The following is a 56620-nucleotide window of genomic DNA, read 5'->3' as shown; positions in this document are numbered from 1 at the left end:
AAGTTGGCCAACGATCCGATCCATCAGTTCCAGGTATCCCGGTTGATCCCGATCGACATCGGTGGTGTGGACCTGTCGTTTACCAATGTTTCGGCCTTCATGGTCGCAACCGTTGTGCTCGCATCAGGGTTTCTTTATTTTACCTCGTCGAGCCGTGGTTTGATCCCGAGCCGTTTGCAGTCGGTTTCGGAAATGGCTTATGAGTTTGTGGCATCAAGCCTTCGGGATTCAGCCGGTTCAAAGGGGATGAAGTTCTTTCCCTTTGTGTTCACGCTGTTCATGTTCGTGCTTGTTGCAAATTTCATTGGCCTGTTCCCTTATTTTTATACGGTCACAAGCCAGATCATCGTAACCTTTGCACTTGCTTTGCTGGTTATCGGTACGGTCATTGTTTACGGTTTCTATAAGCATGGTCTGAGCTTCCTCAAGCTTTTCGTGCCAAGTGGCGTGCCGGGCATCATTGTGCCGCTGGTTGTCGCCATTGAAATCATTTCTTTCCTCTCGCGCCCGATCAGCCTGTCCGTTCGTCTTTTTGCGAATATGCTGGCCGGTCACATCACGCTCAAGGTTTTCGCAGGCTTTGTTGTCTCGCTGAGCTCGCTTGGTGCGCTTGGTATCGGTGGTGCGATCCTGCCGCTTATCATGACGGTCGCGATCACCGCGCTTGAGTTCCTGGTTGCATTCCTCCAGGCCTACGTCTTTACCGTTCTTACCTGCATGTATATCAACGACGCAGTACATCCGGGTCACTAAAGCATGTTGCGGAAAAGTGGTTTACCGGTTTTCCGACAACAACATGCATTATGAAAAAATTTAAAGCGCTTTGCATGAAAACTATAAGTAATGCGCTTTGAGGTTCTAGCCGGCGGGTTTCCGCCAGAACAGAAATCCGCACTAATTTGCAATCCAGAAGGAGCTTTAACATGGAAGCGGAAGCAGCAAAGTACATCGGCGCCGGTCTCGCCTGTTTCGGTATGGCCGGTACGGCTCTCGGCCTCGGCAACATCTTCGGCAGCTATCTCTCGGGCGCTCTGCGTAACCCATCCGCTGCTGACAGCCAGTTTGGCCGTCTCGTATTCGGTTTCGCTGTGACGGAAGCTCTGGGCATCTTCTCGCTGCTCATCGCGCTTCTGCTCCTCTTCGCTGTTTAATCAACAGTCGCAAGAAACTGGCCTGCCGCGATCTGTATCCTGAAATGCAGCGCGGCTGGCCTTTGCATATGACGTCTGAGTGAGCATGTTCCGAAAATTCCGGCTCTTCTGCTGGCAAAGGAATATGCTGGATTAAAGGGGAAATCTGGATGTTCGTGTCCACGGCGTTTGCCCAAACCGCCACCGAATCGCAACCGGCACCAGCTGCTGGCGAGCACGGCGCAGCCGATGCTGTGCACACCGAAACCGGGGTCGCGCACGATGCCGGACACGGCAGCGGCGTATTCCCGCCGTTTGATTCCACCCATTATGCATCGCAGCTTCTGTGGCTGGCGATCACTTTCGGTCTTTTCTATCTGTTTTTGTCGCGCGTGGTTCTGCCGCGTATCGGCGGCGTGATTGAAAACCGTCGTGACCGTATTGCACAGGATCTGGAACAGGCTGCCCGTCTCAAGCAGGATGCGGATAACGCCATTGCTGCTTATGAGCAGGAACTGGCATCTGCCCGCGCCAAGGCTGCTTCGATTGCCGAAGCTGCCCGCGAAAAAGGCAAGGGTGAAGCAAATGCCGAACGTGCTGCTGCTGAAGCCGCACTTGAAGGCAAGCTTGCTGAAGCTGAAGAACGTATCGCTGCAATCAAGGCCAAGGCCATGAGCGATGTCGGTACGATCGCCGAAGAAACCACGTCTGCGATTGTTGAACAGCTTCTGGGAACCAAGGCCGACAAGGCTGAAGTGACCGCAGCCGTCAAAACCGCAAACGCCTGAGGAGACGAAAATGGATTCAACATTTTGGGCATTTATTGCTCTTCTTCTCTTCATTGCCCTGATTGTTTATCTGAAAGTTCCGGGGATGATCGGTCGCTCGCTTGATGAGCGTGCCGAAAATATCAAGAAGGAACTTGAAGAAGCCCGTACCCTGCGCGAAGAAGCCCAGCAGCTTCTTGCTGAATATCATCGCAAGCGTAAGGAAGCGGAAAAAGAAGCGGGCGACATCGTCGCTGCTGCAGAACGCGAAGCAAAGGCTCTTCTTGAAGATGCCAAGCGTGCGACAGAAGAATATGTTGTTCGTCGCAACAAGCTTGCTGAGCAGAAAATTGCAACTGCTGAAGTCGATGCAATCAATGCAGTGCGTGCTTCGGCTGTTGATCTGGCTGTCGCTGCCGCAGGCAAAATCGTTGCCGAGAAGGTCGATGCTCAGGTTGCAGGCACCTTGTTCAAGGATGCACTCGGTCAGGTTAAAACCAATCTGAACTGAACGCCTTTGATAGATTTTTAAAAACGCCGCCTCAAAAGGGCGGCGTTTTTTGTTGGATTGACTGGCGTTTTTTTTGAGAGGCCTGTCAAGAAGCCGGGCGGTTCTTGATGGGTGCAAATGTATAGCGGTGAATGCCGGGCACAGGGCCGGATGCTTCAATGGCTTGGCGGTGCTTGAGCGTGCCATAACCGGCATGGATTTCAAAGCCATAGGCTGGATGGAGCGCTCCGGTGCGAACCATCATACGATCCCGCGTGACCTTCGCCACGATAGAAGCGGCAGCAATGGAAATGGATCGCTGATCGCCTTTGACTAATGCGGTGCCGGGGCAGGTTAGTCCGGGCGGAACATCACGACCATCAATCAATGCATGATCCGGCTTGAGTGTCAGCCCCATGAATGAGCGGCGCATGGCTTCAAGGGCGGCTTTACGAATGTCGCTCGCATCAATACTGGGAGCACTCAGACTTGCAACGGAAATGCTCACGGCTTTGGCTAGTATAATATCGTAAAGCACTTCGCGTTTTGCTGCTTTAAGGCGTTTTGAGTCATCCAGACCTTCTGGAAGATCATCGGGATCAAGTACGACAGTGGCAGCAACAACCGGACCGGCAAGCGGGCCACGGCCAGCCTCATCAATACCGGCAATATGGCGAAGTCCCCGCATCAGATATTTTTTCTCTTCCGAGAAATCTGGCGCAAGTGGAATTTCGAAGAGGGGCGGAGAATCAGAATTCAAGCGTTTCATTTGGCGGTGATGCTCGCATTGCTTCTGATTCTCCGCAAGGTCCCTGCCGAGGGTTTTGGCGTAAAAGCAGGGACCATCCGTCTGAAAAAAATCAGACGGGGATTGAACGCACAACTGATAAATCATGCAGGTCTGGATATGGTTCAAAGACTGAAACATAATTGCGAAGGGTTATGTTCGGAGCCTAGGATCCTGACCCTAAAAGAGTGAAAGCTGCTTTCCTTCCTTTTCAACAGGCTCAAACAGGTCGTTGCGCAGTGGCACGCGCTTTGAGTTAAACCCGAGTTTGCGCGCACTGATCTCGAAACGTCGGCCAATCTGCCAGGCATAGGGTCCGGTACCACGCATGCGTTTGCCCCACTCAGCATCATAATCCTTGCCGTCACGCATGGAGCGCACAAGCGACATCACATGGCGATAGCGGTCGGGATAATTGCGCAGCAGCCAATCCTTGAACAATGGCGCCACCTCAAGCGGCAGGCGCAGCAATACATAGCCTGCTTCACGCGCACCTTGTGCATAAGCTGCATCCAATATGCGTTCGATCTCATGATCATTGATGCCCGGTATGACCGGTCCCATCATGACACTGGTTGGAATCCCGGCCTCGGTGAGTTTGCGAATAGCTTGCAGGCGCAATGTCGGGGTTGATGCACGCGGTTCCATGCTTCGCGCAAGTTTGGCATCTAAAGTGGTGACGGACAGCGCGACCTTGGCCAGCCCTTTTGCCGCCATGCGGCTTAAAATATCCATATCACGCACCACAAGAGCCGATTTGGTGACAATGCCCACCGGATGATTGGCCGCTTCCAGCACTTCCAGAATTTCCCGCATGATGCGCCATTTTTTCTCGATGGGCTGATAGGGATCTGTGTTGGTGCCGATGGCAATTGTCTTTGGCTGATAATTGGGCTTGGAAAGCTCGCGTTCCAGCAGGCGTGGAGCATCCGGCTTGGCAAACAGCTTTGCCTCAAAATCAAGACCGGCTGACAAGCCCATATAGCTGTGTGTCGGGCGTGCGAAACAATAGATGCAGCCATGTTCACAACCGCGATAGGGGTTTATTGAGCGGTCAAAGCTTATATCAGGTGAATCGTTACGCGTGATAATCGTGCGTGGCTTTTCTATCTGAACATCGGTCTTGAAAGCGGGAAGATCTTCAAGCGTTTCCCATCCATCGTCAAAATCATGGCGGGTGGTTGGTTCAAAACGCCCGGTCGGATTGATCCCGGCACCACGTCCACGCCTGCGAGAGTGATCAATACGCAGGCCTGTCTCATTGACGAGCACATTGGCGTGTTCTGCGCGTCCTGCTCCGAATGCTGCCATGTCTGCCTGCTGGATGATTTCCATAACCGACTCTCTCGTTGATGAATCTATTCCTATCCTGTTTTTTGGAACAAATCAAGAACATAAATCTGCGGCTTTTCGATTGCATGCGCTTCGTATAGAAAGGGCCATGCTTTCAATATTCATCTTCACACATAATTCTGAGAAACAATTGGCCTATACATTGTCGGCTCTTGTGCCTGTAATGGTGGATGGGCTGTTGCGTCGCGTTGCAATTATCGATCAGGATTCGACAGATAATACGTGCCTTGCAGCGCAAGGAGCTGGTTGTGCTGTTTATCAGACGGGCGAGCTTTCGCAGGCGCTTGCAGGCCTACGCACGGAATGGTTGCTGATTGTGCCACCCGGCGCCACTTTGGCTGAGGGCTGGGAAGATTCTGTCCGCCGGCATATGCAAACTGGCAGCCGTCCGGCGCGTTTTACACTGCCGGTTGAGAAGCGTTTTGCAGGTTTTGCAAAGCTTTTTGTCAGAGCCGCGCCACTGGAGGCAGGTTTGCTGGTGAAAGTTGATGCCGTTAAATCGTCATACCAAACTGGTGCTGAATTTCAAAATTGGCTTCACACATTAAAGCCATTGCGTTTGCCACAGTTAATTACACCGCCAGAAATGCCAAAAGGCGGAGCCTGAGCGGCTTCGCCTTTTTGTATTCTAAGGGTTTGAACGATTTTAGTTCTGGTAGCTTGAAGGCGATGCGTCGCCAAAGCGATGGGCAGAGCCGTCCTGATAGGTGTTCTGGCCGATCGAAGCGGTTGCTCTGTTATCAACCTGTTGCGTTGCAACTGGTGTACGTTCATTTGCATAAAGATCGGCTGGTTCACCAACATGTGGGTTTTCAGCGAAAGCAGCACCGGCGCTAAGAGCAACGGCAACGGCAGCGAGAGCAAATTTTTTCATTTTTCTATTCCTTGTTAATCACCCTATGGATGGCATTTGCGCTTCCGGCGGGGGCACCGGGATGACACTCATGCCATCCATCGGGGAGATATTGGGGGTGCCTTCTGGATCAGTCCATCAGGCGGGATTGTTCATTAATTTGATTTAGTTCTGGTAGCTGGAAGGCGATGCATCGCCGAAACGATGAGCCGAGCCATCCACGACCGAAGCCTTGCTGATGGAAGCAGTTGCAGTGCGATCGATCTGCTGAACAGCAACCTGTGAACGTTCATTTGCATAAAGATCAGCTGGTTCACCAACATATGGGTTTTCAGCGAAAGCAGCACCGGCGCTAAGAGCAACGGCAACGGCAGCAAGAGCAAATTTTTTCATTTTCTATCTCCTTGGTTTGTGTGAAGCGGCGATGTGTTCGTCGTTTCGATGAGCAAGAGATAGGCCTTTCGATCTGTGCTGCATAGACACTGTTTGGTTCACGCATTGTATCGAAATTAGTATACAATAAGCCCTTGTAAAGAGAGTTTAGCCTTATAACAGGCTATTTATTCTATTATGTGTGAACAGTATGGGGCAGAAAAAAGCACTTTGATCAGAGCGCAGATGGCGCTGTATGGCTTGCAATCACAAACCAGTCCGGCTTTTTTTCAAGAATATGAGAGGCGGCGGCATTGGCGCTTTGCTGGTCTTTATATATTGCAAAGCAGGTCGCGCCGGAGCCGGACATTTGCGTAAAAATCGCACCACTTTCCCGAAGAAGATCAAGTTTGTCATTGATTTGCGGGGCGAGGGTCAGCGCTGCGGGCAGCAGGTCGTTGCGGGTCGATCCGAGATAGGTACAGATGGTTTCAAGGCAGCCGCCAATAGGTGCAGGCAAGAAACCATTATCGCGCTTTGTCAACGCACGGAAGACATCGGGAGTGGCAATGGCTGTCCCGTCATTGACCAGCAAGAGGGGCAGTGATGGCATATTCGCTATTGGTGTGAGTTGTTCGCCGATACCGCGTGCAACAAGCGGCCCACCAAGAGCCGCCCCATGCAGACATATGGGCAGATCAGCGCCGAGCTTGAGGCCGAGTTCGGCAAGTATGTCGGGTTCAAGTCCAAGCTGCCAGATTTCATTAAGGGCCAGAAGCGTTGCGGCTGCATCGCTTGAACCACCGCCGATACCTGATGCAACAGGCAGATTTTTTTCAAGATGGATGGAAACGGGCGAAAGCGTGCGATTTGCATATGATCGTAATGCATCCCGGGCTTTGATAACCAGATTGTCTCCGTCGGGTGCTATGCCGTTCGCAAAGCGTCCGCTCATGCTGAAATTGTCTTCAGCAGCCTGTTGAATGCTGATGCGATCGCCGTAATTGGCGAATACGACCAGCATATCGAGCAAATGATAACCATCATCCCGGCGCCCCGTCACATGGAGCGCAAGATTGATCTTGGCCGGAGCTGTGTAGTGAACCGTTTGCGCGGCCTGTGCTGGACTGTGCATATGAGGGATTAATCAGGATCAGTCTTTTTTGACGTAATATTCGCCGGTCTTCGGATCCTGAACCAAAGTGCCATGCGCACGGTTCTGCGCTTCTTTTTCTGCACGGCGCACGCGCTGGGTCACACGTGTCGCTTCGCGCTTGAACGAGCGATAGCCGTACCAGGCGGCAGCGAGTATCAGCAGCAGAAAGATAAGCTGGGGCATGGCCTCTGGTCCTCAGTCTCTAATGAGATCCCGAATGCCTTTCGGGATCACGCAGGGAGCTTCTTCGCAGACAGTATAACACTAATCTGCATGCTTATGCATCATATCATGGTGAAATGATGAATTTCAAAGTCCGTATCGCGCCCAGAGCGCTTTTTCTTCTGCGACCGACAGCAAGCCATCACCAAGATTGGCGGCAATTGTAGCCGGGTCAATGCCACTGAGCGCGATTTCAACGCCGGGGGCTTTACGTCCCAACAAACCACGCTTGGGCTCGATCAGCTTCAGTTTCACCTTGTCGCCATAGGTCTTGCGCAGGAAACTGCGCATATCGCCAAGTCCATCGACCAGGCCCAGTTCCTTGCCCTTGCTGCCAGTCCAGAACAGGCCGGTGAACAGGTCTTCATCATCGGCCAGTTTGCTGCCGCGGCGCTCTTTGACCATGTCGATAAAGGTTGCGTGGATTTCAAGCTGAAGCGATTTGAGTCGCTCAATATCGGCCTCTTTTTCAGGCTGAAACGGGTCCAGCGTCGCCTTGTTCTGCCCTGCTGTGTAAACACGGCGTTCAACACCTATTTTCTTGAGCAATTCCGGGAAGCCGAAGGAAGCGGACACAACGCCGATGGAACCGACAATCGAAGACGGATCGGCAATAATTTCATCCCCGGCAAGGGCGATCATATAGCCGCCTGATGCGGCGGCATCTTCCACAAACACGAAAACACGCTTTTGATGCTCATCCGCAAGGTCGCGAATGCGGCGATAGATCAGGCGCGACTGCACAGGTGAGCCACCGGGCGAATTGATCGAAATGGCAACGGCAGGCGTTTCCTTGTCGTTGAAGGCTTTTTCAAGCACTTCGGAAGCACTGCTGAGCGACAGAGATGGCCGCAGTGCCGTGCCGCCACTCATGATGGCGCCATGCAGCCGCACGACAGGAATTTCTATTTCTTTTTTGCGAAAACGACGTGGAATGAAACGGCACAGAATTCCGAACAAATCAAACTCCAGATGAAGAGCGCATTCCGAAAATTGTGAAGCCATTTTCGGGCAGGATGCGCGTTAAAAATTTCGTTGGAGCGAATGTAGGAAGCCAACAGGCAAACATAAAGAGAAATGCCCGGAATTTTGTTCCGGGCATTGAATATTCGTTATTTTTTTGGCTTTGCCAGCATTCGCAGCAGCACGTAGCCACATATTGCGGAGAGTGCGGAGCCAGTAAGCACACCGATTTTCGTTTCCGCCTGCAACAATTCTGACGGATAGGACAAAAGCCCGATAAAGATGCTCATGGTGAAGCCAATGCCGCACAGGATTGCCACACCATAAAGCTGTGCCCAGCTTGCGCCCATCGGTTTTTGTGCAAAGCCGGTTTTAATCGCCAGCCATGCAGCACCAAACACGCCGATCTGCTTGCCGATGAAAAGGCCGAGCATGATGCCAAGCGGCAAGGTGTCGAACATGATGGAAGGCGTCATGCCGGAAAATGAAATCCCGGCATTGGCGAAACCAAACACTGGAACGATGATGAAGGCGACAGGCTTTGCCAATGCGTGTTCCAGCGTATGCAGTGGCGAGCTCATATCATCCGGCTTGGCTTTGGCAGGTTTGAGCGGGACCATCAATGCGCTCACAACACCTGCGACAGTGGCATGAACACCGGAGTTGAACACCAGAAACCACAATATAGCCGCGCCGATGAGATAAGGCAGCAAGCGGGAAACGCCCATACGGTTCATGGCAAACAGGATGGCCGCTGTTGCAAAAGCCGCGCCAAGGTAAGGCATGGATATTTCAGCGGTATAGAAGATCGCAATGATAACAACTGCGGCCAGATCATCAAGGATAGCAAGCGTTGCCAGAAATACTTTGAGGCTTGAGGGCACGCGTGATCCGAGCAGCGACAGGACACCGAGCGCAAAAGCGATGTCAGTGGCTGAAGGCACAGCCCAGCCGCGCACCTTTTCCGGGTCGCCATAGTTAAAGGCCACGAAAATCAGCGCAGGCACGATGACGCCGCCTGCAGCAGCAATTCCGGGCAGGATTCGATTGGGCCAGCTTGCAAGCTGACCATCGAGAAACTCACGCTTGATCTCAAGTCCAACCAGAAAAAAGAATATCGCCATCAGCGCATCATTGATCCAGTGCGACAGGCTGAGTGGGCCTATATAGAAATGAAGCGCATCAAAATAAGCTTTCGAGAACGGAGAGTTGGCGACGATCAGTGCCAGGGCTGCGGCGCCCATAAGCACGATGCCGCCAGAAGATTCGCTATCCAGAAAACGGCGCATGATGGATACAGGGCGGACAGTGTTCGGATTTGATGTCATTTTTTATGGTTATTCCTAAAGCAGCGATATCTGGCCATTGTTAATGGCGCTGGCACGTGGTGTAAAATTATTCCCCTTATCGCTGTGCAGAACAAGGGGTGACATGAGTGAAAGACCGGCCCGGCTACCGCGAATGCCGGTAATCACAATGCGAATGGCAGCAGATTCAGGGCGCGGCAGGATCGGAATGATTTTCAAACCGCCAAAACGCCGATCAAGCGCATTTAATAGGGATGAAAGCGAAGCAGGGCGTGCAATGATTGAAACGCCGCCGCCGGGGCGCAGCAGAGCCGATGCCGTGCGCAGCCATTGGTCAAACATACCTTCAGGCATGACATGGGCTTCAGCTTTTACGGGATCGGGTGTTGCGCGGTCGCTTGCCTCATTGAAAGGCGGGTTCATGATGACGTAATCGAAGCTGTTATCGATCAGGCCCGCGCTTGCGCGTGCCTTGCCGCTCAATGCAACATCGGCTTCCAGAATATCGATGCGATCACGCAGGCCGGTATTGAGTGGGTGGTTCACGCTTTTGTGGGCAAAATTGAGCATGAAGCCGGAGCGTTCGATGAGTGTCACGCGTGCATTTTTGCAACGCGCTACAACGGCAAGACCAGCCGCACCCGCACCGCTGCCAAGATCGGCGAGGCGGCCTGAGAAGAGGTCTGGTACGCTGCTGGCGAGAATCATCGCGTCGACGCCCGAGCGATGGCCTTTGATTGCGGGTTGCACGAGATGAAATGCACCACGATGAAACACATCCAGCGTTTCTTCCACGATGTCTTTTTCATGTCTGGGAAAATTACTTGTCATGATTTTTGAGTTCATGTTCCAGACCTGCATCGATCAGGATAGATCTGGCCTCATTCAATCTGTCTTTATCAACGAGAAAACGCCTTGGTATAATGCCCAGTGAGCCTTCGAGAATACTCATATTTGTATCGGCAATAAAGTAAGAGATGCCTGCTTCTTTCATCAGGCTTTCTGCCACAGACAGTAATACGGAATCATTTGTGCGCATAAGTTCGATCATTTCAACAATGTGTATTCAATAGACCGCATTGACAACTGCTTCCTTCAATGATGAACAGGCTCTGAATAAAAAGCTTGGGCGTTGCGGGGGCTGTCAGACGCTTTGAGCAGTATGGTTCGCGCTGATGGTTGGTCAGCAGCTAGGAGTTATGACATTGGGTGTGGTTTTAAATCTTGACGGGCAAACGAAGCGGGAAGGATCGGTTCAGCCTCTGGTCGATCTGACAAAGGTTGATATGGATCGCGTAAACGAGCTGATCCTGTCACGTGCAGGCTCCGATGTCGAGATGATCCCGGAAGTGGCAAACCATCTTATTTCATCTGGTGGCAAGCGCCTGCGCCCCATGATGACATTGGCAAGTGCCCGCATGTTTGGCTATGAAGGTGACGGTCATGTCCGTCTGGCAACTTCGGTCGAATTCATGCATACGGCAACGCTTTTGCATGATGATGTGGTTGACGAAAGCGATTTGCGTCGCGGCAAAAGCACGGCACGTATGATCTGGGGCAATCAGGCAAGTGTTCTTGTCGGTGATTTCCTGCTTGGTCAGGCCTTCAAGATGATGGTTGATGTCGGCTCTCTTGATGCACTGGATGTGCTTGCCACATCGGCATCAGTTATTGCTGAAGGCGAAGTGATGCAATTGGCTGCCGCCAAGAATATGGGCACAACAGAAGACGAATATCTGGCTGTGATCAAAGCAAAGACTGCGGCGCTTTTTTCGGCTGCTGCCGAAGTGGGACCGATCATTGCTGGTGCGAGCCTTTCAGAGCGTGAGGCATTGCGCGATTATGGTCTTAATCTTGGCCTGGCTTTCCAGTTGATCGACGATGCGCTGGATTATGGTGGTTCGGCGGTTGATCTTGGCAAGAATACCGGCGACGATTTCCGCGAAGGAAAAATTACCTTGCCGGTGATCCTGAGCTACAGTCGCGGCAATGATGAAGAACGGGCTTTCTGGAAACATGCAATTGAAGAAGGTGCAAGCGATGATGTGTCGCTTGAAAAGGCTATCGGCATTATGACGAAGCATGATGCAATTGCCGAAACCGTTCAGCGTGCCCGTGATTTTGGTGAGATTGCCCGAAATGCTCTCGCTCCTTTGAAAGCATCTGCTGAAAAGGAAGCATTGATTGAAGTTATCGATTTCTGCATTAGTCGTGTAAACTGATTATCATGCTGTTTGATTGAATATGAATGAAAGAAAAGCATCCTTCACGGATGCTTTTCTTGCGTGTGTTCCGCAAAAAGGCCATGCTTGAAGCGTTCTCGCATGAGGATGCATAGATGAAATCGGAAAGAGGACCGGGCTTGATGCGTCAGGGATCTAAACGTCGCCCATTTTACGGATTGCTTCTTATGGCCCTGGCTGGCTGCCTGACTGGCGTTGCGATGCCAGCGAATGTGGCAATGGCCAAAACAAGCATAGATCAAGCGCCGCAAGTCCGTGCCGGTTCGTTTGCAGGAGCATATCTTGCAGCACTCACAGCTGAAGCAGATAATAATATTGGCGCTGCGGTCGATTTTTATCGTCAGGCGATGGCCTATGATCCGGCGAATAACAATATCAAGCAGAATTTGCTGCTGGCATTGCTGACGGAAGGCCGTTTTAAAGAGGCGCTTCCATTCGCTGAAGAGCTGAAAGACCAGCCGGAAATTGAGCGGTTTTCACGCATTGCTCTGGCAATTGATGCAATTTCAAACAAACAATATCGCAAGACCGGCCCGTTGCTGATGCTTTCAGTGCAGTCTGATATGGATGTTCTTGCAACGGGTCTGATGGGCGCATGGGTCAAGCTTGGGCAGGGCAAGGCACAAGAAGCACTTGCCGATGTGATCAGGCTGAAGGGGCCGGAATGGTATAAATTGTTCCGTATCTATAATGCTGCCCTGATTGCTGACATTGCCGGGCAAAAAGAAGATGCGCGTAATTATTATCAGCAGGCGATTGATGATCGTCCGGGTGGTGCGGCTGCGCCCGACACATATGAACGTATCGTGATGTCCTATGCTTCATTCAAACTCCGCCAGGGCGACAGGGCAGGCGCTGTCAAATTGCTCAAGGATGCCGAAGAGCTGCTCAATGGCCGCATTACAATTACTGCATTGCGTGAAAAGCTTGAATCCGGGCAGAAATATCCCCGATTGATCAATTCGCCACAGCAGGGTGTCAGCGAAGTGCTATACACACTTGGTACGGCGATCAATCGTGGTGGTGCGGAGGCCTTTGCCAAGATTTATTTGCAAATGTCGCTGCCATTACGCCCGGATCATGATGCGACGCTTTACCAGCTTGGTGATATTTCTGCCAAATTGCGCCAGCCGGAGCAGGCTGTTGAATATTATGGGCGTGTGCAGGAGGAATCTCCTTATCGCCGCGATGCAGAAATGCAACGTGCGCTAAATCTGGCCGAAAATGAAAAAGTGGGCGAAGCGATTGATCAGCTCAAGATTTTGCTTAAGCGCGACAAGAGCAATCTGCGTACCTATCTAGCCCTTGGCGGTGTTTATGCGCAGGACAAGAATTTTGCCGAAGCCGCAAAGATTTATGATGAAGCCGTAAAGCAGATTGATAAGCCCGAGCGCAAGGACTGGCCGGTTTTCTATCAGCGCGGTATTGCCCATGAGCGACTGAAAGAATGGGATCAGGCAGAGCCGAATTTCAGAAAAGCGCTTGAGCTTTATCCTGATCAGCCACAGGTTTTGAATTATCTTGGCTATTCATGGGTGGATCGAGGTGAAAACCTTGATGAGGCTTTGAGCATGATCAAGAAAGCCGTCGAGCTGCGCCCGCAGGATGGTTATATCGTCGATTCGCTTGGCTGGGCTTATTACAAGCTTGGCCGCTACCCGGAAGCGGTCATCGAGCTTGAAAAGGCGGTAAAACTTCGCCCGGAAGACCCGACGATCAATGATCATCTTGGTGATGCTTACTGGCGCACTGATCGCCAGCTTGAGGCAACCTTTCAGTGGAACCATGCCATTGCCGGCAAGCCAGAGCCGGAAGAGCTGGCCAAGATTGAAGAAAAGCTGAAAAAGGGATTGCCAGCCGATCCTGATCCGACAGAGGCCAAAGTCGTTCAACCTGACGATAAGAAGTCAAAATCAGCGGTTTCGCAGTCTGATTGACCAAAACCGAGCCTTGATTGCGGTCAAGCGTCACACTGTACGCTTGACCGTGGCAGGCGGACAAATTAGACCGGGCCAATCATTTCAATAACAAGGCCTGACCCCGTGTCCAGTACGTTGCCAGCACATATGCACCCCACCCGTTCCTTTCAGGGCTTGATCCTGACGCTCCATAATTACTGGGCGGAACATGGTTGCGCTATTTTGCAGCCTTACGACATGGAAGTGGGGGCGGGGACATTCCACCCGGCCACCACATTGCGTTCGCTCGGGCCAAAGCCGTGGAAAGCGGCCTATGTGCAGCCGTCGCGCCGTCCTAAAGATGGTCGCTATGGTGAAAATCCGAACCGTTTGCAGCATTATTATCAGTATCAGGTGATCATCAAGCCATCGCCGCCGAACCTTCAGGATCTTTATCTGGGTTCACTGCGTGCCATTGGTCTTGATCCGACATTGCATGATGTGCGCTTTGTGGAAGATGACTGGGAAAGCCCGACGCTTGGCGCATGGGGTCTTGGCTGGGAATGCTGGTGTGACGGCATGGAAGTGTCACAGTTTACTTATTTCCAGCAGGTCTGCGGCATTGAATGTTCGCCGGTTGCGGGTGAACTGACCTATGGTCTTGAACGTCTCGCCATGTATGTGCAGGGCGTGGACAATGTTTATGACCTCAATTTCAATGGTCTGGAAGGCGAGGAAAAAGTCACCTATGGTGATGTTTTCCTGCAGGCTGAGCAGGAATATTCCCGCTATAATTTTGAAATGGCGGATACCGAAATTCTGCATCAGCATTTCATTGATGCAGAGCGCGAGTGTGCCGCAATTTTGAAGGCAGGCAGTACGGGCGAAGGCTCACTGCATAAATGCGTGTTTCCTGCTTACGATCAATGCATCAAGGCATCCCACGTCTTCAATCTGATGGATGCGCGTGGCGTGATCTCGGTGACGGAACGCCAGAGCTATATTCTGCGTGTGCGCAATCTCGCGCGTCAATGCGGTGAGGCTTTCTTGCTCACCGACGCTGGCGGCTTTAATGATAAAAAGAATTCCGATGCGGAAGGCGTACGCTAATGCCTGATTTATTGCTCGAACTATTTTCCGAGGAAATCCCGGCGCGCATGCAGCGCAAGGCTGCGGGTGATTTCAAGAAGATGATCACCGATGGTCTGGTGGAAGCGGGTCTGACCTATGAGGCAACGACCGCCTATTGGACCCCGCGCCGCCTGATGCTTGATATCCGTGGTCTCACCGTGCGCTCAAAAGACGTTCATGAAGACGTGAAGGGTCCATCTGTCACTGCACCGGAACAGGCGATTGCAGGCTTTCTGCGCAAGGCTGGCCTCAGCGATGTGTCTCAGGCCCATGTGCATTCCGATCCAAAGAAGGGCGACTTTTACGTTGCCCATCTGACCAGACCGGGTCGTGCTGCTGAAGAAATTATCGCCGAACTGGTGCCGCAGGTGATCCGCAATTTTCCATGGCCAAAATCCATGCGCTGGGGTGCGGCGTCATCCAGGCCGGGTGCGTTGCGCTGGGTGCGTCCGCTGCAATCGATTCTGTGCACCTTTGGTCCTGAAACAGAAGAAACGCAGGTCGTTGAATTTGACGTTGATGGTATCAAATCGGGTAATGTCACCTATGGGCATCGTTTCTTAAGTGATGGTCAGCCAATCAAGGTGCGGCGTTTTGAGGATTACGTTGAAAAGCTTGAAAAGGCTTTCGTGGTTCTCGATGCAGAGCGCCGCAAGGAAATCATTACGCAGGACGCGCATAATCTTTGCTTTGCATCCGGGCTTGAGCTGGTTGAAGACGCCGGCCTTCTTGAAGAAGTTTCGGGTCTTGTCGAATGGCCGGTTGTGCTGATGGGCGAATTTGAGGAAGAATTCCTCGCAATCCCGCCGGAAGTTATTCAGTTGACCATCCGTGTCAATCAGAAGTGCTTCGTCACCCGCAAACAGGGCGAAACGGAAGCACTGTCGAACAGGTTCATTCTGGTGTCGAATATTGCTGCGCGTGATGACGGCAAGGAAATCGCATATGGTAACGGCAAGGTCGTGCGTGCCCGCCTGTCCGATGCGCTTTATTTCTGGCACACCGATCAGCATGATCTGCCGGACCTCGACAAGCTTGCAGCATCGGGTGAAAAGTTCGGCCTTGATCTGAAAAAGCCGCTTGATCAGCGCATGGCGCGTCTGGATGCGCTTAATGTGACCTTCCATGCCATACTTGGCACGCAAGGTGCGCGTGTCGAACGCATTCGTGAACTGGCAGCTGAGATTGCACCGCTGGTCGGTGCTGATCCGAAGCTTGCAGCGCGTGCGGCAGTGTTGGCAAAAGCCGATCTGACCACGGAAGTTGTTGGCGAATTCCCGGAACTTCAAGGGGCAATGGGCCGCAAATATGCGCTTCTTCAGGGCGAGGATGAAGCGGTAGCATCCGCTCTTGAAGAGCACTACAAGCCGCAAGGCCCGTCTGATTTCGTGCCGAAGAACCCTGTTTCTGTCGCTGTTGCTTTGGCTGACAAGCTCGACACACTGGTCGGTTTCTGGGCGATCGACGAAAAGCCAACCGGTTCGAAAGACCCGTTTGCGCTGCGTCGTGCAGCATTGGGCGTGATTCGTCTTATCCTGTCACAGGATTGGAAATTCCCGCTATTGCCGCTGTTGCGCTCGGCCTATGCTTCTCTCAAGGAAGGTCAGGTTCAGCGGAAGCTGCGCGAGTTTGAAGCAAAGCTCGCTTCTGAAAAATCCGGTGACGTGGACGGCGAACAGGATATTGATAACGCTCTGCGCAATCTTGAAACAAGGACACGTGCGGAAATCGAAGCCAATGCCGAGCCATTGCTGGCCGATCTTCTCTCATTCCTGCATGACCGCTTCAAGGTGCATCTGAAAGACGAAGGCGCTCGTTATGATGCGATTGATGCGGTCCTGACATCTGACGCTGATAATTTTCTGCTGGTTGCCCGTCGTCTGGAAGCTTTGATTGTCTTCATCAATGAAGAAGACGGCAAGAACCTGCTGGCTGGTACCAAACGGGCGGCCAATATTCTGGCTGCCGAAGAAAAGAAGGGCACAAAGGTTGCAAGCAGCGTCGATGTGGCTCTGTTGAAGCTTGATGAGGAAAAGGCGCTTTATGAAGCTGTAAACCTCGCATCTACCGAAGCCGCAGAAGCCATTGCCCGTGAAGACTTTGGCGGTGCAATGCTGGCTCTCGCCAAGCTGCGCGGTCCGGTTGATACGTTCTTTGAAAACGTCATGGTCAATGACGAGGATGAAAACATCCGCGCCAATCGTCTGGCTCTGCTTGAACAAATCCGCACCGCCACCAGCACGGTGGCCGATTTCGCCAAAATTGCGGGATAGGGCAAAAGATGGGGTCCTTGGCTGCGTGTGTTGCATTCGATGACGGGGCCGTATCACGTGCAGCCGATGTGCTCTCACGTGGCGGCCTTGTCGCGATTCCGACCGAGACAGTCTATGGTCTTGCTGCCGATGCATCGCATGGCGAAGCTGTTGCCGGTATTTTTGCCGCCAAAGGCCGGCCACAGTTTAACCCGCTCATCGCTCATGTCGACAGCATCGCGATGGCTGAGCGTTATGTGACGTTTGACGCTATTTCGCGCAAGCTTGCAGAACAATTCTGGCCGGGTCCATTGACGATTGTTTTGCCATTGAAGTCCAAGCAAGATACGCAGCGCCCGATCCATCCGCTGGTGACGGCGGGGCTTGATACGCTGGCTATCCGTATGCCTCATGGTCAGGTGCGTGATGTTATAAAGAAACTCGATAGCCCCGTTGCGGCACCAAGTGCGAATAGGTCAGGCCGCATCAGTCCGACATCAGCCAAGGCTGTGGCCGATGATCTTGGTGATCGGATCGACCTTATCCTTGATGCAGGCCCGTGCAGCGTGGGTGTGGAATCCACAATTGTTAAAGTCGAGGGCAGTAAACTCTATTTGCTGCGTCCCGGTGGGCTGGCAGCTGACGAGATTGAAGCGTTTCTCGGCCAGACATTGATCCGCGCAGCGCATAATGCGACCATTCAGGCGCCCGGCATGATGCAATCGCATTATGCGCCCGATGCGGCAATGCGCCTTGAAGTCCATCATGTGAGGCCGGGTGAAGCCTTGCTGGCTTTTGGAAAAAACCGTGTTGCAGGCAGCGATGAGGCGGTTAAAATTCTCAATCTGAGTGAAAAGGGCGATCTGCGTGAAGCAGCCAGCAATCTTTTCAGTTTCATGCGTCAGCTCGATGCCACTGGCGCTGTTACAATCGCTGTTGAACCCATTCCTTTTGATGGTCTCGGTGAGGCCATTAATGATCGTCTAAAACGCGCGGCAGCCCCGCGCTAGTTCCCCAAACTTCAAGAGAAGCACATGCTCGACACCGCCCTGATCGAACGTTTTGCAGCCATTGTTGGCGAAAAAAATGCCCTGACTGCGCCGGAAGATATTGCGCCCTTCATGATTGAACAGCGCGATCTTTATCAGGGGCGCTCGCCGCTGGTGCTACGCCCGGCTTCGACGCAAGAAGTTTCTGCGATCATGAAACTCGCTAACAAAACAAGGACGCCAGTCGTTCCGCAGGGCGGCAATACCGGCCTTGTTGGTGGGCAGACGCCGGATCAGAGCAATCAGGCAATTGTTCTCTCGCTTGGTCGTATGAACAAGGTGCGCTCGGTCGATCCGGTTGGCAATCTGGTGACGGTGGAAGCCGGTGTGATCCTGAAAAACTTGCAAGATGAGGCGCAGAAAGTGGGCCGTCTGTTTCCGCTCTCGCTTGGTGCCGAAGGTTCCTGTCAGGTTGGCGGCAATCTTGGTTCCAATGCAGGTGGCACGGCAGTTCTCGCCTATGGCAATATGCGCGAGCTTTGCCTTGGTCTTGAAGTGGTTTTGCCAAATGGCGAGATTCTCAATGATCTGCGCTATGTGAAGAAAGACAATACCGGCTATGATCTGAAAGACCTGTTTATTGGTTCTGAAGGCACGCTCGGTATCATAACGGCAGCTGTTTTGAAGATTTATCCGCAGCCAAAAGGCAAGGGCGTGGCCTATGCAGGTCTTCGCAGCCCCGAAGATGTGCTGCGTCTGTTTCAGCTTTCAACCGAACATGCAGGCCCGTCGCTCACTGGCTTTGAACTGATGCCGCGTGTGGGCGTTGAATTTACCATTGCCCATGTCGATGGTGTTCGTGATCCACTGGAAAGCCCGCATGAATGGTATGCGCTGGTTGATATTTCCTCATCCCGCTCGGAAGAAGATGCCCGCACAACGCTTGAAACCATTCTGACAGAAGCTTTTGAGAACGACATTATTCAGGATGCAGCCATTGCCGAGAGTGTGGCACAGGCGCAGATGTTCTGGAAAATGCGTGAAGAAATGTCATGGGCGCAGAAGCCGGAAGGTGGCTCCATCAAGCATGACATTTCGGTGCCGGTAGCATCGATCCCGGCTTTCATCCATGAGGCCAATGCAGCAACGCTTGCAATGATTCCGGGTTCGCGCATTGTCTGCTTCGGTCATATCGGCGACGGCAATCTGCATTATAATGTCTCGCAGCCTGTTGGTGCTGACAAGCAGGCGTTCCTTGATCGCTGGCACGAATTAAATCATCGCATTCATACAATTGTTGCATCCTATACCGGATCGATCTCGGCAGAGCATGGAATTGGCGTGTTGAAACGCGAGGAACTTGCTTTCTTCAAGCAGGATGTAGCGTTAGAACTGATGCGCCATATTAAGAAATCATTCGATCCGAATGGCATCATGAATCCGGGTAAGGTATTGTAGTTTCAACAAATATGACGAAATCGAGGCGGGCAGGAAACTGTCCGCCTTTTCATTTATGTAAACGTAAATTAGCAAGAATTACCAAGTTCTTACACCTGGTTGTAAAGCAGTAACCAAATGAAAAAGCAGGGAAAAGTTAACCTAACGCGTTAAGCGCTCCGGTAATATTCGTCGTCTATTCTCCAAATCAACAAGAGCGAACACGCTCACAAGAGAAACCGGAATAACTGGTTCTCAAAAAGTAATGCCAGCAAAACTGTGAAGCGGTTTTGCGTTCGGCATTACGAATAAAAAACAGGCAGAGATATTAAGAGGCGTCGAAAATGATGAGCAGCGGACTTAAGAAGCCAGAATGGGCCGGTCAGGAACTTAGGCTCGATCCATTTCATCTTCCGCAGGTTGTGACCTATCCGGCGGAGGATTGCGATGCAGAAGTGACTTTCACAATCAGTGAGCGGGGCGCGGTCGTTCGTCAGATTCTGCCGTCGAGCGGTCTGCCTATGTCCCTTGCGCTTCCCATTAATGCCTTTGTGGGGGTGACTGCGCGTGCTGTCGAAGATGAATTCGGTGAAATCACCGTAACGCTTGAACTGATGCATAAGGATCCGCAACTGTCTGTGCCGCTGCTGGTGGCGCATGATCTGAGCGATGTTGCGGCTGACTGGCGTGCATGGGCTGCAACCTTTAATCTGCCGATGATGCTGGTGGAAGAAGATGGCGTTGCCCGTCCGCTTTATGACAGTAAAGGTCCGGTTCGTACATCTGAGCCGCAGGCGCGACGTCAGGGGCAGGAGCCACGCCGCCGCCGTCCCCGTTTTCTCGCTCGTCGCAAGACCGGCTCACTGGGGGTAAGAATGGTGATTGAAGGCCGCGAGATTATCGCCAGAAACTAGAGCGCGTTTCGATCTGAGTGAATCAGATCGGCGCTCTAAATATTTATTTTAACGCGCATCTTAGTCCGAAAACCGTTTCACACTTTTCGGGATGCGCTCTAAAATGATCACTTTTATGTGAGATCACGTTCTTGTCAGATTTTTGCACTACCTATGGAACTATATCCGGCTCGCAGGCTTTCTGAAAAGACGAAGGACCTTTCCAGAGTTTAAAGCCTGTGACTATGGAACAATAATTGGCTGACCTCCAGCAAGCCACCCGGATGGTAATTCCATCCGGGATTTTTTTACTTGTAGTAATTTTATGGTTTGGTAAAAATAGCTGTGTGTTTGTAATTTGCTGTTTATTTTTAATTAAATATCAAGGGTTATATTATGAATATTAAAGATATCTTCTTTTTTGATCGGTTTTTGACGCCGGTATTGATGAATGTGGTCTACTGGATAGGGCTTGTAATATTATTTATTTTTCCAATTATTATGGTTTCTGGCAGCGGCAGCTATTATGAAGGCGCATTTTTATTCATTGGAATTTTATTATTCTGGATAGTCGGCAGTATTATCTGGAGATTGATTTGTGAAATTTTTGTTTTGTTTTTCAAAATTCTCGACCGGTTGACCGAAATTCGCGATCGTTTACCGCCAAAATCCAAAACCTGAATGAGAGGCAGGGTAATCCTGCCTCACTTTTTGCGGCTAAGAAAAGCCATCACAGCGGCCTGCGCCTCACTGGAAGTCAGGCGTTCGGCAAAATGCTTTGCTTCGCGCGTGATCCGTTCAGAAACAGGCTCAGCGGGACGTCGCAGCAGATTGCGGGCAATCTGCATGGCTTGCGGCGGCTTGGACGCGATTTCGTCTGCGGCTTTCAGCACTTCCGTTTCAAGTTCACTGCTTTCGACAAGCCTGTAAACAATGCCGGCTTCAAGAGCGGCCTGAGCATCAAAACCATGGCCGAGCGCCAGAAGTGCAAAGGCTTTCTGATGTCCCATCAGAGGCGGGGCAAGCAGGCTGGATGCTGCTTCTGGTACAAGGCCGAGATCAACAAATGGCGTGCGAAACAAGGCATGACTTGTGGCAAATGTCAGATCGCAATGCAGATGAATGGTCGTGCCAATACCGATTGCCAAGCCGTCGACACCGGAGACAATCGGCTTTTTTGCGCTTGAGAGCGCATTAAGGAAATCGAGAATTTCTTGACCAAGACTGCCGCCTGATGCGGCAGCCATGAAATCCTGCATATCATTGCCCGATGAGAATGCGCCGGGAACACCGAGAAACACATGTACCCGTATGGCATCATCCGCATCGCCATCAACAAGCGCTTTGGCCATGGCAGCATACATGGCGCGGGTAATGGCATTTTTCTTGTCGGCGCGATTAAGCCGGATGATCTGCACCGCCCCTTTGCGTTCGATCAGAATATGTTCACTCATCTCATGCCTCCAGTGCTGATTTTGCAGCTGCAAGGCTGGATGCGCCTGTGGTGACGGTGTTTTTCAAGGATGATACTTCTGCGAGCATGTTTTCTGCAAAGAAGCGGCAGAGAGTGGCGCGTCCCTGATCGTTGCAGCTCAATGCTGCACGCGCCAGATATGCGCCGCCAGCGGTGAGCGACAGCAGGCGCTGGTAAGGTGTGGCTCCGGCCAGTGCTTCCCCTGTGCGTCCCTCAGTCGTTGCTTTTTGCAGCCAATCGGTTGCCTCTCTTGCTTCGCTGATCGCAGTGGAGAGGCGTGCGCCGGTTTCGCCCAGTTCAGGCCTGTTTGATTCTGTTGCCTTGTCCGCTTCTTCCTGTAATTCATCAAGGAAAGCCTTGATATGCTCGCCATTGCCTGTTGGCAATTTGCGCAGCACAAGGTCGATAGCCTGAATGCCGTTGGTGCCTTCATAGATCGGGGTAATACGGGCATCGCGCAGCAATTGTGCGGCACCTGTTTCTTCAATAAAGCCCATGCCGCCATGAACCTGCACGCCAAGCGAGGCAACATCCACGCCGGCATCCGTTGCAAAACTCTTCGCCAATGGTGTGAGAAGTCCGGCTCGCTCTGACCAGAATTGCGCATCCACGCCTTGCATTGCATGGCTCATATCAATGGCATGGGCGCAGGAATAGGTGATGGCACGGGCAACCTGTGTCAGTGCCTTCATGGTGAGCAGCATACGCTGCACATCCGGGTGCTCGATAATCGGACTCATGCCCGCTTTGGGATCGGCACCAAGGGCGCGTCCCTGCTTGCGTTCCTTTGCATAGTTCAAAGCCTGCTGACAGGCAGCTTCTGCGACGCCAACACCCTGAATGCCCACCAGTAGACGGGCATTATTCATCATGGTGAACATGCAGGCGAGGCCGCGGTTTTCTTCGCCGATCAGATAGCCGACAGCGCCTGCTTCCTCACCTTTTACAAAACCGTCACCATAGATCATCGTGCAGGTGGGAGAGGCATGGATACCCATCTTGTGTTCCAGCCCGGAGCAGAAAACATCATTGCGCCGCCCAAGCGTACCATCTGCATTGACGAGAAATTTCGGTACGAGGAAGAGCGATATGCCCTTGGTTCCGGCAGGGGCATCGGGCAGGCGGGCCAGCACCAGATGCACGATATTATCGGTCAGGTCATGCTCGCCATAAGTGATGAAAATCTTTTGGCCAAAAATACGATATGAACCATCATTGCTGCGCTCTGCACGTGAGCGCAAGGCGCCAAGGTCAGAACCGGCCTGCGGTTCTGTCAGGTTCATGGTGCCCATCCATTCGCCTGAGATAAGCTTTTCGAGATAAATGTCTTTGAGCTCTTTTGAAGCGTGTTTTTCCAACGCTTCCACCGCGCCCATGGTGAGCGTGGGCGCAATGGCAAAGGCCAGCGTGCCGGAATTCCACATTTCGCTGACAGCCACCGACATCATGGTCGGCAGACCCTGACCGCCATATTCGGGCGTGCCGGTCAGTGCGTTCCAGCCGCCAGCTATCCAGTCGGCATAGAGTTCTTTCCAGCCGGGGGCGGTTGTCACAACACCGTCTTTGACGCTCGCACCATGTTTGTCGCCGGATATGCGCAGTGGCTCTATGCGCTCGGCAGCAAATTTTCCTGCCTCTTCCAATATTGCATCGGCAATATCCGTGGAAAGCTCAGGGAAACAATTGTCTTCGATTGCTTTTTCAAGGCCTGCGACCTTCATCAGCATATGCGAAATTTCAGAAACCGGCGCACGATACATTTTTCCTCCTGAACCTTTTCCTCAAAAGGCTTTGAATTGCCGCTGATTTGCAGCAATCCGCGCAGCCTGTTGGCTGGATATGTTCAAGTGCTATCGACTTATTACGTAAACGTCAATATTTACATAGCGAAGGATCGCTATTTTGCAATCGCTCTAGCTCTGATCGCGTTCGAGACGGGCAGCGCGTAAACGGGCAGTTTTAGCGTCCACTGCATCACGCTCGGTTTTCATGATGGCTTTTGCAGCCTTGTCCGTAGTGGCGTTTTTTGCTTCCATTCTGGAAGGGTTTGGCTTGAAAAGCGTATCTTTGGTCAGGTGCTTGTTGTCTTCATCAGACATGGACGGTTCTCCCATCATTGCTGTCTTGCAGCCTCGCATATAGTGAAAAGGTGATGTGATATGCGATAAATAAAAAGGCCGGGCATGGACCCGACCTTCATAAGTCTCAACAATCAGTGCCAGTACATCCGTGGTCAAAGACTGGAGACGAATTTGTCACGCTCTTATTCAAGCAAAGTTCTAAAACCTTGCTCGGATAATTATTAAAGCGCCTGCAGGTTTTCTGCTGCATTCTTGCCCGAACGACGATCAGCAACAACGTCAAAGCTGACCTTCTGGCCTTCATTGAGTGTGCTGAGGCCCGAACGCTCAACAGCAGAAATGTGAACGAACACATCTACGCCGCCGTCATCAGGCTGAATGAAGCCGAAGCCCTTGGTTGAATTAAAAAACTTTACTGTTCCGTTTGCCATGTTGAATTCCTTTCAAATCGCACGGTTAATATATAATGGACATAAATCCATCGCCGAATTTCACGAGTTTGAAAGAAGTACCGGGTGGCGAAAAGCACGCCGCAACATTCGAAAACAAAATCGATGAGACATATATATGGGGTATTTCTGGCTTTTACAAGCTGCCTTTGCAAAAGAGATGAAAATACTGGTTTTAAGCTCAGGATTGATTGATATTACCTGATTATAGACCAGAACGTTCCCGTTCCACGGCCCGCCAGCCGATATCGGAGCGATAAAAACCTTGCTGCCAATCGATTTTTTTCACGCTATCATAGGCTTTGCTCTGGGCTTCCGCTACGGTTTGCGCAATAGCGGTGACATTGAGAACCCGGCCACCATTGGCGATCAGATGACCATCTTTTTGCGCTGTACCGGCGTGGAAAACCTTCAGCCCGTCAATATTATTGAGCTTTTCAAGGCCGTGAATAATGCTGCCCTTTTTCACATTGGCCGGATAGCCTTCGGCTGCCATGACGACGGTCAGTGCCGGTTGATCTTTCCATTGGAGTTTGACTTCATCAAGTTTGCCGTCAACGGCCGCATTGATGAGGTCAAGCAGATCGCTTTCAAGGCGCATCATCAGCACCTGACATTCAGGATCGCCAAAGCGGGTATTGTATTCAATCAGCTTCGGTCCGTCCTTGCCGATCATCAGGCCAAGGAACAATATGCCTGAAAAAGGCGCTCCGATCTCGGCCATGCCACGCATGGTCGGTTCAATCAATTCGCGCATGGTGCGCTCGACGATTTCAGGCGTCATCACCGGAGCAGGGGCGTAAGCACCCATGCCGCCGGTGTTCGGTCCGGTATCACCATCGCCAACGCGCTTGTGATCCTGTGCGGAACCGAGCGCTAACGCTGTCTTGCCATCGCAGATGCAGAAGAAGCTGGCTTCTTCGCCCTCAAGAAACTCTTCAACGACGACTTCTGCTCCGGCAGAACCGAATGCGCCTTCAAAACAGGCGTCAACCGCGTCCAGTGCTTCTTCAAGCGTCATGGCGACCACAACACCTTTGCCTGCTGCAAGTCCATCGGCTTTGACCACGATGGGTGCGCCCATTTCACGGATATAGGCCTTGGCTTTCGGCGCATTGTTGAAACGGCCATAGGCGCCGGTCGGAATGTTGAAGCGTGCGCAGAGGTCTTTGGTAAAGCCTTTTGAGCCTTCAAGCTGGGCAGCGGCTTTGGAAGGACCGAAGACGCGGATATTTGCAGCCTGAAGATCATCGGCAAGGCCTGCAACAAGTGGCGCTTCCGGGCCAATAACAACCAGATCAATCGCATTTTGTTTGGCAAAAGCAATAAGGGCTGCGTGATCACTCACATCAAGCGACACCAGTTCTGCATATTCTGCAATGCCTGGATTGCCGGGTACGCAATAGAGCTTTGTCAGCTTTTCGGATGCGGCAAGTTTCCATGCCAATGCGTGCTCGCGGCCACCCGAACCGATCAACAGAACTTTCATGCCTTGCTCCCTGCGCGTGAGATCAGTAAACGTTAATTGATAGGGGTCTGTATTGCCCAACGCACGCGCGGGCAAGGGCAGCACTGCGATTTTTGGATAAAAAGCGGACAGATCCGTCATAAGTTTTATAAGGCAGACGATCATGCAGCAGCCAAAACCCAATGTTGGCTCCAGTCTTGGGGCCAGTTCAGACGTCCAGTCGCGCGACAATCGTGGACGCGTGAAGGATGCACCATCCGGCCATTGGGTCTATCGGGTTCTTCCGCCATCCCTGTGGCCTTATGCACAGCTTGCACGATGGGATCGACCGATTGGCTGGCAGCTTTTACTGTGGCCATGCTGGTGGTCGGCTGCACTGGTGGCGGGTGCCGGTGCGCAGCCGGGCAATGATGCCTGGTCAGTGGTGCCTTCCATCTGGCATCTTGTTTTGTTTTTCATAGGTTCTGTCGCAATGCGCGGTGCGGGTTGCACCTATAATGATCTGGCCGATCAGGATATTGATGACAAGGTGGACCGGACGCGCTCGCGACCGCTGCCTTCCGGTCAGGTCACACGCAAACAGGCAAAGATATTCATTGTTCTGCAGGCTCTGGTGGGGTTGGCCGTTGTGCTGCAATTTAACTGGTTCACCATTGGCCTTGGCGTTGGATCGCTTGTGATCGTTGCAGCCTATCCCTTCATGAAGCGTATTACCAATCTGCCGCAGCTGGTGCTTGGACTTGCCTTTTCATGGGGCGCACTGATGGGCTGGGCGGCGGTTGAAGCTTCGCTAGCGCTCCCACCTGTTCTGCTTTATATCGGCGCGATCCTCTGGACGATTGGCTATGATACGATCTATGCACATCAGGACAAGGAAGACGATGCGCTGGTTGGTGTAGGTTCCACGGCCCGTCTGTTTGGAAAACACACCAAGACGGCGCTGCTGGTGCTTTATGGTGGCGCAATTGGTTTTTTTGCGGCCGCTTTTGCGGTTGCGCAGGTGCCGATGCCAGCGCTTGCCGGTCTGCTCGCAGCCGGCGTTCATCTTTATCGGCAGATTATCGTGCTCGACATTGATAACCCGGACCAGTGCCTGCGTCTGTTCAAGTCAAATAATACTGTTGGCTGGCTGATTTTTATGGGCCTCGTATTGGGAAGCCTGTGGGTGGCGTTAAAACCGATGGTTTAAAGCTGATAGTTTAAAAAAAGAAGGCCGCCGGTTTTAGCGGCCTTTCTCATTTCACGGATAGAGCCGGTCCTTGTGCCAGTCACCTTCCGGCGTGTCGCGGGTAAATAATACGCGATCATGCAGCCGGAATGGGCGGTCATGCCAGAACTCAATCGAAACAGGCCGGATGCGAAAGCCTGACCAGTGTGCAGGGCGTGGAATTTCGCCAATCGCATAACGGGTCGTATATTCGGCAACGGCTTTTTCAAGCGCAAAGCGGCTTTCGAGCGGTCGTGACTGTTTTGATGCCCATGCCCCGATACGACTGCCACGCGGGCGCGATGCATAATAGGCGTCGGCTTCGGCATCGCTGACTTTTTCGACCGGGCCGCGTATACGCACCTGACGACGCAGTGATTTCCAGTGAAAACACATAGCGGCTTTTTGCGCAGACAGAATTTCCTGCCCCTTCCTGCTTTCATAATTGGTGTAGAAAACAAAGCCTTGCTCGTCAAAATCCTTGAGCAGGACCATGCGCACATTAGGCAGTCCGTCCGGGTCAACGCTGGCCAGTGCCAGCGCGTTGGGGTCGTTCACTTCGCTTTTTGTGGCGTCATCGAGCCATTCTGCAAACAGCTTGAACGGTTCAGAACTCTGGGTGAAATCATCGCTGGAATTTGTCATTTTCTGCTATTTCAAAAATCAATCGGAATTGCTGCCGTGAACTTCGTCCATATTAACTATTTTGTCCATGCCTTTGCTGGGGCTTTTGCTGGGCTTTAGCTGGGGCTTTGCCCTGACTTTACTTTGGGACGAGGATTTTCGGCGTTGTCCTTTGGTAGCGAATTGTTTACCTTGCCTGCGAACCGCTTATTAACTCCATAGCCTCATATTCACTGCATCTTTAAGGTGTATTTGAAGGAAGACCGTTGGCCGCTGGACTTGCTCGCCATGTGAGACGTGATTTTGATGTCAAACAAGGCATGGCTCTGATGCGCCGTGCTGGTTTTGCTGCCGTTATGTTTGCTCTTGCCGCCATGCCTGCTCTTGCCGGATGTGCCATGGGTGGGGTGAGTATTGACAAGGCGGTGCCTGATTCCTCGACCATCACCGGCTCTATCAAGTCGGTGGAAAAGGACGAGGCTGATAATGGCAAGCGTTCCGACCAGTCCACAATCAAGAGTATTGTTTCAGCGCTGAATTTTACCCAATGGGGCAAGAACCCGGTTCCCTGGGCCAACCCGGATACCGGTAGTCAGGGTGCTATTACCAGCATTGCCGAAACCACGTCCAATGATACACTCTGCCGACAGTTTGAAACGTCCCGCGAAGCATTTGATGGTGTTTCCATTTATCGTGGCGAGACCTGCATGCAGCGCGGCGGTGAGTGGACATTAACCTCGTTTGCTCCCCTTTAAAGAATGTCCAGCAAAACTGCGAAGCGGTTCTGCTCATTCTGTCTGCTGAAGACATATTTTAAGCGCCTGCATTTGCGCTTTTTGTAAATCTCTACAGGATAAGTCTGGAAGTTTTAAAGCTTAGTACTCATATTACGGCAAAGTGAGTCTAACGACTGATGTTTCAGTCATTTTCCCGAATGAGGATTATATGCGCGATCCCTATAGCGTGTTGGGCGTCGCCAAAACGGCGAAGCCCGAAGAAATAAAATCGGCTTTCCGCAAGCTGGCCAAAAAATATCATCCTGACCAAAACAAGGATGATCCAAAGGCGCAGGAGCGCTTTTCTGAAATCAATCAGGCCTATGAAATTATTGGCGACAAGGACAAGCGTGGCCAGTTTGATCGTGGTGAGATTGATGCAGAGGGCAAGCAGGCCTTTCAGGGTTTTGGCGGGCAGGGCGGCAATGCTGGATTCGGCGGCGGCGGTGATCCTTTTGCGGGATTTCGGCAGCGCGGTGGCGGTCAGCAAGGGGGCTTCAGTGGTGCTGAAGACATCCTCAATGATATTTTCGGCGGTGCCTTTGGCGGCGGCGTTCGGCAGGGTGGCTTCGGCGGCGCACGTCAGCGTGGTCCGGTCAAAGGCAGCGATCTGGCCGCCTCGATCAATATTACGCTTGAGCAGGCTGCCGGTGCCGACAAGGTTGAGGCCGTGTTTCCCAATGGCAAGCATCTGAAAATCAAGCTGCCGCAATATGTGGAAGATGGTCAGACCATTCGTCTTAAAGGCCAGGGCGAGCGTGTTGTGGGTGGTACGCCCGGTGATGCGCTGGTGACGATTCATTTCAGGCCAAGTGCGCGTTTCAGGCTTGAAGGCCGCGATGTGCATGTGGATTTGCCGGTTGAACTTGCTGATGCCGTTCTTGGTGGCAAGGCAGAGGTCGAGACGCTCAATGGCCGTATTGCCGTTAAAGTGCCTGCATGGTCGAGTTCAGACAAGGTGTTGCGTCTTAAAGGCAAGGGCCTGCCCCTCAAGGCCGGCGGCCATGGTGATCTTTATGTGCATGTGCGCATCATGCTGCCGGAAGGTGGAGATGCCGAGCTTGAAGAGTTTTTGAAGAAACGCAAAGGCAGCTAACAAGTTTTAGAGCGCATCCCGAAAAGTGTGAAACGGTTTTCGGTCAATGATGCGCGTTAAAACAACTATTCAGATCGGAACGCGCTCTGAATAGTAACCGGATCGCTGCACTGTGCAGCGATCTGACAATTGCAATCTATATAATACCCGGCTTTTTATGCGCAATTGCTTGAAGCCTTCGCAATGCTGTGCGATAGGGCATCTGGTTGATTATATTTCGATGAGGACCCTTAATGACCGCAAAGTCAGGTTTGTTGCAGGGCAAGCGCGGATTGATTCTGGGCGTAGCCAACAACCGCTCTATCGCCTGGGGCATTGCCAAGGCCGCTCGTGAAGCGGGTGCCGAGCTTGCATTCACCTATCAAGGTGATGCATTGAAGAAGCGTGTTGAGCCGCTCGCTGAAGAACTTGACGCATTTATCGCAGGTCATTGCGATGTCGCTGACGGTGCGAGTATTGATGCTGTTTTTGAAGCGCTGGAAAAGAAGTGGGGCAAGCTCGACTTCGTGGTTCATGCTATTGGCTTCTCCGACAAGGATGAGCTGACAGGCCGGTATGTCGACACGTCAGAAGCCAATTTCCAGAACACCATGCTGATTTCGGTCTATTCGCTGACGGCGATTTCGCGTCGTGCGGAAAAGCTGATGAATGATGGCGGTTCGATTCTCACGCTGACCTATTATGGCGCTGAAAAGGTTATGCCGAATTACAACGTCATGGGCGTTGCAAAGGCAGCGCTTGAAGCAAGTGTGAAATATCTGGCCGTTGATCTTGGACCGCAGAATATTCGCGTCAATGCGATTTCGGCAGGCCCGATCAAGACGCTGGCAGCATCGGGCATTGGCGATTTTCGTTATATTCTCAAGTGGAATGAATATAACGCGCCGCTGCGTCGCACGGTAACCATTGATGAAGTGGGCGATGTTGGCCTTTACTTCCTGTCGGATTTGTCGCGTTCTGTAACAGGTGAAGTGCACCACGCTGATAGTGGCTATCATGTGATTGGCATGAAGGCGGTTGACGCGCCGGACATCTCGGTCGTTAAGGACTGAGCTGAAAAATATGAAATCCCGAAAAGTTTACCGGCTTTTCGGGATTTTTCTTTGCCCTTTCATGATCGAAAAGGCATCAACAATATGACTGATGGCAGATAGAGGTGTGATTTTGGCCCGGGAGATCATCTATTTTTCACGTCATGGCGAGACGGACTGGAATGTTGCCCAGCGCATTCAGGGGCAGCTTGATATTGACATCAATGACCATGGCCGCAAGCAGGCAGACCGCAATGGCGATATGCTGAAATCATTGATCGGTAATGCTGCCGGTTATGATTTTGTTGCAAGCCCGCTGCGGCGCACGCGTGAAACGATGGAGCGCATTCGCTTGCGCATGGGGCTCGACCCTTATGATTTTCGCACCGATCCACAATTGATGGAAGTGAATTTCGGCGACTGGCAGGGGTTCATGATGGACGACATTGCCAAAGAGCGTGAAGATCTGCTGGACGCGCGTGCGAAAGACAAATGGAATTTCACACCACCGGGTGAGACTGCTGAAAGCTATATGCGGCTGTCCCAGCGCATTGGTCGCTGGGTTGAATCTGTCGAGTGGCCGACCATATGTGTGACGCATGGCGGCTGCATTCGCACGCTGTTTTATCTCTATGGCGATATGGATGGCCATATGGCAGCCAATCTTTCCATTCCGCAGGACAAGATACTGAAATTCGAAAACGGCAGGCTTGAGTGGATCTGAACAGGATCAGATCCTTTAATCAAGCCAGCCCGGTTTGCGATTCTTCTGTTCTCACTTTTGGTTTGATCCCGGCCTGTGCCAGCGTACGGTCGAGCAATTCTTCATAGATTGGTTTGCCGCCGATCCATTGGGCAATAAGGTTGGCCGTAAGGCAGGTGGCAATAAGAGGCATTGCCATTCCATAGGCGCCAGTGAGTTCAAGCGTCAGAACGATGCCGACAACCGGCGCACGCACGGATGCGGTAAACAGCCCACCCATCGCTGCAATTGCAAATGCCCATGGCATTGCGCCGGCCTCTGGAAATATTATGCCAATAATACCTGCAAAAGCCAGCCCGACACAGGTTGCAAGGGTTAGCATGGGTGCAAAAATACCGCCCGGTACACCACTGGAATAGCTTCCCACCATTGTAAAATAGCGTGCAAAAGCCAGTAGCAGCAAAAGGGCAAGACCGGTTTTTTCGTGGACGAGCTTCATGATAATAGTTTCGCCACCGGTGACGGAATAAGGCAGCACGATAAAAAGTGCACCGATGCACAGCCCGATGACGGCTGGATAAAGATAAGGCACACGCTCATGTAACCGGGCTGCAAAATTAATGGCCCACATGATGCCGCCATTCAATGCCACTCCGATTACCCCCAGCACAGAGCCCAGCAAGACAAAGGCAGGCAGAGTTTCAAGCGCCGCTTTCACATCCGGCATCGACATGTCCGGTGCTGTTCCACCGATGATCTGTGTCATGACTGTTGCAAGCAATGCAGCCGCAATCACGCCCATATAGGTGCGGAATGTATAGGGAAACTGTTTGTGTGTTTCCTCAATGACGAACAGAACTCCTGCCAGCGGCGCATTGAACGCACAGGCAAGACCCGCTGCGGCACCCGCAGCCAGAATACCGCGCCGTTCCGTGTCGCTGACCTTGAAGAAATCTGTAATGGCCGCACCAAGCGATGCACCAATATGGATGGTTGGACCTTCACGGCCTAAAACGAGGCCGGATGAGATGGAAGTGATGCCTATAAAAAACTTCACCGGCAGTACGCGCCGCCAGCGAACTTCACGTAAGCCCTCCATCGCCCCTTCAATTTCCTGCACACCACTGCCACCGGCTTCGGGCACGAAACGACGAACGATGAACACTGAAAAGATCGTGCAGCACATTGTAAACAGTGCCGCAGCGACAATCAGCGGTGTGCCTGTAATGTATTCACTAAGCTTTTGCGGCCATATCATCAGTGTATCTATGATGAGATGGAAATAGGATCCGACAGTGCCGGTTAAGACTCCGGTCAAGGCTGCAAGAAATACATAGCGTGCCTGAGCTGTGCTGCTACCTGGTCTGTCGAGTGATTTCGTTGGATCGTCCATCAATCCTGGCCCCAATATGCAATGCCTGGCCCGACCGGATATTGGGAGGCCTATCCAAAAGACACAACCAGACTCGTCTAAAAAAGTCTATGGTCAGGACGCATTGATCTTGCCCTCTTCTCGGGTCTCATACTTTGCAGGCATATTTCTGATGAGCATTTATCAGGGGCAGTGATTGTAAATAGTGGCAACCAGATAGATATAGATTTCACATTGTCCAATCGCCCTGATCCTAAGGCGCTTCCTGAATATCGGTAATAAAGCGGGTATTATCCGCTTCCTCATAAAGAATGATGACCTTCATGCCCTTATTGATGATCGAGTAATCAAACTCGCCCGGCAATTTATAGTTCTTGCCATCATCGAGCGTGATCGTCTCTGTGTCCTCATTGATGCCGGTGATTTTGCCTTCGACATCATCCGCCATGGCGACGCTCGAAAAAATCGAGGCAATGATGAAGATCAGTCCCACAATATATTGCATGGGTATCATCCTCTTTTTGTGCGTTCCAGTCATTTTGCCAGTCATTTTGCCAGTCACTTTGCCAGTCAATTTGAATGATTCGGCACGATTATCATTTGCGTTTTGCAGCATCCGCAATGTTTAATTGGGGACATTTTAGCTGATGGAATGTGTCAAAAAGAATGCCTTTCAGAGAAGATAACAAGGAATTTTCGCGATTCGGTCAAAGCTGTTCTGAGCTATAATTTGACCCTGACTGAAAAGGCCAATAAAACCGCCCCATATCTTGCCGGAAAAGGCGCTCCGTAATCAGGCTCAGCTCATGTCTCATAACAGTTTCGGTCATTTGTTTCGCGTAACAACCTGGGGCGAAAGCCATGGTATTGCGCTTGGTTGCGTTGTGGATGGCTGCCCACCCGGCATTACCTTTACTGAGGCTGAAATTCAGTCCTATCTCGACAAGCGCAAGCCGGGGCAGTCGAAATACACGACCCAGCGCCGTGAGCCGGATCAGGTAAGGGTGCTTTCCGGTGTGCTTCTGGGCGATGATGGCGTCACCATGACGACGACCGGCACGCCAATTTCGATGATGATCGAAAACACGGATCAGCGCTCCAAGGATTATGGCGATATTGCAAGCCAGTATCGTCCGGGCCATGCCGATTATGCCTATGATGTCAAATATGGCATTCGTGATTATCGTGGCGGCGGGCGCTCTTCAGCGCGTGAAACTGCTGCACGGGTTGCAGCCGGTGCCATTGCCCGCAAGGTCGTTCCCGGTTTAAAGGTGCGCGGCGCATTGGTCTCCATGGGCGTGCACGATATTGATCGCTCGCGCTGGGACTGGAACGAGGTTGATAATAACCCCTTTTTCACGCCGGATGCGGGATCTGTTGAGGTTTTTGCCGGGTATCTGGATGGTATCCGCAAGAATGGCTCTTCCATCGGTGCAATCATCGAAATCGTGGCCGAAGGTGTTCCTGCCGGTATTGGTGCGCCAATTTACGGCAAGCTGGATCAGGATATTGCCAGCTATCTGATGTCCATCAATGCCGTGAAAGGTGTTGAGATTGGCAATGGTTTTGAAGCAGCCCGTCTGAGCGGCGAAGAAAATGCCGATGAAATGCGTATCGGCAATGACGGACAGCCCGTGTTTCTGTCCAATCATGCAGGCGGCGTTCTGGGTGGAATTGCAACCGGTGCGCCGGTTGTCTCGCGCTTTGCAGTCAAGCCGACATCGTCGATTCTCACGCCGCGCAAGTCAATTGATGCGCAGGGCAGGGAAGTGGATGTTATGACCAAGGGTCGTCATGACCCTTGCGTGGGTATCCGTGCTGTACCGATCGGTGAAGCGATGGTTGCTTGCGCAATTGCCGATCATTATCTGCGTCATCGTGGCCAGACAGGACGGATATAATAATGTATCGAGGTCATTATGAGCTATAATCAGAAACAGGTCGTTGATGCACTGCGCGCTTTCGAGCGTGGTGAAATCGTTGTGGTGATGGATGATGACGGGCGCGAGAATGAAGGCGACCTGATTGTTGCTGCCGTTCATTGCACGCCGGAAAAAATGGCTTTCATCGTGCGGCATACATCGGGCATTGTCTGCACGCCCATGCCGCGTGAAGAAGCGAAGCGTCTTAATCTCGCGCCTATGGTTGCGGACAATGAATCTGCTCACACAACTGCATTCACGGTTACGGTCGATTATCGCCACGGAACCACCACTGGCATTTCGGCTGATGATCGCACCCTCACGGTTCGTAATCTCGCAAACCCCAATGCCGGTGCTGCGGATTTCGTGCGTCCCGGCCATGTCTTCCCGCTGATCGCGCGTGAAGGTGGCGTTTTGATGCGCTCCGGTCATACAGAAGCCGCCGTTGATCTTTGCAAGCTTGCAAACCTGCCGCCAATCGGTGTGATTTGCGAACTGATCAATGATGATGGCACAGTCATGCGTGGCCCCGATGTGACGGCATTTGCGCAAAAGCATGAGCTGCATCGCGTAACCGTGGCGGACCTCATTGCCTATCGTCAGCGCAAGGAAACGCTGGTCAAGCGTATTGGCGATGCGCCGGTCGATACCTGCGCAGGCCCAGCCCATGCCTATACATATGAATTGCCATGGGAGCCAATGCAGCATGTGGCGGTTGTGTTTGGCGATATTCGCGATGGCGAACAAGTGCCTGTGCGTCTGCACCGCGAAGATGTGTTGAGCGATGTATTCGGCAAGGGAGGCAATAATCTCGATGAGATTATGAAGCGTATGGGCCAGGAAGGCCGCGGCGTTCTGGTTTACTTGCGCGAAGGTTCGGTCGGCGTGCGTTCTGATCACCGCGATGCGCGTGCGCGTGAAGCGCTGCTTGGCGAGCATGAAGCCCATGCAGAAGCAGTCGCGCGTGAAGAGGAATGGCGCCAGATTGGTCTGGGTGCCCAGATTCTCAAAGATCTTGGCATTACGTCGATTGTGCTTCTGGCTTCGCGTGAACGTCATTATGTTGGTCTGGAAGGTTTCGGCATCAATATCACCCGCACGGAAATCATCTGAATGTTGCAAAGTTGATGCTAAAGTAAGTAGATGACAACACGGCTTTACTGGCATCCGACCTATCTTGAACATTGTGTGCCGCCCGGACATCCCGAGCGGCCCGATCGTATTCGCGCATTGATGAGCGAGCTGGAAGGTGACGAGTTCTATCGTCTTGACCGTGTGGAAGCCAAAATGGCATCGCAAGATGCCATTCTGCTTGTGCATCCTGAAAGCTATGTCGATGAAATCCGGCGGCAGATTCCTGAAGCTATCGATGCCGGGGAAGCGCCACAGCCAATTAATAAGCTTGGTATTGATACTTATGTAAGCCCGAAAAGCTGGGAGGCTGCACTTCTGGCTATTGGTGCCGCAAATGCTGCTGTCGATGATGTGTTTTCGGGGCAGGCGGATAATGTATTTGTCGCCTCACGTCCGCCCGGTCATCATGCCGAGCGCTCAAAGGCAATGGGTTTTTGCCTTTTCAACAATGTTGCCATTGCCGCGCGTCATGCGCAGTATCATCATGGTGCGGAGCGTATCGCAATTATTGACTGGGATGTGCATCACGGCAATGGCACGCAGGATATTTTTGAGAATGATCCGGGTGTCCTGTTCTGCTCGACCCATCAGTTTCCGCTGTTTCCGGGCACAGGCAGAAAAGACGAGGTGGGCGTTGGTAATATCGTCAATGCGCCACTTTCACCCGATACCGGCAGCCGCGAGTTTCGCGAGGCATTTAATAGTCGTGTATTGCCCGCTTTGGACAACTTCCGGCCAGATTTGATCCTTATTTCAGCTGGCTTTGATGCGCATTTTCGTGATCCTTTGAGCGAGATCAATCTCGACGAAGCAGATTTCGACTGGGCGACAGGCAAGCTTATGGAACGTGCAGAAAGATTCTGCAATCACCGGCTAGTGAGTGTGCTTGAAGGTGGATATGATCTTGAGGGCTTGTCGCAGTCCGCGTCTTCCCATATTACGCGGCTGTTGAAAGGATAAACCATGGTAAGCGAACCATCCAACTCCGACATTGCAGTTATGAGCTTTGAGGATGCCTTGAAGCAGCTTGAGAAGATCGTCGATGCCCTGGAGCGGGGCGATGTGCCGCTGGAAGAGTCGATCCGTATCTATGAGCGCGGCGAGGCGCTGAAGAAGCATTGCGATACGCTGCTTAAATCTGCGGAAGACAAGGTTGAGAAAATTCGCCTTGGTCGCGATGGGCAGCCGGTGGGCACCGAGCCGCTCGATTCAGAATAAGAATATTGTAAGTATATAAAAATAGCGGCTCCTTTGGAGCCGCTATTTCCTTGTGTCGCAGCAGATTTGACTGGAGGTCGAAAAATTCTGGCGATGCAAATTGCTCTTTATCGTCTGTTCAACACGCATCTTCAAAAATGTGAAACATTCTTTGGAGAAGATGCACGTTAAACCAGAGGTTTAAAGTGCTTTAGAACGAACGCTGGAAGCGAATCATACCCTGCCAGGCATCTTTGCCCTTGAGTACGGAATGATCGTCGTTCCACTTGGTGTACGAGACTTCAGGCGTAACGGTGAAGCCCGGTACAAGCTTGTAGGCAACATTTGCAGTTCCTGCAAAGCGGCCAGCTTCTTCGTAAGCTGCCTGAATATTGAAGGCTGCTTTCTTGTTGATCTTATACTGTGCGCCACCCCAGACAGCCCAGTCGCCGCCCCATGTGCCGTAGAAGCTGTCGATCTGACGAACACCGTTAATATATGTGTCGTCGTTCGACTTGTATGCGCCCTGTACCCAGACCGAGAACTCGTCAGTTACATTGACGTCGAGGCGAACCTTACCGGCCCATTTTTCATTCAGTGAATCATAAGCTGCAACACCGGCGATCGAACCCCAACCCTGTTCGTATTTAAGACCGCCAACGACATATGGTGTGTAGTCGTCAATCAGAACAGACTTGTCGAAATCGCTGTTTTTAGCCTGACCCTGTTCAAGTGCGATGATAGCCGAAAAGCCATTGCCGCCCTTGAATGTGTAGCTGATGGCATTGGTGCGTGTGCCACCTGCCATAATAACGTCGTCATTCATGACGTCGCCAAGCTTGCCGGTGAAGGTGATGAATGCCGATTCATCCAAGCCGAGACGAAGGCCGCCAAGCTGGATATAGGCGTAACGCAGCTGACCGCTTGAACCGTCTTCGCCATTATTCCAGTCAAAACGGGCATCGGCATAGGTCTGGAGAGTGCCGAGTTCTGTTTCACTTGCAGTAGAAACGCGAAGTTCAAAGCGCGACTTCATATCATAAGTGTCGCGTGTGCGCTTTGCCAGGGTCTTTGCGTAAACGTTATCGCCACCCTTGATGTCGTAGCGGATATAACCATGAACACGCAGGCAGGTTTCTGTGCCTGGAATGTAGAAATAACCTGCGCCATAAGCGTCGCAAACGCGAACATATTCTACAGCTTCTGGCTCTGGAGCGACAATCGCGTCAGCAGCCTGTGCAGTGGATGCAAACGAAAATACTGCGGCAGACGCGCAGAGAAAATGTTTAACCCTCATAAAGAGACTCCGTAAGTGAGGTGTGACCTCAGTGCTTATATAACTGATAAAAAAACAAACAATATCAATTGCATGTCACATCAATGAAGATTTCGTGACTAGGCAACACCGGTTATATAAAATAAGGAATTTTCAAAATCATTATGGACTGTTGCCAATTCACAACAATATTTTTTTCAAATGTTCTGCATAGGGAGCCAGCACACCGCTGAGCATATAAGGGCCAAGTCCCCACACAAGCGTCCAGCCGGCAGCACCGACAATATTGGCGAAAATGAAATGTCCAAAAGGCATTTTCATTGACCCTGCGATGACGCCGTTGAGTTGCCGCAGCAGCACAACAAAACGCGCGGTGGCGACGACATAAATTCCTTTGGTCTCGAAAATTTTTTCAAAATGTTCCAGCCGCTCGGGCGTCAGTTTTATGCGGCTGCCATAACGCAGGATAAGTGCACGTCCTCCATAACGGCCAATGGCATATCCGGTACAGTCTCCGAGGACCGCTCCGATGAAGACCGCAAGCAGGACATGTTCAATATGCAAGGTGCCATTCAGCGCAAGCAACGAGCAGGCAATCAATGCGCTTTCACCGGGCAGCGGTGCACCGAAAGACTCGAAATACACGATAAAGAAGATGGCGAATGCGCCATAAGCTGCGATGTAATGATCGATAAAACCCATTAGGTGGCAGTGCTTTCATGAGGCTGGCAATAAAAAGGCTCCGACGCGAACCGGAGCCATAGCACTATAATTGAGTTTTTTAACCGATGGAACGTTTGCCGGTGATCTTGTGATAGACCCATAGCACAATGATTGAGCCGATAATTGCAATGATGAGACTCATTGGGTCGAATGCACCGGTGACGCCGCGACCAAATAATGTTGAAGAAAGAACGCCGCCAACAATTGCCCCGACAATGCCCAATGCAATGTCGAAAAATACGCCTTGACCGCTTTTGTTGACAATTTTACTGCCGATGAAGCCAGCAATCAGTCCAAGGATAATCCAGCTTATTATAGACATCTAATATCTCCGATTGCGAAATAAGGTTTTGCATCAGACGGTTAGAAAATTTTCACAATAGTTTCGATTTGGCAAGGTATAATACTTGTCAAAGGTGTAAACTTATTTCACCTTAACGCATCGCGTGTGAGAAAGCCACCGCGACCAACAGGGAGTATCGTGTGATGGGAAGTTATGACGACAAGTCCAATAACGCGCCGATCCCCGGCGGCAGCCTTGCCAAGCCGGTTTTAATTGCGCTTGGTGCGCTTCTGGTTGGCAGAATGCTTAAAGGCCATAGTGATGAGCCGGAGCATCCCGCTGCAATTCCGGACCAGTCTGCGCCGCAGCAGGCGGATGCAGGAGGCGGGTTGCTGGGCGGCATACTCGGTGGTCTTGGTGGTTTGCTTGGTGGCACGCTTGCCAGTGGTGGCGCGGCGTCAGCACCGGCAGCGCCTGGTCCTCTGGGTGGTGGTCTGGGTGGTCTTCTTGATCAGCTCAAACAGGCTGGTCTTGGTGACAAGGTTGATTCCTGGGTCGGGCAGGGTGACAATCATCAGATCGATCCGGGCCAGCTTGGTGATGCGCTTGGCAATAAAACCTTGAGCGAAATTGCAGCCCATGCGGGTATTGATCAGCAGGAACTGCTTGATCAGCTTTCGCAGGTGCTTCCGGGTCTGGTTGACAAGCTGACAAGCAATGGACAGGTGCCCGACACCAGCGAATTGTCGCGCCTGTTGCACAATCGCTGATACGGGCTTATCTTTTCAGGCATCACGCACCGGCAAACGGCTTGCCGGTGCGCTTTTGTCTGGTGGCTGCCCATGAGTTTTTTCCCCTGTCCTGATCCGGTGCTTGGCGACAAGACATCCGTTGATGCAATCGAAACGCTGGTCATTCCGCGTACAAGCGATATTGGCGGGCTGGAAGTCCGCCGCGCCTTGCCAACCGTGAAGCGGCGGCTTGTCGGGCCATTTATTTTCTTTGACCGTATGGGACCAGCAGTGCTGAAAGACGGTGATGCGCTTGATGTGCGCCCGCATCCGCATATTGGCCTTTCAACCGTGACCTATCTTTTCGATGGACATATCCGTCATCGTGACAGTCTTGGGACAGAAATGGTAATCCGTCCGGGTGATGTAAATCTCATGACGGCAGGGCGTGGCATTGTGCATTCCGAGCGTTCGCCGGAAGAAGAGCGCAATGGTTCTTTGGCAATTTCAGGTGTGCAGACATGGCTGGCGCTGCCAGAACAATCTGAAGAGATTGACCCGCATTTTTATCACACCAATTCGCCCGATCTGCCGCTGATGCAAGATCGTGAGTTTAACGGACGTTTGATCATTGGCTCGATGCATGGTCTTTCGTCACCCGTTATCCAGCATGCCGAAACGCTTTATGCAGATATAGAAGTGCTGCCCGGCGGACGTTTTCATATTCCGCCAACAACGGAAGAACGTGCGATCTATACGCTGCGCGGCAATGTTGGCATTGGTGGCGAAGTGTTTCCGGCAGATCGGCTGCTGGCTTTTCGTGCGGGTGACGATATTGTCGTTCAGGCTGGACCAGAGGGTGCGCATTTCATGCTGTTTGGCGGTGCATCGCTTGGCTCAAAGCGCTATGTGTGGTGGAATTTCGTTTCCTCTTCCAGAGAACGGATCGAACAGGCCAAGGAAGAATGGCGTACAGGTCGTTTTGATATTGTGCCGGGCGATGAAGAAGAGTTCATACCTTTGCCTGAATAAATAGGCATGACACGATGTCTCGCCATGTGCATGTGCGCTTTGGTATGCTTGATCTGCATAGGCTGCTGCTATACCGACAAATAAAATACGAACCAGAAACAGGTTGTTTTAATGTCCCGACCCATCACCCCCTTGCTCGACAAGGCGCCGACACCGGAAGCTCTTCGTGCCTTGCCGGAGCAGGATTTGCCAAAACTTGCGGAAGAACTGCGTGCCGAGCTTGTGGATGCGGTTTCAACCACGGGTGGTCATCTGGGGGCGGGACTTGGGGTGGTGGAACTCACTATCGCATTGCATCACGTCTTTGACACGCCGCATGATCGCATTATCTGGGACGTTGGGCATCAGGCCTATCCGCACAAAATTCTGACCGGACGCCGCGACCGCATCCGCACGCTGCGTCAGGAAAATGGTCTGTCCGGTTTTACCAAGCGTTCTGAAAGCGAATATGATCCCTTTGGCGCGGCGCATTCTTCAACCTCTATTTCTGCTGGTCTTGGCATGGCTGTTGCGGCAGAGCTTTCAGGTGAAAAACGCAATGTCATTGCCGTTATCGGTGATGGTTCCATGTCAGCTGGCATGGCCTATGAAGCGATGAACAATGCCGGTGCGCTTGATGCACGCCTGATCGTCATTCTCAACGATAATGATATGTCGATTGCGCCTCCTACAGGAGCGATGAGTGCTTATCTGGCGCGTCTGGTTTCTGGCAAGACTTATCGCAGCGTGCGCGATGCTGCCAAGCAGGTTGCCAAGAAATTGCCAAAATTCTTGCAGGACAAGGCGCGGAAATCGGAAGAATTTACCCGGGCTTTCTTCACTGGCGGCACCTTGTTTGAAGAGCTTGGTTTTTATTATGTCGGTCCGGTGGACGGACATAATCTTGATCATATGCTGCCGATCCTGAAAAATGTGCGTGACACGCAGGATGGCCCGGTGCTGATCCATGTGGTGACGCAGAAGGGCAAAGGTTATGCACCTGCAGAAGCCGCAGCCGACAAATATCACGGTGTGAACAAATTCGATGTCATTACCGGCAAGCAGTCAAAGCCGCCTGCAAATGCACCAAGCTATACCAAGATTTTCGGCACGAGCCTGATTGAAGAAGCACGCCACGACGACAAGATCGTGGCTGTGACAGCGGCTATGCCAACCGGCACCGGCCTTGATTTGTTTGGCGAAGTGTTTCCCAAGCGCGTCTTTGACGTTGGCATTGCCGAACAGCACGCTGTGACATTTGCAGCAGGCCTGGCGTCCGAAGGCTATAAGCCGTTCTGCGCGATTTATTCGACCTTCCTTCAGCGCGGCTATGATCAGGTTGTGCATGATGTGTCGATCCAGAATCTGCCGGTCCGTTTCCCGATTGATCGCGCTGGTCTGGTGGGTGCCGACGGCCCGACCCATGCCGGTTCGTTTGATATAGGCTTTCTTGCAGCGCTGCCAGGATTTGTGGTGATGGCAGCATCGGATGAAGCGGAACTGCGCCATATGGTGCGTACGGCTGCGGAATATGATGAGGGTCCGATTTCATTCCGCTATCCGCGTGGCGATGGTGTCGGCGTGGAGCTGCCTGAACGCGGCTCGGTTTTGCAAATCGGCAAGGGCCGCATTGTGCGCGAAGGCAGTAAGGTTGCACTTTTGTCTTTTGGTACGCGCTTGCAGGAATGTTTGAGTGCTGCCGATGAGCTGGCCGCTTCGGGGCTTTCAACAACGGTTGCCGATGCGCGTTTTGCCAAGCCGCTTGATCATGATCTGATCCGCCGTCTGGCAAGAGAGCACGAGGTTCTTATTACGATTGAAGAAGGTGCAGCGGGTGGTTTTGCTGCCCATGTGCTGCAATTCCTCGCAAGTGATGGTCTGCTGGATCGCGGACTGAAAGTGCGTGTGCTGACCCTGCCGGATCGCTATCAGGATCATGCCAAGCCGGAAGTCATGTATGCCAATGCCGGTCTGGATCGCGCCGGTATCGTGAAGGCTGTTTTTGCAGCACTGGGTCGCGAAGAAGTTGCGGCACCGTTCCGCGCATAAATATGAGCGAAAAATCCACTGATAACCGACCGCGTCTTGATCAGTTGCTGGTTGATCGCGGCTTGTTTGCCACGCGCTCGCGTGCGCGTGATGCAATTCAGCGTGGCACGGTCACGGTTGACGGCAAGACTGTGACCAAGCCCGGGCAAAATGTTCTGCGAACAGCAGAAGTGAGCGTCGATGATCCGGCCAGCGCCTATGTTTCGCGTGGTGCACTCAAACTGATTGCAGCGCTTGATCAGTTTAATCTCGATGTGAACGGGTTGAATGCGCTTGATATTGGCGCATCAACGGGTGGTTTTACGCAAGTTTTGCTTGAGCGTGGCGCCAATCATGTCATCGCCATTGATGTGGGGCATGACCAGTTGCACGCGACGTTGCGCAATGATCCGCGTGTGACCAATAAGGAAGGCGTGAATGCGCGTGCGCTTGATGCCACAGATCTTGATGGGCGTGACATTGGCTGCGTGGTTTCGGATGTCAGTTTCATTTCGCTCAAGCTTGCTTTGCCACCGGCATTGGCGCTGGCACAAAAAGATGCTATCTGCGCACTTCTCGTAAAGCCGCAGTTTGAAGCCGGGCGCGAAGCCATTGGCAAAGGTGGTATTCTGCGTGATCCGAAAGACGGCCAACGCATTGCGGAAGAATTGAAATCATGGCTGGAAACGCAACCCGGTTGGCGTGCGCTGGGCCTTTGCCTGTCACCCATTGAGGGCGGCGATGGCAATCGGGAATATCTCTTGGCAGGAAAGAAGGACCTATGACGACCCCAATATCTGGACCAACAACTGGTCCAGTAACAATTCGCTCGATAGGTGCGGGCGGCGATGGCGTCGCCAATCTTGCTGACGGCCAGGTTTTTGTGCCTTTTACTCTGCCCGGTGAAGTGGCAAATGTTGCACGCGATAAGAACCGCGCGACAGTGATTGCGCTGCTCGAAACCTCTGATGAACGGCAAGACCCGTCATGCCAGCATTTTGAGGATTGCGGCGGCTGTGCCTTGCAGCATTGGCAGGATGAGCCTTACCGCATATGGAAACGCGAACTTGTTGTTTCGGTATTGAAGGGCAGGAGCCTTGATGTCGAGGTCGATCCGCTGGTTGCCTGCCTTCCGCACTCGCGCCGCCGTGCAAGTTTTGCAGCCCGAAAGACGGAAAAAGGCGTGCTGCTTGGCTTTAACCGCCACCAGAGCCATGAGATCATTGATATTGTTGAATGTGCGGTGACAGTGCCTGAAATCATTGCGCGGCTCGATGATCTGCGCGAAGTGGGCGCATTGATTGCACCGGGTTCAAAGCCGTTCAAGCTGGCCGCAACGCTAACCGCATCGGGCCTTGATCTGGCTGCAAGCGGCTGCGGTAAACTTAGCGATGATCAGCGCCGTGCGCTGACTGCACTCATCATGAAAAAGGGCTTTGCGCGTCTTTCCCATGAAGGCGAAATCATCGTCGAGCCTAAAAAGCCGATCATCCATTTTGGCAAAGTGCCGGTTCCGGTGCCGCCGGGTTGCTTCTTGCAGGCAACGGTTGAGGCCGAAGAGACCATGGTGTCGCTGGTGCTCTCACATCTTGGCAAGGCCAGGCGTGTTGCAGATCTCTTTTGTGGTGTCGGCACATTCACCCTGCGCATTGCAGAAAAAAGCGCGGTCCATGCGATTGAAAATGATGCACCGGCTTTGGCGGCACTTGATCGTGGTGTGCGCCATGTACAGGGCTTGAAGCCTGTTTCTGTTGAACGCCGTGATTTGTTCCGCCGTCCGCTGATGCCCAAAGAATTGCTGCCCTATAATGCAGTGGTGTTTGATCCGCCGCGTGCGGGTGCCGAAGAACAGGCGCAGGAACTGGCAAAATCCAAAGTTGAGAAGGTTGTTGCTGTCTCGTGCAACCCGGTGACGCTTGCCCGCGATCTCGCCATTTTGGTGAAAGGCGGCTATCGCATCACCCGTGTTACGCCGATTGACCAGTTTCTCTGGTCGTCGCATGTGGAAACAGTCGTATCATTGATAAAGAAATAGGGCGCTTATCGCGCCCTTTTCTCTGATCTACATCTTTTCGATGATCTTGGGATCGCCTTCATGCGCACGGCCATTGGCCGCAAGAATTGCAGGCACAATGTCCTTTGCCTCGTCAATGACCAATGGTTTCACCTGATGTGCAGTATGCAGGAAACCTTCCGAGGTCATGTGCTCAAGCAAGGTAAGCATTGGCTGCCAGAAATTGTTGATATTGGCAAAAACCATCGGTTTTCGATGCTTGCCAAGCTGCGCCCATGTCATCATTTCCACGATTTCTTCAACCGTGCCGATGCCGCCGGGCAACGTCACGAAAGCATCCGATTTCTGGAACATCAGGTGCTTGCGTTCATGCATATCACCGACCACGATCAGTTCGGTGAGCTCCTGCGCTTTCTCCAGACTTGCTTCCTTGTCGAGCAGGAAAGTGGGAATAATGCCGGTGACTTCACCGCCAGCTTCCATCACACCTTGCGCAACCGCGCCCATAATGCCGCGCGTTCCGCCGCCATAAACAAGGCGTATGCCATGTTCGGCCAACGAACGGCCAAGCGTCAGGCCCGCTTCGCGATAGATTGGATTTAAGCCCGTTGAAGAGCCGCAATAAACACAGATTGATCGAATCTCAGACATGTTTTTCTTGTGCGCTTTTGCTGTTTCAGCGTCAAGCACCTACAACACGTGGTGGAAAAGCGCGAAGCCAATTTCAGAACCCAAGCTGTGTAAAAACAAAAATTTAAAGCATTTCTAATGATACAATTTGATCCTGAAATGTTTTATAATTGTTGCGAAGCATAATCTTGATATGGAGTTCGATGCTATGAAGAAGTGGGTTTTGTCGGCAGGTTTTTCGCTTGTAGCATCGGCTGCGCTGGCTGGAGAAATCAGTATTCCTTTGCCGGACGACGTGGATGTGACTGAAAACTCGGTTCTTTATAAATGTGGTGATCAGAACATTTCCGCAACTTATTATAATGCCGGTGAAAACGCGCTCGTGCAGCTGGAAATGGAAGACAATACGGTTATTGCGGCCAATGTGCTTGCGGGTTCAGGGGCCAGATATGCTGGTGGAATTTACATCTGGTGGACCAAGGGTGACACTGCTGATCTTTATAATCTGATGGATGATCCTGAACAGGAAAAGCCGATCAGCTGCAAAGAAGAGTAGTTTTCTGACAATCAATACCGATGATATCCGTAGCTCTGGGCCTAATTCCGCTCAACTTCTTGTGAGGCGTATAAAAACGCGATAAACCCGGTAATAAATTTACTCATGTGGGTTTCGGACTGAAATGCAAAATTACAGATATGGAATTATCGGTATTCTTCTCGTCCTTATTCTGGGCGGGGGTGCATATTATTGGAATTCGCTGAAAGAACAGGGGACGGTGCCCGTTTCAGATGTGGCACAAACAGCGCCTGATAAAGGTGACACCCCAAAGCCTGCCAATGATGCGGCGCCTGCTGATCCTTCCAGAACTGAAGAGCCGGCTGAGCAGATTGCGCAACCGGCAACATCAGACGCAGAACAACAAGCAACTGAAAAAGAAGCAAAAGTACCGGTTTTTGATATTTTACGTGTCGAAACGGATGGTTCTGTGGTGATTGCCGGTCAGGCTGCTGCCAATGCATCCGTTGAAATCATTGCGGGTTCAAAAGTATTGGGCACGGCCAAGGCCGGTGAAAACGGGGATTTTGCCATTGTTCTTGATGAGCGTCTAAAGCCGGGCGATCATCAGCTTGTACTGCGCGCTGATGCTGAAGGGGCCAATGTTGCAACCTCTGCGCAGACAGCAATCGTATCCGTACCCGATAGCCCTGATGGGCAGGTTCTGGCTCTGGTTGAGGAGCCGGGACAGGCAAGCCGTCTGATTACCACGCCGGAAATGCCTTTGCAGCCAGCCAGCTCTGATCCGGCTGGGCAGCAACAAAAGCCTCAGGAAAAGTCTGATTCTGAAACGCCAATTGCAATTGAAGCTGTTGAGATTGAAGGTGACAAGGTTTTTGTCGCAGGCAATGCAAAGGCTTTGAAAGGTGGCAACCGCGTCGTCGTGAATGCAAATGATATCCTGATCGGCTCAAGCCCGGTTTCACCGGAAGGCCGTTTTCTGGTTCAGAGCCAGAAGCCGCTTGCAGTGGGAGATTATATCATCCGCGCCGATTTGCTGAATGCCAATGGACGCATCATAGCAACCGCACGTGTGCCGTTTCGTCGCGAGGCCGGTGAGAATGTCTCCGCAGTTGCATCGGGAACAGCCCATCAGATGAGCGCTGCTGAAGATGCTGCCAATGGTACGCCTTTGCAGAAGGTCGACGGGTCTGTGATCATTCGCAAGGGGGATAATCTCTGGACTATTTCCAAGCGCACTTACGGTCATGGCACGCGCTATACCACGATCTATCTTGCTAATCGTGATCAGATCCGTAACCCGGATCTTATCCTGCCGGGGCAGGTCTTTGTGATGCCGCAGCAGCCTTTGACGGATGATGAAGTGCAACGTCGCCTGCACGATCCCGCAGATTGAGATCAATCTATTAGCTTTATTCTTTAATCGCGGCGTTCTTTAGAAAAAATGCCGCGTAATATTGATTTTTGGGGCACAATCGTATATCGTCGATTTACGATGAATATTTCCCTGGAAACCATAGCCGATCATGTTCCAGATATGGATGACGATCTTGCTGCGCGCATTTATGCAGCGCTTGGGCATCCTGTGCGTATTCACATACTGCGCCAGCTTATCCTTGAGGATGCCTGTTGTTGCAAGGACATTGTCGGTCGGCTTGACCTTGCGCAATCCACTGTATCACAGCATCTCAAGGTTCTCGTACAAGCGGGCCTTATCGACTACCGGCCCGATCGCCAGACATCCCGCTACAGCGTTAACTGGCAGCAATTGACCATCATTCGTGCGCATCTTGCAGCTTTCAGCAATGGCTGCTGCGAAAAATCTGTCTGATTTGAAAGTAACATCATGACTTCCCCCAAAACGGTTTCTGCCGATTCCGGCGAAACGCTTAAAACCTTGCGAAATCTGTGGCCCTATATGTGGCCTTCTGATCGCCCCGATTTGCGTATGCGTGTGGTCTGGGCGACGTTTTATTTGATACTTTCAAAACTGGTATTGATCCTTGTTCCCTATTTTTTCAAATGGGTGACGAATGCGCTCAATGGTCAGCTTGATGCAGCCGATTATATTCCGCTTTTTCTCACAGGCGCTGTCATGCTGGTGCTGGCCTATAATGCGGCCAAGATCATTCAGGCGGGGTTGAACCAGCTACGCGATGCGCTGTTTGCTAGTGTCGGTCAGTATGCGGTACGCCAGCTTGCCTATAAAACCTTCGTGCATATGCATCAGCTCTCATTGCGCTTTCATCTGGAGCGGCGCACGGGTGGGCTTTCTCGCGTCATTGAACGCGGCACCAAGGGTATTGAAACGATTGTGCGTTTCACGATCCTCAATACGCTGCCGACAGTGCTGGAATTTGCACTGACCGCGGTAATTTTCGCCTTCGCTTATGGTTTTTCATATCTTTTTGTCGTGGCTGCGACGGTTGTCGCCTATACATGGTTCACGATCAAGGCGAGCGACTGGCGTATCAATATTCGCCGCGAGATGAATGACTCTGACACCGATGCCAATACCAAGGCGATTGACTCGCTGCTCAACTTCGAGACGGTCAAATATTTTGGCAATGAGACGATGGAAGCAAAGCGCTTCGATGCGTCGATGGCACGTTATGAAGATGCGGCAACCAAGACATGGACTTCGCTGGGCTGGCTGAATTTCGGTCAGGCGGTCATCTTTGGTGTGGGCATGGCCATTGTCATGGTGATGTCGGCGCGTGAAGTGCAGGCAGGCACGCAGTCGCTTGGTGATTTTGTTTTCATCAATGCCATGCTGATGCAGCTTTCCATTCCGCTCAATTTTATCGGTTTTATCTATCGTGAAATCCGTCAGGGATTGACTGATATTGAACAGATGTTCGACCTTCTTGATGTGCAGCAGGAGGTGCAGGATAAACCGACCGCTGCGCCGCTTAAGGTCGATAAGGGTGCAATCCGCTTCAATGATGTGCATTTCGCCTATGACGCCAATCGCCCGATCCTCAAAGGTGTGAGCTTTGAAGTGCCAGCAGGCAAGACAGTGGCGATTGTAGGCCCGTCGGGTGCGGGAAAATCCACGATCTCTCGCCTTCTGTTTCGCTTCTATGATGTGCAATCTGGCTCAGTCACGATTGACGGGCAGGATGTGCGTGATGTCACTCAGGAAAGCCTTCGTAAAGTTATTGGCATGGTGCCGCAGGATACGGTGCTTTTCAACGATACCATTGCCTATAATATTCGTTATGGCCGCACTGATGCAACGGATCAGGAAGTGGAAAAGGCTGCCGAAATGGCACAGATTTCCAGCTTCATCAAACATCTGCCTGAAGGCTATCAGGCAATGGTCGGTGAACGCGGACTGAAACTTTCGGGCGGCGAAAAGCAGCGCGTAGCGATTGCCCGCACGATCCTGAAAGCACCTCCGATCCTGATCCTCGATGAGGCAACATCGGCGCTTGATACTGCGACTGAGCAGGAAATCCAGTCGGCGCTTGATATTGTCAGCCGTGGCCGCACGACATTGGTGATTGCGCACCGTCTTTCAACTGTGATCAGCGCCGATGAAATTATCGTGCTGAAAGATGGACTGATTGCCGAGCGTGGCACGCATCGCGATCTGCTCTTGCAGGATGGTCTCTATGCATCAATGTGGAGCCGTCAGCGCGAAGCGGATGAGGCAGAAGAACGCCTGCGTCAGGTTCGCGAGAATGACGATATGGGCGTCGTCAGCCGGGGTGTTCCGGCAGCCGAATAAGGCTCTTTGCAGAGACAGCGGATTAGGGCATTGTCAGTCTGGGGGCTGACAATGTTACAGATATTTCGGCGAAAAACATTTTGGAAAAAGACGCTCTGGTGGGTCTGGAAGGTCTATGAGTTTTTCTGCGTTACGATTGTAACCCTTTATATTGCATTTATGCTTGTTGCTATGGTTTCGTATTTTAACGACAGCTACGTGTTGCCGAACAAAATGGTGGTAAAGCGAGTTTTCGATTTCACTCTATCTGGCCGTACGGATCTTTTTGCTTCAGACGGGTACACACGACTTGCGGAAGATATGGAGTTTATATGTTTCAATGACCGCTATATCAAGGTCTTTACTATGGATCCCGGTGGTGGTGTCTTTGACGGAGAAACAAACTTGCCTGTTCCAAAGGAAAAGCGGGATATAACTGGGCTGAGTAAGTGGCCACATAGCTGCTACGGTTATTATACTGCGTGGCTGGACCCCGAATTGTTATTTGAGCGCAGTCAAGAGCCATTTGTAGCGTCATGCAACTCGCGCAATTTCTCCAACTCCAGTTTGAAAAATCTTGCATGGCTTGAAAAGCGCCGTTGTCGTTCACGCAGATGAAATGCAACTTTCGAGCCTGATAGAAACAAATTTTTGAATAAGTTGTCCTTTTCGGGGTTCATATGATTTTAGACCTGTTCTGTTTATTCGGTGGAACACTTTGCGAAATTTCGTTGCGCGAGTTTTTACAAACGAGTTGAACAGCCAGTATTTTTATAAGGGGGGCAAATGATCAGATTTTCGCTGTGGCTGGTGTGGAGCGTCTATAAGATCGCCTGTGTTTTTGTGATCTCCATGGTGATCCTCTTTGCGCTCTTTATCATTTTCGCGCGCTATACAAATTACTGGCCATAAGTCACGATAGGATCACGTGTCCTGACAGCCGTGAATAATTTGCGAAATCGATTTGGATTTTGGACAGGATGAGGTAAAAACGGCCAAACTTAAAGGAAAAGCGATGAGCCTGTCTGATACAATCCGTAACACTTTCGTGCCGATCCATCGTGAAGGCTATCCGTTTATCGCCGCGTTTTTCGTGGTTTCGCTCATTTTAGGCTGGCTGTGGGAGCCGCTTTTCTGGATCGGTCTGGTGCTGACCGTCTGGTGCATCTATTTCTACCGTGACCCTGAGCGCGTAACGCCCATTGCCGATGATCTGGTGATCAGCCCGGCTGACGGCAAGGTTTCGTTTGTGGGGCCGGCTGTGCCGCCAGCGGAACTCGATCTTGGTTCCGAGCCAATGATGCGCATTTCCGTGTTTATGAATGTGTTTTCGGTTCACATCAATCGTGCGCCGGTGCAGGGCAGGATCGAAAAGATTTTTCATCGTCCGGGCAAGTTCCTCAATGCAGAGCTTGATAAGGCAAGTACCGATAATGAACGCAATTCCGTTCTGATCGATAGTGTCAACGGCAAGGTCGGCGTTGTGCAGATTGCGGGTCTTGTCGCACGCCGTATTGTCTGCTGGTCGCGCGAAAGCGATAATCTCGGCGCGGGTGAACGCTTCGGCCTGATCCGCTTCGGCTCCCGTGTTGATGTCTATCTGCCAGCCGGTGCATCGGTTCGCGTGGCTATGGGCCAGACGGCTGTGGCCGGTGAAACGGTGCTGGCCGAGTTTGGCAGTGAGCGTGCAGAACCTGTGGTGCGGATCGCCTGAGCCGATGGAAACACCATTTCCTCCCTTTGAGCCTAATGGCCGCGTGGATTCATCACGCGGCCCGAAACTGTCGCAGATACCGCTGCGCATCGTTGTGCCGAATGTCATTACCGTTCTTGCCATCTGTGCCGGACTGACAGGCATACGCCTGGCCTTTGAGCACCGCTTTGAACTCGCGGTGATGATGGTTCTGATCGCTGCATTTCTTGACGGTGTTGATGGTCGTGTTGCGCGTATGATGAAAGGCTCGTCGAAATTTGGCGAGCAGATGGATTCGCTCGCAGATATTGTGAATTTCGGCGTTGCACCCGCACTGGTGCTTTATGTCTATGTGCTTGATCAGGCGCGTTCTTTCGGCTGGATTGCAGCGCTTCTTTATGCAATTGCCTGCTGTCTGCGGCTCGCGCGTTTCAATGTGATGCTGGAAGATCCGAATCGTCCGCCATGGCAGAGCAATTATTTTATTGGCGTGCCAGCCCCGGCGGGCGCCATGCTGGTGCTATTGCCGGTTTATCTTGGCTTTCTGGGTCTCACACCGACAAAAGGACTGGCTTTTGCCGTTGCAATTTTCACCGTAGCCATTGCTTTCCTGCTGGTCAGTCGTCTGCCGGTTTATAATGGCAAATCTGCGGGGAGCCTTATTCGTCGCGATTTCGTGATGCCGTTGATTTTGCTTGTAGTCATTTACGTGGCTTTTCTGATGAGCTTTACCTGGCACACACTCACGCTGACGGCACTGGCCTATCTGGGCTTTCTGCCATTCAGCCTTGTCGCGTGGAACAAACGCGAAGCCAGCGATCGTAAGGCAGCTCTTTCCAGTGAGCCGTCAGAAGAGTTCTGACGGCAAAGTCTGACGCACAAAGCTCATGCTTCGGCTAAGACAAGGCCGGAGCCGTATAATCAGGATGGCATGTGATAGTCGAGGAATTTGTCCTGCCGAACATCGTAAAGCTTGCCCGTCACATCAAGGGCAGGATCAGCAAGCTTGACGATCTTTTCAGCAACAGATTGTGGTGTCGGCAATGTTTCGGGGTCTTCTCCCGGCATTGCCTGTGCACGCATGGCTGTGCGGGTTGCACCCGGATTGACCGAGTTGACCTTCAGCTTCATCTGTTTGGTTTCTTCAGCCCAACTGCGTCCCATCACTTCGACTGCGGCCTTGGATGCGGCATAAGGTGCCCAGAAGGCACGGCAGGAATGCGCAACGCCGGATGAGAGCAGAATGGCCCGGCCTGCATCGGATGCGCGTAGCAGCGGGTCTGTGGTGCGGATGAGGCGCCATACGCTGGTAACATTGACATTCATGACCTTGTCAAAGGTCTTGGCTTCGATATGGCCGATAGGGGAAATTGTGCCAAGGACACCTGCATTGGCAACCAGAATGTCGAGCTTGCCCCAGCGTTCGTGAATGGAGCCACCAAGACGATCAATCGCTTCCATATCGGTGATGTCCAGCGGCACAAGCGTGGTACTGCCACCGATCTTGCGGATTTCGTCGTCGAGTTCTTCCAGACCGCCAACAGTGCGTGCAACTGCAATCACATGGGCACCACGTTTGGCCAGTTCAAGCGAAAGAAAATAGCCAATACCGCGCGAAGCACCCGTCACCAAGGCAATGCGGCCCTTTAGGTCGATACTCATTTTATCCCCAGTCTAGTCTGACAAATAAAAACAGGCGGCACTATGCGCCGCCTGCGTGAAGATGTTCGATCAGCCGTTAGACGCGAGAAGCGACAATGTGTGAATGTTGCTTTCGCCTTCCTGATCAAGGAGACGGGTTGGATATTCACCCGTGAAATAATGGTCTGTGAAGATCGGCGCCTTCGGATCACGGGACACGCCGCCAACCGCCTTGTAAAGCCCGTCGATGGAAAGGAATGCGAGGGAATCTGCACCGATAAAACGGCACATGGATTCAAGGCTGTCATATTGATTGGCCAGCAATTTGTCAGCATCGGGCGTATCGATACCATAGAAATCAGGGTGATAGATCATCGGGCTTGCCACACGGATATGAACTTCCCTGGCGCCTGCATCACGGATCATTTGCACGATCTTGACGGATGTTGTGCCGCGCACGATGGAATCATCCACCAGAACCACGCGCTTGCCTTCGATCATCGCACGATTGGCCGAATGTTTTAGCTTCACGCCAAGCGCACGGATATGCTGTGTCGGCTCGATGAAGGTGCGGCCAACATAGTGATTGCGGATGATGCCATATTCAAACGGGATGCCGCTTGCCTGTGCAAAGCCAAGCGCTGCCGGCGTGCCGCCATCAGGAACCGGAACGACGACATCGGCTTCGACAGGCGATTCTTCTGCAAGCTTCATGCCCATATTTTTGCGTGCTACATAAACACTGCGGCCACCGACAACCGAGTCCGGGCGTGCGAAATAGACATATTCAAACAGGCAGAGGCGTTCAGGCTGCGGGTTTTCAGGCTTGATGCAATCGGTTGTTATAGAGCCATCTTTCTGGATTTCGCAGATGATGATCTCGCCATTTTCCACGTCCCGAACATATTTGGCACCGATAATGTCGAGAGCACAGGTTTCCGAACAGAAGATCGGCTTGCCGTCAAGTTCACCCATGACCAGTGGGCGAATGCCGACAGGATCACGCGCTGCAATCAGCTTTGTGCGGGTGAGTGCCAGCATGGCATAGCCGCCTTCAACCTGACGGATTGCATCGACAAAACGTGCGCTCGACGAGGTCTGGCGTGAACGCGCAATCATATGCAGCACGACTTCGGTGTCAGACGTTGCCTGAAAGATAGCGCCCGATGCGATGAGCTGCTTGCGCAGCGTAATACCATTGGTGAAATTGCCATTATGCGCAATTGCGATGCCGCCAACTTCCAGTTCGGCAAAAAGCGGCTGCACATTGCGCAGGATTGTTTCGCCGGTGGTGGAATAACGCACATGCCCGATAGCGCGGTCGCCGGGAAGACGATTGAGCGTCGATGCATCGGTGAAGTGGTCACCGACCAGCCCCATGTGACGCTCTGAATGGAAACGGCGATTGTGATAGGAAACAATACCGGCAGCTTCCTGACCGCGATGCTGAAGCGCGTGCAGACCAAGTGCTGTCAGCGCTGCTGCGTCCTCATGGCCGAGAATACCAAATACACCACATTCTTCATGCAACGTATCATCGTCCAGCATAAAGGAATTTTCGTCATGCGATTGTTGGAACATCGTCCGCAAGGCCTTTCGATTGCGGTTATTAAAAGCGACATTTACAGCAAAATTCCGCGTAATAAAAGCGATCCCTTGCATGCTGTGCGTTTCAGCCGCTGATATAGGATATGAGTCTGACTTAAAACAGATGAAACCGGCAGTTTTTTGCTGCCGGTCTCAAAATTCTATATTCAGGATCAGTTCGCAGCCGGAGTGTCGTCCGGGACAGGCTGCTCGGTGGTTGTGTCTGTTGGTGTCTGTGTATCCTGCCCCGGTTTGAACTGCTGTATGGCTTTTTCAGGATCGGCAGGCAGAAGCTCGACAAGCTGTTCACCAAAAGAATCAAGCATAGGCTTGGATTTGGCATTTGTGACCCATGCAGGCTGGCTTTCTGGAACGAGCCAGTTGAAGAACAGCATCGCAACAACGACCAGCAGAACACCACGGGCCGCACCGAACAGGAAGCCGAGTGTGCGGTCCAGCGCACCAATGCGGCTGTCGATGATAAAATCGGCAATTTTCATGGTGATCAGCGAGACAACAATGAGAACGACAATGAAAACAGCGCCTGCGGCGGCAATCTTCGCAATTGTTTCATTGTTGATATAGGGCTGGAGATAAGGCAGCACCGGCTGGTAAAACAAGTAAGCTGCTGCGGCAGCGGCCGCCCATGAAACCAGCGAAAGCACTTCGCGCGAAAAACCGCGAACCATTGCCAGAACTGCTGAAACCAGCGTTATCCCGAGTAGAATTCCATCAAGTAACGTAATTGGCATTCGGGCCTGTCCTTAATTTATACGCACCGGCATTGCTGCGTGCGGGCAGTCAAGTTTGGAATAGTTTAACAGCGGAAAGTTGACGAAATCTTCCCATGTTAAAACTCATTAATTTCAATGATCTACAGCCTGATGGCGCAAGATCAAGCTTTTTTGCCCGGACCTGAGGCAGCAATGCGCACAACAAGATCGGACAGGGCCGTTGTTTCCATCAGGCCGAAGTTGCGATCTTTCCAGAGTTCGCCCGTTCCACCGGGAACGACTGCCTGTTTAAAACCGAGCTTTTCAGCTTCCTTCAGTCTTTGTACTGCATGTGAGACGGCACGAACAGCACCGGAGAGGCTGATTTCGCCGAAATAAACACTATCTGCAGGCAGGGCAATGCCTGCAATGGATGAAACAAGCGCCGCTGCAACCGCAATATCGGCCGCAGGCTCGCTGATGCGATAGCCACCTGCCACATTGAGATAAACATCATGCTGGCCAAAGCGCACACCGCAATGTGATTCGAGCACGGCCAGAATCATTGCCAAACGGCTTCCATCCCAGCCGACAACAGCGCGGCGCGGCGTTCCGAGCGAGGAAGGCGAGACGAGCGCCTGTATCTCAACCAGAACCGGGCGTGTGCCTTCCATGCCAGCAAAAACGGCAGCACCCGGCGATTTTGCATTGCGCTCACCAAGGAACAGTTCGGAAGGGTTGGAAACCTCACGCAAGCCGCCATCCGACATTTCAAACACGCCGATTTCGTCGGTCGGGCCGAAGCGGTTTTTTACCGTGCGCAAGATACGATATTGATGCCCGCCTTCACCTTCAAAATAAAGAACGCCATCGACCATATGTTCAACCACACGAGGGCCGGCAATCTGGCCTTCCTTGGTGACGTGGCCGACAAGAACAACGGCTGCCCCCGTCTGCTTGGCATAGCGGATCATGGCCTGTGCGGATGAGCGCACTTGCGTGACGGTTCCGGGTGCAGAATCTGCCATATCGGTCCACAATGTCTGGATCGAATCGATAATCACCAGATCAGGGCGCTTGCCATCGGCAACGGTCGCAAGAATGTCTTCGACATTGGTTTCGGCGGCCAGTTCCACAGAGGACGATGCGACGCCCAGACGCTGCGCACGCAGTCTGATCTGCGCGACCGCCTCTTCACCCGATACATAGACAATACGGTGCCCGCGATTGGCGAGTGCTGCGGCCGCCTGTGTCAGAAGGGTTGATTTGCCAATCCCGGGATCG

61 protein-coding genes (1 of these 61 cut by a window edge) are annotated in these 56620 nt (G+C 52.1%); 35 read left to right on the top strand and 26 right to left on the bottom strand.

The annotated features are described in order from the left end of the window. The first annotated feature begins 3 nt into the window (after window positions 1-3). The 4 genes from FHY56_RS06020 to FHY56_RS06005 all read left to right on the top strand — a co-directional run bounded on the left by FHY56_RS06020 (window position 4) and on the right by FHY56_RS06005 (window position 2408). The gene (locus FHY56_RS06020) at window positions 4-753 is read left to right on the top strand and encodes a F0F1 ATP synthase subunit A (protein WP_140904262.1); all 750 of its coding nucleotides are present in this window, start codon (window positions 4-6) and stop codon (window positions 751-753) included. Between the two features lie 170 nt (window positions 754-923). Further along, window positions 924-1151 carry a F0F1 ATP synthase subunit C gene (locus tag FHY56_RS06015; RefSeq protein ID WP_007632966.1) on the top strand — a complete coding sequence of 76 codons (228 nt, stop codon included), beginning with the start codon at window positions 924-926 and terminating at the stop codon, window positions 1149-1151. Between the two features lie 149 nt (window positions 1152-1300). Continuing rightward, entirely contained in the window at window positions 1301-1918 is a 618-nt protein-coding gene (locus FHY56_RS06010; protein WP_140904261.1) for a F0F1 ATP synthase subunit B, read from the top strand. A 10-nt stretch (window positions 1919-1928) separates the two neighbouring features. Then, a complete protein-coding gene (locus FHY56_RS06005; RefSeq protein ID WP_140904260.1) occupies window positions 1929-2408 on the top strand; it encodes a F0F1 ATP synthase subunit B in 480 nt (159 codons plus the stop codon). Between the two features lie 85 nt (window positions 2409-2493). On the opposite strand, the gene FHY56_RS06000 is transcribed toward FHY56_RS06005, so the two are convergent. Together FHY56_RS06000 and FHY56_RS05995 are read right to left on the bottom strand one after the other, a co-directional pair. Continuing rightward, the gene (locus FHY56_RS06000) at window positions 2494-3156 is read right to left on the bottom strand and encodes a ribonuclease HII (protein WP_140904259.1); all 663 of its coding nucleotides are present in this window, start codon (window positions 3154-3156) and stop codon (window positions 2494-2496) included. Window positions 3157-3354: 198 nt separating this feature from the next. After that, entirely contained in the window at window positions 3355-4509 is a 1155-nt protein-coding gene (locus FHY56_RS05995; RefSeq protein ID WP_140904258.1) for a PA0069 family radical SAM protein, read from the bottom strand. Window positions 4510-4615: 106 nt separating this feature from the next. On the opposite strand from FHY56_RS05995, the gene FHY56_RS05990 reads away from it, so the two are divergent. Further along, a complete protein-coding gene (locus FHY56_RS05990) occupies window positions 4616-5134 on the top strand; it encodes a glycosyltransferase family protein (protein ID WP_140904257.1) in 519 nt (172 codons plus the stop codon). A gap of 39 nt (window positions 5135-5173) precedes the next feature. On the opposite strand, the gene FHY56_RS05985 is transcribed toward FHY56_RS05990, so the two are convergent. The 8 genes from FHY56_RS05985 to FHY56_RS05950 all read right to left on the bottom strand — a co-directional run bounded on the left by FHY56_RS05985 (window position 5174) and on the right by FHY56_RS05950 (window position 10451). Next, window positions 5174-5401, bottom strand: coding sequence for a hypothetical protein (locus FHY56_RS05985; protein ID WP_140904256.1), 228 nt, complete (start codon window positions 5399-5401; stop codon window positions 5174-5176). Window positions 5402-5545: 144 nt separating this feature from the next. Next, window positions 5546-5773 carry a hypothetical protein gene (locus FHY56_RS05980; protein WP_140904255.1) on the bottom strand — a complete coding sequence of 76 codons (228 nt, stop codon included), beginning with the start codon at window positions 5771-5773 and terminating at the stop codon, window positions 5546-5548. A gap of 214 nt (window positions 5774-5987) precedes the next feature. Next, a complete protein-coding gene (locus tag FHY56_RS05975) occupies window positions 5988-6887 on the bottom strand; it encodes a 4-(cytidine 5'-diphospho)-2-C-methyl-D-erythritol kinase (RefSeq protein WP_140904254.1) in 900 nt (299 codons plus the stop codon). Between the two features lie 18 nt (window positions 6888-6905). Beyond that, window positions 6906-7091: a hypothetical protein gene (locus FHY56_RS05970; RefSeq protein ID WP_140904253.1), complete on the bottom strand. Its 186-nt coding sequence runs from the start codon at window positions 7089-7091 to the stop codon at window positions 6906-6908. A gap of 126 nt (window positions 7092-7217) precedes the next feature. Further along, the gene (locus tag FHY56_RS05965) at window positions 7218-8090 is read right to left on the bottom strand and encodes a S49 family peptidase (RefSeq protein WP_140904252.1); all 873 of its coding nucleotides are present in this window, start codon (window positions 8088-8090) and stop codon (window positions 7218-7220) included. Window positions 8091-8242: 152 nt separating this feature from the next. Continuing rightward, entirely contained in the window at window positions 8243-9421 is a 1179-nt protein-coding gene (gene nhaA, locus FHY56_RS05960) for a Na+/H+ antiporter NhaA (protein ID WP_140904251.1), read from the bottom strand. Window positions 9422-9436: 15 nt separating this feature from the next. Further along, window positions 9437-10231, bottom strand: a complete 795-nt coding sequence (locus FHY56_RS05955; protein WP_140904250.1) for a tRNA1(Val) (adenine(37)-N6)-methyltransferase — start codon at window positions 10229-10231, stop codon at window positions 9437-9439. Then, on the bottom strand, window positions 10221-10451 hold the full coding sequence (locus tag FHY56_RS05950) for a putative signal transducing protein (RefSeq protein WP_140904249.1): 231 nt from the start codon (window positions 10449-10451) through the stop codon (window positions 10221-10223). Before FHY56_RS05950 ends, FHY56_RS05955 begins: the two co-directional genes overlap by 11 nt. 154 nt (window positions 10452-10605) lie before the next feature. On the opposite strand from FHY56_RS05950, the gene FHY56_RS05945 reads away from it, so the two are divergent. From FHY56_RS05945 to FHY56_RS05910, 8 genes are all read left to right on the top strand, one after another. After that, the gene (locus tag FHY56_RS05945; protein WP_140904248.1) at window positions 10606-11622 is read left to right on the top strand and encodes a polyprenyl synthetase family protein; all 1017 of its coding nucleotides are present in this window, start codon (window positions 10606-10608) and stop codon (window positions 11620-11622) included. A 143-nt stretch (window positions 11623-11765) separates the two neighbouring features. After that, on the top strand, window positions 11766-13580 hold the full coding sequence (locus tag FHY56_RS05940) for a tetratricopeptide repeat protein (RefSeq protein ID WP_140904376.1): 1815 nt from the start codon (window positions 11766-11768) through the stop codon (window positions 13578-13580). A gap of 129 nt (window positions 13581-13709) precedes the next feature. Next, window positions 13710-14651 carry a glycine--tRNA ligase subunit alpha gene (locus FHY56_RS05935; protein WP_140904375.1) on the top strand — a complete coding sequence of 314 codons (942 nt, stop codon included), beginning with the start codon at window positions 13710-13712 and terminating at the stop codon, window positions 14649-14651. After that, window positions 14651-16945 carry a glycine--tRNA ligase subunit beta gene (glyS, locus tag FHY56_RS05930; RefSeq protein ID WP_140904247.1) on the top strand — a complete coding sequence of 765 codons (2295 nt, stop codon included), beginning with the start codon at window positions 14651-14653 and terminating at the stop codon, window positions 16943-16945. Before FHY56_RS05935 ends, glyS begins: the two co-directional genes overlap by 1 nt. A gap of 8 nt (window positions 16946-16953) precedes the next feature. Further along, window positions 16954-17934, top strand: coding sequence for an L-threonylcarbamoyladenylate synthase (locus FHY56_RS05925; RefSeq protein ID WP_140904246.1), 981 nt, complete (start codon window positions 16954-16956; stop codon window positions 17932-17934). 24 nt (window positions 17935-17958) lie between these two features. After that, window positions 17959-19371, top strand: a complete 1413-nt coding sequence (locus FHY56_RS05920) for an FAD-binding oxidoreductase (protein WP_140904245.1) — start codon at window positions 17959-17961, stop codon at window positions 19369-19371. Between the two features lie 323 nt (window positions 19372-19694). Beyond that, a complete protein-coding gene (locus FHY56_RS05915; RefSeq protein WP_140904244.1) occupies window positions 19695-20264 on the top strand; it encodes a DUF6101 family protein in 570 nt (189 codons plus the stop codon). Window positions 20265-20639: 375 nt separating this feature from the next. Then, window positions 20640-20924, top strand: a complete 285-nt coding sequence (locus FHY56_RS05910; protein WP_140904243.1) for a DUF4282 domain-containing protein — start codon at window positions 20640-20642, stop codon at window positions 20922-20924. 23 nt (window positions 20925-20947) lie between these two features. On the opposite strand, the gene FHY56_RS05905 is transcribed toward FHY56_RS05910, so the two are convergent. The 5 genes from FHY56_RS05905 to purD form a co-directional block, all read right to left on the bottom strand. After that, the gene (locus tag FHY56_RS05905; protein WP_140904242.1) at window positions 20948-21697 is read right to left on the bottom strand and encodes a crotonase/enoyl-CoA hydratase family protein; all 750 of its coding nucleotides are present in this window, start codon (window positions 21695-21697) and stop codon (window positions 20948-20950) included. 1 nt (window position 21698) lies between these two features. Beyond that, window positions 21699-23477 (bottom strand): acyl-CoA dehydrogenase, encoded by a 1779-nt coding sequence (locus FHY56_RS05900; protein WP_140904241.1) that lies wholly within the window; start codon window positions 23475-23477, stop codon window positions 21699-21701. A gap of 153 nt (window positions 23478-23630) precedes the next feature. Continuing rightward, window positions 23631-23816, bottom strand: a complete 186-nt coding sequence (locus tag FHY56_RS05895) for a hypothetical protein (protein WP_140904240.1) — start codon at window positions 23814-23816, stop codon at window positions 23631-23633. 203 nt (window positions 23817-24019) lie between these two features. Then, the gene (locus FHY56_RS05890; protein ID WP_140904239.1) at window positions 24020-24229 is read right to left on the bottom strand and encodes a cold-shock protein; all 210 of its coding nucleotides are present in this window, start codon (window positions 24227-24229) and stop codon (window positions 24020-24022) included. Between the two features lie 223 nt (window positions 24230-24452). Next, on the bottom strand, window positions 24453-25736 hold the full coding sequence (gene purD / locus FHY56_RS05880; protein WP_140904237.1) for a phosphoribosylamine--glycine ligase: 1284 nt from the start codon (window positions 25734-25736) through the stop codon (window positions 24453-24455). A gap of 142 nt (window positions 25737-25878) precedes the next feature. Between purD and ubiA the strand changes: the two genes are divergently transcribed. Next, window positions 25879-26904: a 4-hydroxybenzoate octaprenyltransferase gene (gene ubiA, locus FHY56_RS05875; RefSeq protein WP_140904236.1), complete on the top strand. Its 1026-nt coding sequence runs from the start codon at window positions 25879-25881 to the stop codon at window positions 26902-26904. 51 nt (window positions 26905-26955) lie between these two features. Here ubiA and pdxH read toward each other — a convergent pair whose 3' ends face one another. Further along, entirely contained in the window at window positions 26956-27567 is a 612-nt protein-coding gene (pdxH, locus tag FHY56_RS05870; RefSeq protein WP_140904235.1) for a pyridoxamine 5'-phosphate oxidase, read from the bottom strand. Window positions 27568-27812: 245 nt separating this feature from the next. Between pdxH and FHY56_RS05865 the strand changes: the two genes are divergently transcribed. The 4 genes from FHY56_RS05865 (at window position 27813) to FHY56_RS05850 (ending at window position 31173) form a co-directional block, all read left to right on the top strand. Further along, window positions 27813-28301: an RT0821/Lpp0805 family surface protein gene (locus FHY56_RS05865; protein WP_268898897.1), complete on the top strand. Its 489-nt coding sequence runs from the start codon at window positions 27813-27815 to the stop codon at window positions 28299-28301. A 190-nt stretch (window positions 28302-28491) separates the two neighbouring features. After that, the gene (locus tag FHY56_RS05860; protein ID WP_140904234.1) at window positions 28492-29418 is read left to right on the top strand and encodes a DnaJ C-terminal domain-containing protein; all 927 of its coding nucleotides are present in this window, start codon (window positions 28492-28494) and stop codon (window positions 29416-29418) included. Between the two features lie 233 nt (window positions 29419-29651). Further along, entirely contained in the window at window positions 29652-30470 is an 819-nt protein-coding gene (gene fabI, locus FHY56_RS05855; RefSeq protein WP_140904233.1) for an enoyl-ACP reductase FabI, read from the top strand. 112 nt (window positions 30471-30582) lie between these two features. Beyond that, window positions 30583-31173 (top strand): histidine phosphatase family protein, encoded by a 591-nt coding sequence (locus FHY56_RS05850; RefSeq protein ID WP_140904373.1) that lies wholly within the window; start codon window positions 30583-30585, stop codon window positions 31171-31173. Between the two features lie 19 nt (window positions 31174-31192). Here the strand turns inward: FHY56_RS05850 and clcA are convergent, their stop codons facing one another. Both clcA and FHY56_RS05840 read right to left on the bottom strand, forming a co-directional pair. Then, window positions 31193-32545: a H(+)/Cl(-) exchange transporter ClcA gene (gene clcA, locus FHY56_RS05845; RefSeq protein WP_140904232.1), complete on the bottom strand. Its 1353-nt coding sequence runs from the start codon at window positions 32543-32545 to the stop codon at window positions 31193-31195. Window positions 32546-32777: 232 nt separating this feature from the next. Next, a complete protein-coding gene (locus tag FHY56_RS05840; RefSeq protein WP_140904231.1) occupies window positions 32778-33029 on the bottom strand; it encodes a DUF1344 domain-containing protein in 252 nt (83 codons plus the stop codon). Between the two features lie 301 nt (window positions 33030-33330). On the opposite strand from FHY56_RS05840, the gene aroC reads away from it, so the two are divergent. From aroC to FHY56_RS05820, 4 genes are read left to right on the top strand one after another with little or no spacing between them, the layout of a single operon-like run. Then, a complete protein-coding gene (aroC, locus tag FHY56_RS05835; RefSeq protein WP_140904230.1) occupies window positions 33331-34425 on the top strand; it encodes a chorismate synthase in 1095 nt (364 codons plus the stop codon). A gap of 18 nt (window positions 34426-34443) precedes the next feature. Further along, complete coding sequence (gene ribB / locus FHY56_RS05830) at window positions 34444-35559, top strand: 3,4-dihydroxy-2-butanone-4-phosphate synthase (RefSeq protein ID WP_140904229.1); 1116 nt, start codon at window positions 34444-34446, stop codon at window positions 35557-35559. Window positions 35560-35589: 30 nt separating this feature from the next. Next, window positions 35590-36540: a histone deacetylase family protein gene (locus FHY56_RS05825; protein WP_140904228.1), complete on the top strand. Its 951-nt coding sequence runs from the start codon at window positions 35590-35592 to the stop codon at window positions 36538-36540. A gap of 3 nt (window positions 36541-36543) precedes the next feature. After that, window positions 36544-36798 (top strand): exodeoxyribonuclease VII small subunit, encoded by a 255-nt coding sequence (locus tag FHY56_RS05820; protein WP_140904227.1) that lies wholly within the window; start codon window positions 36544-36546, stop codon window positions 36796-36798. 190 nt (window positions 36799-36988) lie between these two features. Here FHY56_RS05820 and FHY56_RS05815 read toward each other — a convergent pair whose 3' ends face one another. The 3 genes from FHY56_RS05815 to FHY56_RS05805 all read right to left on the bottom strand — a co-directional run bounded on the left by FHY56_RS05815 (window position 36989) and on the right by FHY56_RS05805 (window position 39098). Then, window positions 36989-38074, bottom strand: coding sequence for a porin (locus FHY56_RS05815; RefSeq protein WP_140904226.1), 1086 nt, complete (start codon window positions 38072-38074; stop codon window positions 36989-36991). 159 nt (window positions 38075-38233) lie between these two features. Next, entirely contained in the window at window positions 38234-38755 is a 522-nt protein-coding gene (locus FHY56_RS05810; protein ID WP_140904225.1) for a DedA family protein, read from the bottom strand. Between the two features lie 79 nt (window positions 38756-38834). Continuing rightward, window positions 38835-39098, bottom strand: a complete 264-nt coding sequence (locus FHY56_RS05805; RefSeq protein WP_140904224.1) for a GlsB/YeaQ/YmgE family stress response membrane protein — start codon at window positions 39096-39098, stop codon at window positions 38835-38837. Window positions 39099-39262: 164 nt separating this feature from the next. Between FHY56_RS05805 and FHY56_RS05800 the strand changes: the two genes are divergently transcribed. The 5 genes from FHY56_RS05800 (at window position 39263) to FHY56_RS05780 (ending at window position 44864) form a co-directional block, all read left to right on the top strand. Further along, a complete protein-coding gene (locus FHY56_RS05800; protein WP_140904223.1) occupies window positions 39263-39829 on the top strand; it encodes a YidB family protein in 567 nt (188 codons plus the stop codon). A gap of 72 nt (window positions 39830-39901) precedes the next feature. Continuing rightward, window positions 39902-40822, top strand: coding sequence for a pirin family protein (locus FHY56_RS05795; protein ID WP_140904222.1), 921 nt, complete (start codon window positions 39902-39904; stop codon window positions 40820-40822). A 111-nt stretch (window positions 40823-40933) separates the two neighbouring features. Further along, window positions 40934-42850, top strand: coding sequence for a 1-deoxy-D-xylulose-5-phosphate synthase (dxs, locus tag FHY56_RS05790; protein ID WP_140904221.1), 1917 nt, complete (start codon window positions 40934-40936; stop codon window positions 42848-42850). Between the two features lie 2 nt (window positions 42851-42852). Next, entirely contained in the window at window positions 42853-43614 is a 762-nt protein-coding gene (locus FHY56_RS05785; protein ID WP_140904220.1) for a TlyA family RNA methyltransferase, read from the top strand. Next, window positions 43611-44864 carry a class I SAM-dependent RNA methyltransferase gene (locus FHY56_RS05780; protein ID WP_168927590.1) on the top strand — a complete coding sequence of 418 codons (1254 nt, stop codon included), beginning with the start codon at window positions 43611-43613 and terminating at the stop codon, window positions 44862-44864. Before FHY56_RS05785 ends, FHY56_RS05780 begins: the two co-directional genes overlap by 4 nt. A gap of 27 nt (window positions 44865-44891) precedes the next feature. Here the strand turns inward: FHY56_RS05780 and FHY56_RS05775 are convergent, their stop codons facing one another. Next, a complete protein-coding gene (locus FHY56_RS05775) occupies window positions 44892-45494 on the bottom strand; it encodes an LOG family protein (RefSeq protein ID WP_140904219.1) in 603 nt (200 codons plus the stop codon). Between the two features lie 187 nt (window positions 45495-45681). Here FHY56_RS05775 and FHY56_RS05770 point away from each other — a divergent pair, with 187 nt between their 5' ends. The 8 genes from FHY56_RS05770 (at window position 45682) to pssA (ending at window position 52257) form a co-directional block, all read left to right on the top strand. Further along, window positions 45682-46029 carry an MliC family protein gene (locus FHY56_RS05770; RefSeq protein WP_140904218.1) on the top strand — a complete coding sequence of 116 codons (348 nt, stop codon included), beginning with the start codon at window positions 45682-45684 and terminating at the stop codon, window positions 46027-46029. A 124-nt stretch (window positions 46030-46153) separates the two neighbouring features. After that, window positions 46154-47386, top strand: a complete 1233-nt coding sequence (locus FHY56_RS05765) for a LysM peptidoglycan-binding domain-containing protein (RefSeq protein ID WP_140904217.1) — start codon at window positions 46154-46156, stop codon at window positions 47384-47386. 99 nt (window positions 47387-47485) lie between these two features. Then, the gene (locus tag FHY56_RS05760) at window positions 47486-47821 is read left to right on the top strand and encodes an ArsR/SmtB family transcription factor (RefSeq protein WP_140904216.1); all 336 of its coding nucleotides are present in this window, start codon (window positions 47486-47488) and stop codon (window positions 47819-47821) included. A 15-nt stretch (window positions 47822-47836) separates the two neighbouring features. Continuing rightward, window positions 47837-49723, top strand: a complete 1887-nt coding sequence (locus tag FHY56_RS05755) for an ABCB family ABC transporter ATP-binding protein/permease (protein ID WP_140904215.1) — start codon at window positions 47837-47839, stop codon at window positions 49721-49723. Window positions 49724-49774: 51 nt separating this feature from the next. After that, window positions 49775-50320 (top strand): hypothetical protein, encoded by a 546-nt coding sequence (locus FHY56_RS05750; protein ID WP_140904214.1) that lies wholly within the window; start codon window positions 49775-49777, stop codon window positions 50318-50320. A 168-nt stretch (window positions 50321-50488) separates the two neighbouring features. Next, window positions 50489-50614, top strand: a complete 126-nt coding sequence (locus FHY56_RS18265; RefSeq protein WP_268898896.1) for a hypothetical protein — start codon at window positions 50489-50491, stop codon at window positions 50612-50614. 52 nt (window positions 50615-50666) lie between these two features. Further along, entirely contained in the window at window positions 50667-51416 is a 750-nt protein-coding gene (locus tag FHY56_RS05745; protein ID WP_268898895.1) for a phosphatidylserine decarboxylase, read from the top strand. A 4-nt stretch (window positions 51417-51420) separates the two neighbouring features. After that, window positions 51421-52257: a CDP-diacylglycerol--serine O-phosphatidyltransferase gene (gene pssA / locus FHY56_RS05740; RefSeq protein WP_140904371.1), complete on the top strand. Its 837-nt coding sequence runs from the start codon at window positions 51421-51423 to the stop codon at window positions 52255-52257. Window positions 52258-52316: 59 nt separating this feature from the next. Here pssA and FHY56_RS05735 read toward each other — a convergent pair whose 3' ends face one another. The 4 genes from FHY56_RS05735 to radA all read right to left on the bottom strand — a co-directional run. Next, window positions 52317-53057, bottom strand: coding sequence for an SDR family NAD(P)-dependent oxidoreductase (locus FHY56_RS05735; RefSeq protein ID WP_140904212.1), 741 nt, complete (start codon window positions 53055-53057; stop codon window positions 52317-52319). 69 nt (window positions 53058-53126) lie between these two features. Continuing rightward, window positions 53127-54584, bottom strand: coding sequence for an amidophosphoribosyltransferase (purF, locus tag FHY56_RS05730; RefSeq protein WP_328595371.1), 1458 nt, complete (start codon window positions 54582-54584; stop codon window positions 53127-53129). Window positions 54585-54796: 212 nt separating this feature from the next. Then, the gene (locus tag FHY56_RS05725) at window positions 54797-55375 is read right to left on the bottom strand and encodes a CvpA family protein (protein WP_140904210.1); all 579 of its coding nucleotides are present in this window, start codon (window positions 55373-55375) and stop codon (window positions 54797-54799) included. A gap of 143 nt (window positions 55376-55518) precedes the next feature. Further along, a protein-coding gene (gene radA / locus FHY56_RS05720) for a DNA repair protein RadA (protein ID WP_140904209.1) crosses the window boundary here: on the bottom strand, window positions 55519-56620 show its 3' portion. The gene runs 293 nt beyond the window's last position; the window shows 1102 of its 1395 coding nt (coding positions 294-1395); its start codon lies off the right edge, out of view — the gene reads right to left on this strand; its stop codon occupies window positions 55519-55521.

Source organism: Brucella gallinifaecis (genome assembly GCF_006476605.1).
GTDB lineage: Bacteria > Pseudomonadota > Alphaproteobacteria > Rhizobiales > Rhizobiaceae > Brucella > Brucella gallinifaecis.
This window is presented reverse-complemented; position numbering and strand designations above follow the sequence as displayed.

Coding starts and splice junctions, on each gene's coding strand:
- aroC (WP_140904230.1), top strand. CDS start 33,331: ATGTCTCATAACAGTTTCGGTCATTTGTTTCGCGTAACAACCTGGGGC.
- ubiA (WP_140904236.1), top strand. CDS start 25,879: ATGCAGCAGCCAAAACCCAATGTTGGCTCCAGTCTTGGGGCCAGTTCA.
- purD (WP_140904237.1), bottom strand. CDS start 25,736: ATGAAAGTTCTGTTGATCGGTTCGGGTGGCCGCGAGCACGCATTGGCA.
- FHY56_RS06015 (WP_007632966.1), top strand. CDS start 924: ATGGAAGCGGAAGCAGCAAAGTACATCGGCGCCGGTCTCGCCTGTTTC.
- FHY56_RS05775 (WP_140904219.1), bottom strand. CDS start 45,494: ATGTCTGAGATTCGATCAATCTGTGTTTATTGCGGCTCTTCAACGGGC.
- nhaA (WP_140904251.1), bottom strand. CDS start 9,421: ATGACATCAAATCCGAACACTGTCCGCCCTGTATCCATCATGCGCCGT.
- pdxH (WP_140904235.1), bottom strand. CDS start 27,567: ATGACAAATTCCAGCGATGATTTCACCCAGAGTTCTGAACCGTTCAAG.
- FHY56_RS05980 (WP_140904255.1), bottom strand. CDS start 5,773: ATGAAAAAATTTGCTCTTGCTGCCGTTGCCGTTGCTCTTAGCGCCGGT.
- FHY56_RS05825 (WP_140904228.1), top strand. CDS start 35,590: ATGACAACACGGCTTTACTGGCATCCGACCTATCTTGAACATTGTGTG.
- FHY56_RS05985 (WP_140904256.1), bottom strand. CDS start 5,401: ATGAAAAAATTTGCTCTCGCTGCCGTTGCCGTTGCTCTTAGCGCCGGT.
- pssA (WP_140904371.1), top strand. CDS start 51,421: ATGGAAACACCATTTCCTCCCTTTGAGCCTAATGGCCGCGTGGATTCA.
- glyS (WP_140904247.1), top strand. CDS start 14,651: ATGCCTGATTTATTGCTCGAACTATTTTCCGAGGAAATCCCGGCGCGC.
- FHY56_RS05810 (WP_140904225.1), bottom strand. CDS start 38,755: ATGGGTTTTATCGATCATTACATCGCAGCTTATGGCGCATTCGCCATC.
- FHY56_RS05915 (WP_140904244.1), top strand. CDS start 19,695: ATGATGAGCAGCGGACTTAAGAAGCCAGAATGGGCCGGTCAGGAACTT.
- FHY56_RS18265 (WP_268898896.1), top strand. CDS start 50,489: ATGATCAGATTTTCGCTGTGGCTGGTGTGGAGCGTCTATAAGATCGCC.
- FHY56_RS05760 (WP_140904216.1), top strand. CDS start 47,486: ATGAATATTTCCCTGGAAACCATAGCCGATCATGTTCCAGATATGGAT.
- FHY56_RS05800 (WP_140904223.1), top strand. CDS start 39,263: ATGGGAAGTTATGACGACAAGTCCAATAACGCGCCGATCCCCGGCGGC.
- FHY56_RS06000 (WP_140904259.1), bottom strand. CDS start 3,156: ATGAAACGCTTGAATTCTGATTCTCCGCCCCTCTTCGAAATTCCACTT.
- dxs (WP_140904221.1), top strand. CDS start 40,934: ATGTCCCGACCCATCACCCCCTTGCTCGACAAGGCGCCGACACCGGAA.
- FHY56_RS05805 (WP_140904224.1), bottom strand. CDS start 39,098: ATGTCTATAATAAGCTGGATTATCCTTGGACTGATTGCTGGCTTCATC.
- FHY56_RS05925 (WP_140904246.1), top strand. CDS start 16,954: ATGGGGTCCTTGGCTGCGTGTGTTGCATTCGATGACGGGGCCGTATCA.
- FHY56_RS05910 (WP_140904243.1), top strand. CDS start 20,640: ATGAATATTAAAGATATCTTCTTTTTTGATCGGTTTTTGACGCCGGTA.
- FHY56_RS05955 (WP_140904250.1), bottom strand. CDS start 10,231: ATGACAAGTAATTTTCCCAGACATGAAAAAGACATCGTGGAAGAAACG.
- FHY56_RS05905 (WP_140904242.1), bottom strand. CDS start 21,697: ATGAGTGAACATATTCTGATCGAACGCAAAGGGGCGGTGCAGATCATC.
- FHY56_RS06010 (WP_140904261.1), top strand. CDS start 1,301: ATGTTCGTGTCCACGGCGTTTGCCCAAACCGCCACCGAATCGCAACCG.
- FHY56_RS05780 (WP_168927590.1), top strand. CDS start 43,611: ATGACGACCCCAATATCTGGACCAACAACTGGTCCAGTAACAATTCGC.
- FHY56_RS05785 (WP_140904220.1), top strand. CDS start 42,853: ATGAGCGAAAAATCCACTGATAACCGACCGCGTCTTGATCAGTTGCTG.
- FHY56_RS05840 (WP_140904231.1), bottom strand. CDS start 33,029: ATGCAATATATTGTGGGACTGATCTTCATCATTGCCTCGATTTTTTCG.
- FHY56_RS05815 (WP_140904226.1), bottom strand. CDS start 38,074: ATGAGGGTTAAACATTTTCTCTGCGCGTCTGCCGCAGTATTTTCGTTT.
- FHY56_RS05895 (WP_140904240.1), bottom strand. CDS start 23,816: ATGTCTGATGAAGACAACAAGCACCTGACCAAAGATACGCTTTTCAAG.
- FHY56_RS05995 (WP_140904258.1), bottom strand. CDS start 4,509: ATGGAAATCATCCAGCAGGCAGACATGGCAGCATTCGGAGCAGGACGC.
- FHY56_RS05970 (WP_140904253.1), bottom strand. CDS start 7,091: ATGCCCCAGCTTATCTTTCTGCTGCTGATACTCGCTGCCGCCTGGTAC.
- FHY56_RS05950 (WP_140904249.1), bottom strand. CDS start 10,451: ATGATCGAACTTATGCGCACAAATGATTCCGTATTACTGTCTGTGGCA.
- FHY56_RS05975 (WP_140904254.1), bottom strand. CDS start 6,887: ATGCACAGTCCAGCACAGGCCGCGCAAACGGTTCACTACACAGCTCCG.
- FHY56_RS05725 (WP_140904210.1), bottom strand. CDS start 55,375: ATGCCAATTACGTTACTTGATGGAATTCTACTCGGGATAACGCTGGTT.
- fabI (WP_140904233.1), top strand. CDS start 29,652: ATGACCGCAAAGTCAGGTTTGTTGCAGGGCAAGCGCGGATTGATTCTG.
- FHY56_RS05940 (WP_140904376.1), top strand. CDS start 11,766: ATGCGTCAGGGATCTAAACGTCGCCCATTTTACGGATTGCTTCTTATG.
- FHY56_RS06005 (WP_140904260.1), top strand. CDS start 1,929: ATGGATTCAACATTTTGGGCATTTATTGCTCTTCTTCTCTTCATTGCC.
- FHY56_RS05795 (WP_140904222.1), top strand. CDS start 39,902: ATGAGTTTTTTCCCCTGTCCTGATCCGGTGCTTGGCGACAAGACATCC.
- ribB (WP_140904229.1), top strand. CDS start 34,444: ATGAGCTATAATCAGAAACAGGTCGTTGATGCACTGCGCGCTTTCGAG.
- FHY56_RS05735 (WP_140904212.1), bottom strand. CDS start 53,057: ATGAGTATCGACCTAAAGGGCCGCATTGCCTTGGTGACGGGTGCTTCG.
- FHY56_RS05990 (WP_140904257.1), top strand. CDS start 4,616: ATGCTTTCAATATTCATCTTCACACATAATTCTGAGAAACAATTGGCC.
- FHY56_RS05750 (WP_140904214.1), top strand. CDS start 49,775: ATGTTACAGATATTTCGGCGAAAAACATTTTGGAAAAAGACGCTCTGG.
- purF (WP_328595371.1), bottom strand. CDS start 54,584: ATGCTGGACGATGATACGTTGCATGAAGAATGTGGTGTATTTGGTATT.
- FHY56_RS05935 (WP_140904375.1), top strand. CDS start 13,710: ATGCACCCCACCCGTTCCTTTCAGGGCTTGATCCTGACGCTCCATAAT.
- FHY56_RS05820 (WP_140904227.1), top strand. CDS start 36,544: ATGGTAAGCGAACCATCCAACTCCGACATTGCAGTTATGAGCTTTGAG.
- FHY56_RS05755 (WP_140904215.1), top strand. CDS start 47,837: ATGACTTCCCCCAAAACGGTTTCTGCCGATTCCGGCGAAACGCTTAAA.
- FHY56_RS05770 (WP_140904218.1), top strand. CDS start 45,682: ATGAAGAAGTGGGTTTTGTCGGCAGGTTTTTCGCTTGTAGCATCGGCT.
- FHY56_RS05765 (WP_140904217.1), top strand. CDS start 46,154: ATGCAAAATTACAGATATGGAATTATCGGTATTCTTCTCGTCCTTATT.
- FHY56_RS05900 (WP_140904241.1), bottom strand. CDS start 23,477: ATGTATCGTGCGCCGGTTTCTGAAATTTCGCATATGCTGATGAAGGTC.
- clcA (WP_140904232.1), bottom strand. CDS start 32,545: ATGGACGATCCAACGAAATCACTCGACAGACCAGGTAGCAGCACAGCT.
- FHY56_RS05920 (WP_140904245.1), top strand. CDS start 17,959: ATGCTCGACACCGCCCTGATCGAACGTTTTGCAGCCATTGTTGGCGAA.
- FHY56_RS05860 (WP_140904234.1), top strand. CDS start 28,492: ATGCGCGATCCCTATAGCGTGTTGGGCGTCGCCAAAACGGCGAAGCCC.
- FHY56_RS05890 (WP_140904239.1), bottom strand. CDS start 24,229: ATGGCAAACGGAACAGTAAAGTTTTTTAATTCAACCAAGGGCTTCGGC.